Here is a 53,764-nt window from a genome sequence, read left to right as displayed (position 1 = left end):
CATGCGCGGCGGCAGGGCGGCGAGCAGCGCCGCCTCGATCGCCGCGGCGGGCAGGCCGAGGGCGCGCATCTCGTCCCAGTCGGCGCCGTCGCGGCGGAAGGCGGCGGAGGCCTCGCGGGCCCGCTCGGCGGCGAGGCGCACGGCCTGGCGCCGGTCGGCGGCGAGCAGCGGGTCGTCCTCCGGCAGGCGGGCCAGGATGACGCGGGCGAGGTCGGCGCCGGGGGGGACCTGGAAATAGGCGTTGGCGCCTTCCGGCACCCGCTCCAGCAGCCCGGCCTCGACCAGCAGCTTCAGGTGGCGGGAGAGGCGCGGCTGGGACTGGCCGAGCACCTCGCAGAGGTCGCTCACGCAGAAGGCGCCGCGCGCGCAGAGGGCGAGCAGGCGGAGCCGTGTCGGCTCGGCGGCGGCGCGGAGCTGGGCCAGGAGGTCCTCCATGCACTTGCCAATAACATAAACATATCCTTATGTCCAGCGCATGGCTTGGTCCCTGGATGCCCGTATCCCTGTCACCGTCATCACCGATCCTGACGACCTGCCCGCCGCCCTCGCCGGCCGGCCCGCCGCCCTGCTCGCCGAGGCGCCCGGCCCGCCCTCGCCCCTTGCCGCCGCCGCGGCGGCCTTCGCACCGGGGGAGAGCCACCCCGCCGGCTGCGCCTGCTGTGCGGGGCGGCCACCCGCGGCGGCGGCGCTCGATGCGCTGTTCCAAGCACGGGTGCGGGGGCGCTGCCCCTGGTTCGAGCGGGTGGTGGCCCTGGTGCCGAGCGCCGCCGGCCGAGCGGCGCTCGCCGCGGCGCTGCGGACGGATGCGGTGACGGCGGCGCGCTTCCGGCCGGGCTAGAGCATTCTCCGTTCGCCTCGGCTCGCGGAAAATGCTCCAGATCTTGTGCGTGTCAGCCTCTTCACCCGTTCAGGTGGGTCCATCTGAACGGGATCCGCCCTAACGCGGCTCGCGGGCCGGCATGGGCGCCAGCGCCTCCACCGGGGAGGCCGCCGCGCGGCGCGCCGCCGCCTCGCGGTCCGCATCGTCGGCCGCCGCCTCGGCCCCCATCCAGCGGTGCAGCGCGCCGGCAGCAACCGCGCCCAGGATCGGTGCCACCCAGAACAGCCAGAGCTGCGCCAGCGCCGTGCCTCCCGCCACCAGCGCCGGCCCGGTGCTGCGGGCGGGGTTCACCGAGGTGTTGGTCACGGGAATGCTGACCAGGTGGATCAGCGTCAGCCCGAGGCCGATGGCCACCGGGGCAAGCGCCGCCGGGGCGCGTGCCGCGGTGGCGCCCAGGATGATGAGCAGGAAGAAGAAGGTCATCACCCCTTCGGTGACGAAGCCGGCGGCCATGCTGAACCGCCCGGGCGAGGCCTCGCCGTAGCCGTTGGTGGCGAGCCCGGCGGCGAGCGTCCAGCCGGGCTGGCCGGAGGCGATGGCGTAGAGCAGCAGGGCCCCGAGCAGGGCACCGGCGAGCTGCGCGGCGATGTAGGGCCCCGCCTCGCCGCCGCGGAACCGCCCGGCGGCGACGAGGCCGAGCGTCACGGCCGGGTTCAGGTGGCAGCCCGAGATGTGGCCGATCGCATAGGCCATGGTCAGGACGGTCAGCCCGAAGGCAAGCGACACGCCGACCAGCCCGATGCCGACCTCCGGGAATTTCGCGGCCAGCACGGCGCTGCCGCAGCCGCCCAGAACGAGCCACAGCGTGCCGAGGCACTCGGCCAGCAGCTTGCGGGACATCCTTTCGTCCTCCTCCCCGGCACCCTGGAACTGGCCCCGGCTCGAGAGAACGACAGAGGTTACCAACTGGCTTGAAACACGGTTCCGCCCATCGTGATCGGGGAGCGCGTCCCGCCGGCGGGGGCACCCTACATGCCAAGGGCGCGGCGATAGAGGTCGAGCAGCGTCTCCTGCTCCTCGACCTCCGCCGGCTCGCGCCGACGCAGCGAGATGACCTGGCGCAGCACTTTCACGTCGAAGCCGGCGCTCTTGGCCTCGGCGTAGATGTCCTTGATGTCGTTGCCGAGCGCCTTGCGCTCCTCCTCCAGCCGCTCGATCCGCTCGACGATGGAGCGCAGCCGCTCGGCGGCGATGCCGCCGACCTCCGTATCCGCCTCCGCCTCCGGCATGGTTGCCGCCTCGCTCATGCCCTTTCCCCCACGCGAAAGGGCCGCGGTCTTAGCCGGGAGGGGACGGGCGCATCAATGCCCCGGATTGGAGGCGGCGAATTTCGCCTTCTGCTCCGGCGTCGCCTCCTTCTGGTACTTCGCCTGCCACTCCTTGTAGGGCATGCCGTAGATGATCTCCCGCGCCTCCGGCTCGGAGAGGGCCAGGCCGCGCGACTCGGCCGCCTCCCGGTACCAGCGGGAGAGGCAGTTGCGGCAGAAGCCGGCGAGGTTCATCAGGTCTATGTTCTGCACGTCGGTGCGCCCGCGCAGATGCTCGACCAGCCGGCGGAAGGCGGCGGCCTCGAGCTCGGTGCGGGTCTTCGGGTCGATCTCCGGTGCGGCCATCGGGTCCTCCTCCTTGCCGGGGGTGATCTGGGGGGCGCCGGCGCGCCGCGCCAGGGGAGCGTCGCGCACCGCCGCCCTGCGGGTGTACCCTCGCCGGGTCCGCGCGGCCCCGCCGCGCGGCCAAGGGAGGATGCCATGCGCGCCACCGCGCCGCGCCGGGCCTTCGACTTCGCCCGGCTGAAGGAGGCCCTCGAACGCAGCGATGCCGACACTCTCGCCGGCCTCTACGCCGAGGATGCCGAGATGACCGTCGTGGACCGGAACCGCCCGCCCAGCGCGCCGATGCGCCTCAGGGGCCGCGATTCCATCGCGGCCTTCTGGCGCGAGGTCTGCGCGCGGGAGATGACCCATGCGGTGACGCAGGAGGTGATCGGGCCGGACCGCCTTTCCTTCGTCGAGCGCTGCGCCTATCCGGATGGCTGCCATGTGGTCTCGGCCATGACCCTCGACCTCGCCGGCGGCCGCATCCTGCGTCACCTGACCGTGCAGGCCTGGGACGAGACGAGCTGCGCCACGGGCTGAACCGCGCGCGGACGCTTGATGATCCGTCCGGCACGGTGATGATGGGCCGGCGGCAAGGGGGTGCGCGGCATGGGGTGGGACGACGGACGGGCGCGGGCGGCGCTGCAGCGGCTATTCGGGGCGGCGCTCGAGGCGGCCGACCCCCTCGCCGTGCTGGCGCCGCACCTGCCCGAGCCGCCGCGCGGGCGGATCGTGGTGGTCGGCGCCGGCAAGGCCGCGGCCAAGATGGCCGCCGCGGTCGAGGCCGCCTGGCCCGGCCTGCCGCTCTCCGGGCTGGTCGTCGCCCCGCATGGCGCCGACCTCCCTTCCCCCCCGCTGCGGCGGCGGATCGCGCTCCGATTCGCCAGCCACCCGGTGCCGGATGCCGGCGGCGCCGAGGCGGCGGCGGAGATGCTGCGCCTGGTGCGCGGCCTGGGGCCGGACGACCTGGTGCTGGTCCTGGTCTCGGGCGGCGGCTCGGCGCTCACCACCCTGCCCGCGCCGGGCCTGACGCTCGAGGACCTGGTGGCGGTGAACCGGGAGCTGCTGCGTTCCGGCGCGCCGATCCAGGAGATGAACTGCATCCGCAAGCACCTCTCCGCCTTCTCCGGCGGGCGGCTGGCCGCGGCGGCGCATCCGGCGCGGGTGGTGACGCTGGCGATCTCGGACGTGCCGGGCGACGATCCGGCGGTGATCGCCTCCGGCCCCACCGTGCCGGACCCGACCACCTTCGCCGAGGCGCGCGCCCTGGTCGCCCACTACCGCATGGCCCTGCCCGATCCGGTGCTGCGCCACCTGGACCGGGCGGAGGAGGAGACGCCGAAGCCGGGCGACCCGCGCCTCGGCCGGCCCGACCTGCGCCTGATCGCCACCCCGCTGATGGCGCTGCGCGCCATGGCGGCGGAGGCGGAGCGGCAGGGCCTCGCCCCCCTCATCCTCGGCGACGCGCTGGAGGGCGAGGCGCGGGAGCTCGGCCGCGCGCTCGCCGGCATCGCCCGTAGCACCGCCGCGCACGGGCTGCCCCTGCCCCGCCCGGCGGTGCTGCTCTCGGGCGGCGAGACCACCGTGACGCTGCCCCCCGGCGCGGCGGGGCGAGGCGGGCGCAACACCGAGTGCCTGCTCGGCCTCGCCCTGACCCTGGAGGGGCATCCCGGCATCTGGGCGCTCTGCGCCGATACGGACGGCATAGACGGCCGCTCCGAGGCCGCCGGCGCCATCGCCACGCCCGACAGCCTGGCGCGCGCCCGCGCGCGGGGCCTCGACCCGCGGGCCATGCTCGCCGCCCATGACAGCCACGGGCTGTTCGAGGCCCTCGGCGACCTGATCGTGACCGGCCCGACCCTGACCAATGTGAACGACGTCCGCGCCGTTCTCGTCGCCTGAGGGCGGAGCGGACCGAGGAGTGCCCACCCCGCATGGCCATCCGCATCCCGCTCCGCCGCCGGCGGCGCACCAAGATCGTCGCGACGCTCGGTCCCGCCAGTTCGACGCCGGAGATGATCGAGCGCCTGCACCGCACCGGTGCCGACGTGTTCCGCCTGAACTTTAGCCACGGCACGCATGAGGACCACGCCGCGCGCATCGCCGCGATCCGCGCGGTGGAGCGGCGGGTCGGGCGGCCGATCGGCATCCTCGCCGACGTGCAGGGGCCGAAGCTGCGGGTCGGGCGGTTCATGGGCGGGCGGGTGCAGCTCCAGGCCGGCCAGACCTTCCGCCTCGACCTCAACCCGACGCCGGGCGACGTGCGCCGGGTGAACCTGCCGCATCCCGAGATCATCCAGGCGGCGCAGATCGGCACCACCCTGCTGCTCGACGACGGCAAGCTCCGCCTGCGCGTCACCCATCGCCGCGACGACCACCTCGAGACGGAGGTTCTGGTCGGCGGCGCGCTCTCCGACCGCAAGGGGGTGAACGTGCCGGACGTGGTGCTGCCGATCCCGGCGCTGACCGAGAAGGACCGGCAGGACCTCGCCTTCGTGCTCGGCCACGGCATCGAGTATGTCGGCCTCTCCTTCGTGCAACGGCCCGAGGACGTGGCCGAGGCGCGGGAGATCACGGCCGGCCGCGCCTGGATCATGGTGAAGCTCGAGAAGCCGCAGGCGCTCGACAATCTCGACGCCATCATGGCGCTGACCGACTGCGTGATGGTGGCGCGCGGCGACCTCGGCGTGGAGCTGCCGCCCGAGGAGGTGCCGCTGGCGCAGAAGCGCATCGTCGGCGCCGCGCGTGCCGCCGGCAAGCCGGTGGTGGTGGCGACGCAGATGCTGGAAAGCATGATCGGCAGCCCCTACCCGACCCGCGCCGAGGCCTCAGACGTCGCCACCGCGGTCTTCGACGGTGCCGACGCGGTGATGCTCTCGGCCGAGACGGCGGCCGGGCAGTATCCGGTCGAGGCGGTGAACATGATGGACCGCATCGTGGCGCGGGTGGAGCAGGATCCGGGCTGGCGCACGATCACCGACGCCGCCCGCCCGCCGCCGGAGCCGACCAGCGCCGGGGCCATCGCCGCCGCGGCGAGCCAAGTGGCGCACACCATCGGCGCCGAGGCGATCGCCACCTACAGCTCCACCGGCTCGACCACGCTGCGCGTGGCGCGGGAGCGCCCGCACAGCCCGATCATCGGTCTCGCCGCCAATGCGCAGGTGGCGCGCCGCCTCGCCGTGGTGTGGGGCGTGCACCCGCTGGTCACGCCGGAGCCGCACTCGATGTCGGACATGGTGGCGAAGGCGCTGCGTGCGGCGCAGCAGGAAGGCTTCGCCAGCCGCGACGACGAGGTGGTGGTGACCGCCGGCGTTCCCTTCGGCACACCGGGCACCACCAATTCCCTGCGTGTCGCCACGGTGAAGTGAGCCGGCCGCCCCCGGCCCCACGCCGGCGTGAGGCGAAGCACCAGGGTGGCCGCGGCTAGGGTAGGTCCCATGCCGGAGATTGTTTCACGACCCGCGGCGATCCCCCCTGTCGCCCCCGCATCCGACCAAGCGCGCGCGCGCCTCGGCTGGATAGACACCGCGCGGGGCCTCACCATGCTGATGGTCGTGCTGCTGCACGCCGACATCGTGGCGCAGGCGATGGAGCAGCAGGAACTCGCCGTCACGCTGTTCAACTACCTGCTGTTCCCGCTGCGCATGCCGATGTTCTTCCTGGTCTCGGGCCTGCTCGCGGCGGGGCTGATGCGGCGCCCGGCGGGGGAGGTGATGCGCCGGCGGGTGCTGCACTACGCCTGGCTCTACGCGCTGTGGTCGCTGCTCTACGCCGGGATCCACGCCTGGGCGCTGCGCGACCTCGGGCCGCCGGGAATGCAGGAATACTACAACACCATCGAGGGGCCGGTGGAGGCGCTGCTCGTCACCTGGAACAACACCTGGTTCCTCTACGCGCTGATGCTGTTCTTCGCCGTGGCGCTGCTGCTGCGGCCGCTGCCCCCGGCGGCGCAGATGGCGATCGCCCTGGCGCTGGCCGTGCCGGGCGTGCTGGAGTGGGGCGAGGCGATCGGCCTGCCGGTGCTCGACCGCTTCTACCACTTCCCCTACTTCCTGCTCGGCATCCTGGGCTCGGAGCGGCTGCGCGCCGCGGCGCCGCGGCTCGGGCAACTCCGCGTGCTGCTGCCGCTCCTGCTCTGCTGGCTGGCGCTGGGCGCGCTCGCGCACATGGTGCGCATCCTGCGGGATCCGGCAGTGGTGGCGTCGCTCTCCCTGCTCGCGGTACCGGCCGGCCTCGGCCTCGCCATCTGGCTGAGCCGCCACCTTCCGCCGCTTGCCGCGCCCCTGCAGGTGGTCGGGCGCAACACCCTGGCGATCTACGTGCTGCACACCATCACCCTGCGGGTGCTGATGGCGCTGGTGCCGCAGCCGGAATGGCTGCCGGGCCTGATCCTGCTGCCGGTGCTGACGCTGCTCGCCGTGGCGGTCGCGCTCGCGCTCGGCCGGGTGCTGGAGCGGGTGCCCTTCCTGTTCGGCCTGCCGGGCGCCACCCGACGGACGGCGGGGCTGGCCCGGGCCTGACTGTCGGGTCAGGTCGGGTCGCCCTCCGCCTTGCGGCGCAGGACGCGCAGGCGCTCCGCCCCGCCCGGCATCCTGGGGTTGATCGCCAGCGCCGCCTCCAGACTGCGCAGGGCCCCCGCGGCGTCGCCGCTCTGCTCCTGCAGCGCCGAGAGGCCGGCCAGGGCCGGCCAGTGCCGCGGCTCGAGCCGCAGCGCCTCCTGCAGGTCGCGCGCGGCGGCGGTGCCGTCGCCGATCCGGGCATGGGCCTGGGCGCGCATGTACCACGCCTCGGGGAAGCGGGGGTCGAGGGTCAGCGCGGCATCGAAATCCTCGAGCGCCTCGTCGGGCAGCCCGGCCTCCATGTTGCGCAGGCCGCGGCGGAGCAGGAGGGTCACGGCCGGGCTCGCCGCCTGGGCCCAGAGCGCGCGGATGCGCGCCTCGACCAGCGCCGCCCCGCCCTCGTCCGGTGCCGCGCGCAGCGCCTCGAAGGCGCGGTCGAGTTCGGCTCGGCGTGCCTCCGCCCCGCTCCGGGGCGGGGCCTGCGGCGCGGTCTCGGCCACCGCCGGGGCGGGCAGGAGCGGCAGGATCAGGACGGGCAGCCAGCGCATGGCGGGAGAAGTCGGGCAGGCCGCCTCCTGGCGCAAGGGCATGGCCGGCGGAGACGGAGCGTGAACCGCGGGCGCTGCGGCGCGTCAAGCAGCAGGCGCCGCAGCAGCTTTCCGCCCGGAAGCCGGCGCCCCGAAAGGTGGAGCCACCCATGCCAGCGGACCGCAAGCCCAACCCCTTTGTCGCCGCGGCCGTGACTGCGGCTGGTCTGCTGGCCGCTGCAACCCGTCGCCCCCAGCCCCGTGCGCGGGCCGCCTTGCGGGGGCAGCCGCCCGGCGAGGGCGGCCGTCCGCCCGCCGCCGCCCGCCGGGGCGGCGCGGACCCGCACGGGCGGGACGCGGAGCGGCCGAGCGAGATCCCCGCCCGCGGCTGGTGGGCGATCCTCAAGCGCACCGCCCAGCAGGTCTCCGAGGACCGCGTCATGACCGAGGCGGCGGGCGTCACCTTCTACACCCTGCTCGCCTTCGTCCCGGCGCTGGCCGCGCTGGTCTCGATCTACGGCCTGTTCGCCGACCCGGCCGAGGTGGAGCGGCACCTGCAGGGGCTCGAGGGCGTGATCCCGGGCGGCGGCATGGAGATCCTGAACGACCAGGTGACGCGCATCGCCGGCCAGACCGGCGGCACGCTCGGCCTCAGCCTGGTCATCAGCCTCGGCATCTCGCTCTGGAGCGCCAACCAGGCCATGAAGGCGCTCGTGGACGCGCTGAACGTCGTCTACGAGGAGAAGGAGACGCGCAGCTTCTTCCGGCGCACCCTGCTCACCCTCGCCCTCACCCTGGGGGGGATCGTCTTTATTCTGTTCGCCATGGCCGGCGTGGTGGCGGTGCCCGTGATCCTCGGCTTCATCGGCCTCGGCGACACCGCCGACCTGCTGCTGCGCTGGGCTCGCTGGCCGCTGCTGCTGGTCGGCGTCACCGTCTTCCTCGCCGTGGTCTATCGTTACGGGCCGGACCGGAAGGAGGCGCGCTGGCGCTGGGTGAGCTGGGGCAGCGCCTTCGCGGCCGTGGTCTGGGTCGTCGGCTCCGCCCTGTTCTCCTGGTACGTGGCGAATTTCGGCAGCTACAACGAGACCTACGGCTCGCTCGGCGCCGTGGTCGGCTTCATGACCTGGATCTGGATCTCCGCCATCGTGGTGCTGGTGGGCGCGGAGCTCAACGCCGAGATGGAGCACCAGACGGCCCGCGACACGACGAAGCAGCCGGAGAAGCCGATGGGCCGGCGTGGCGCGAAGATGGCCGACACCGTGGCGAGCTGAACGGCCGCCCCGCCCGGCGGCGCGGTCAGGCCGCGGCGGCGGGCGGGCGGGGGGCGATGCCCGCCACCGCCGGGGGCGCCGGGCCGCCCGCCATCCAGTCGAGCAGCTCGACCGTGTGCACCACCGGCAGCCCGCCGCCGGCGAGCTGGGTCAGGCAGCCGATATTGCCGGAGGCGACGAGATCGGCGCCGAGCGCCCCCAGATGGGCGAGCTTGCGGTCCCTGAGCCGCCCGGCGATCTCCGGCTGCAGCAGGTTGTAGGTGCCGGCGGAGCCACAGCAGAGATGCGCCTCCCGCGGCTCCTTCACCGCGAAGCCTGCCCGCTGCAGAAGCTGCTTCGGCAGGGTGGTGATGCGCTGGCCGTGCTGCAGGCTGCAGGCGGCGTGGTAGGCCACCGTCAGCCCGGGCGGCTCGCGCCGGGGCGCGTAGCCGAATTTCGCCAGCACCTCGGAGACGTCCATGGCGATGGCGGCGACGCGTTCGGCCCGTTCCTTCCAGGGCGGAGGCTCCTCGCGGAACATGAAGCCGTAATCCTTCACCGTGGTGCCGCAGCCCGAGGCGTTGATCACCACCGCGTCCAGCCCCTCCCCCTCCAGCTCCGCGCTCCAGGCGGCGATGTTGGCGCGGGCGAGGCGCATGGCGGGGTCGTGCTGGCCCATGTGGTGGTTGAGCGCGCCGCAGCAGCCCTGGCCCTTCGCGATCACCACCTCGACGCCCATCCGCGTCAGCAGGCGGATCGTCGCCTCGTTGATGGAGGGGGCGAGCACCTGCTGCGCGCAGCCGGTGAGCAGCGCCACCCGGCCGCGCCGTGCCCCCTCGGCGCGGTGCACCTGCGGGCGCTGCATCGGGCTCGGCGGCGGCAGGCGCGCCGGGGCGAGGCGCAGCATGGCGCGCAGCCGCCGCGCCGTCTGCCCCGTGCCCGGGATCAGCCCTCCCGCCAGCCGGCCGAGGCGCGCCCCCGCCAGCGCGGCGCGGAAGCGCGCCGGATGGGGCAGCAGCCATCCCAGCGCCCGGCGCAGCGCCCGCTCCGCCGGCGGGCGGCGATAGGTCTCCTCGATGTGGCGCCGGGCGTGGTCCACCAGGTGCATGTAGTGCACGCCGGAGGGGCAGGTGGTCATGCAGGAGAGGCAGGAGAGGCAGCGGTCCACGTGGCGCGCCACCTCTTCGGTGGCGGGGCGCCCGCTCTCCAGCATGTCCTTGATCAGGTAGATGCGCCCCCGCGGACTGTCGAGCTCGTCGCCGAGCAGCACGAAGGTCGGGCAGGTGGCGGTGCAGAAGCCGCAATGCACGCAGGTGCGCAGGATCCGGTTGGACTCGCGGATGTCCGGGTCGCGGAGCTGCTCGGCGGTGAAGCTGGTCTGCATGGCGCCTCGGGGGGTCAGGCCCAGGCATATAGGCGGCGGCGCGAGGGGCGGGAATATCGCCGGCCCGCCTCCCGATGCGCGATAGGCAGGCGGCGAAACCCGGCCTAGGCTCGTTGCAGGAAGCGACACGCCGCCCCGGGGCGGCCGGGGGAGGAAGAGGGATGAGACGGATCATGGCGGCGGCCTGCCTGGCCGCCCTGCTCGGCGCGCCGGCCCTGGCGCAGCAGCCGCAGGCCCCGGGCCCGACGCTCGCCGCGGTGAAGCAGCGGGACGCGCTGGTCTGCGGCGCCCATCCCGGCGCGCCGGGCTTCGGCGTGATGGACAGCCAGGGGATCTACCGCGGCCTCGACGCCGACACCTGCCGGGCGATCGCCGCCGCCGTGCTCGGCGATCCGAACAAGGTGCGCTGGGTCGTGCTCTCCTCCCAGGCGCGGCTGCCGGCGCTGCAATCGGGCCAGGTGGACGTGCTGGCCCGCACCACCACCTGGACGCAGACGCGCGACACGGCGAACGGGCTGAACTTCACCGCCGTCACCTTCTACGACGGCCAGGGCTTCCTGCTGCGCCGCAGCCTCAACGTGCAGCGGGCGCGGGAGCTGGAGGGGGCGACCATCTGCGTCACCACCGGCACCACCAATGAGCTCAACCTGGCCGACTGGGCGCGCACCAACCGCATCCGCATCCAGCCCGTGGTATTCGAGCAGAACGACGAGACGCGCCACGCCTACCTGGCCGGGCGCTGCGACGCCTTCAGCACGGATGCGAGTCAGCTCGCGGGGGTGCGCAGCGCGCTGCCGAACCCGCAGGATCACGTGATCCTGCCCGACATCATCAGCAAGGAGCCGCTGGCGCCGGCGGTGCGCCACGGCGACGACCAGTGGTTCGACATCGTCCGCTGGACCGTCTTCGCCCTGATCCTGGCCGAGGAACTCGGCATCACCCGCGCCAACGTGGACGAGGCGCTGCGCAGCGAGAACCCGGAGGTGCGGCGCCTGCTCGGCGTCTCCGGCGACCACGGGCCGCTGATGGGCCTCGACCGCCGCTGGGCCTACAACGCGATCAGGGCGGTCGGCAATTACGGCGAGATCTTCGAGCGCAACCTCGGCCAGGGATCGCCGATCGGCCTGCCGCGCGGGCTGAACGACCTGTGGAGCCGCGGCGGGCTGATGTACGGCATGCCGATTCGCTGAACCGCCGCCGCGGGGCGGGCGGCGCTCATCCCCCGCCCCCCTCCGGCTCGAAGCGCAGCGCCACCCCGTTCATGCAGTAGCGGAGGCCGGTCGGCGGCGGCCCGTCGGAGAAGACATGGCCGAGATGGCCGCCGCAGCCGGCGCAGTGCACCTCGGTGCGCACCATGAAGAAGCTGCGGTCGGTGCTGGTGCCGACCGCGCCCTCCAGCGGCTGCCAGAAGCTCGGCCAGCCGGTGCCGCTCTCGAATTTGGCGGCGGCGTCGAACAGCGGCCGGCCGCAGCCGGCGCAGCGGTAGAGGCCGGGCCGCTTCTCCGCGTTCAGCGGGCTGCTGCCCGCGCGCTCCGTGCCGTGCTGGCGGAGGACGCGGAACTGCTCCGGGGTCAGCTCCCGGCGCCACTCGGCCTCGGGCTTCCGCACCGGGTAGTCGGCGGGCGCCGCCTCGCCGCGCTTGCCGAACAGGCCCATTCCTTGCCTCCCTCTCCTTAGGCCGCCGGGCGGCGCAGGCGGTCGGCGAAGGCGTGGCGGAATTTCCGCACCTTCGGGGCGATCACCACCTGGCAGTAGGGGTTCCAGGGCGTGCGGGCGAAGTAGTCCTGGTGCTCGGGCTCGGCCGGCCAGAACGTCTCCAGCGGCACCAGTTCGGTCACCAGCGGCGCGTCCCAGATGCCGGCCTTCGCCACCCCGGCCATCACCGCCTCGGCGGTGCGCCGCTGCGCCTCGGATTCGTAGAGGATGATGGAGCGGTACTGCGGCCCGACGTCGTTGCCCTGCCGGTCCTTCGTCGTCGGGTCGTGGATGGTGAAGAAGATGCGCAGCAGGTCGGCGTAGCTCAGTTCCGCCGGGTCGAAGGTGACGCGCACCACCTCGGCATGGCCGGTCCGCTTGCCGCAGACCTGCTCGTAGGTCGGGTTCGGCACATGGCCGCCGGCATAGCCCGAGACCACCTCCGAGACGCCCCTGAGGTCGCGGAACACCGCGTCGAGGCACCAGAAGCAGCCGCCGCCCAGGGTCGCCGTCTCGCTCGCGCTCATCTCTCGCCCCCTCCTTGGCCCGGTGTCAGATGGGGAGGCGGGAGGCGGCGTGCAGGGGGGTCAGCGCAGCGGGAAGCCGAGCGCCGCCAGCGCCTCGCGCATCCGGTCGCGGCCCGACAGGGCGCGCAGCCGGCCAAGCCGGGCCAGCACCCGCCCCGTCCAGCCGGCCTGCGCCATCTCCTGGCGGGCGGAGAACGCCGCCAGCGCCCGGTCGTAGCCGGCGCGCAGCGCGGCCTCGCCCTCGGTGCCGTAGCGCCCGTGGTGCAGCACCGCCGCCTGGGGCAGGCGCGGCTTGACCTCGCCCTCCGCCCCCTCCCGCGCATAGCCGACGCAGAGGCCGAACACCGCCATCGCGCCCCGGGGCAGGCCGAGCAGGGCGGCCACCTCCTCGGGGCGGTTGCGCAGCGCGCCGATATAGACGGTGGAGAGGCCGAGCGATTCCGCGGCGATCACGGCGTTCTGCGCCGCCAGCGCCGCGTCTATCACCGCGACCAGGAAGGTCTCGAGATAGGGCAGCCCCTCCAGCGCCGCCCCCTCCGCCTCGGCCAGGCGGGCATGGCGCGAGAGGTCGGCGATCCAGACGAGGAAGATCGGGCACTCCTCGATATGCGCCTGGCCGTTGGCGATCCTGGCGAGGGCGGCCCTGGTCGCGGGATCGGTGACCGACACCACGGACCACGCCTGCAGGTTGGAGGAGGTGGCGGCGGACTGCGCCGCGGCCACCAGCGCCTCCAGCGTGCCGGGAGGCGGCGGATCGGGCCGGTAGCCGCGCACCGAGCGGTGGGCGAGCAGCAGCGCGATGGTGTCGTTCCAGGCGGCGGCCGCGGGCGCCGCCGCGGCGGCGCCATAGCGCGCCGCCAGCGCCGCCAGCGGCGGCATCGCCGGCGGCGCGGGCATGTCGCGGGCGGGATCGCGCATGGCGCCCGTGGGCGGGTTCAACCCCCGGTCGGGGCGGCCGCGGGCTGCTGCTGCGCCGGCGCTTCCGCCGGCTGCGGCGCCTCTGCCGGCTGCCCGGCCGGGGCCTCGGCGGGCGCCTCCGCCTCGGGCAGCGGGGGCGGGTTGGGCGTGATGCTGCGCAGATAGGCGATCAGGTCCGCCCGCTGCTGCGCGTTGCCCATGCCGGCGAAGGCCATGCGCGTGCCGGGAATGGCTCGCGCCGGCGCGGCGAGGAAGGCGTTGAGCGCCTCGTAGGTCCAGGGCTGGTCGGACAGCGCCCGCATCGCCGCGGAGTAGTTGAACCCCTCGATATGCGCGTGGGGAGCGCCGACGATGGCGTAGAGATTGGGCCCGACGCCCTGGCGTCCGCCTTCGTTGAAGGTGTGGCAGGAGGCGCAGAGCCGGCGGGCGAGCTGCTCCCCGGCCTGCGGGTCCGCGTTCGCCAGCAACGGCCCGATCGGCTCGAGGGCGGGGGCGGCGGGGGCAGTGGGCACGGCGGTCGGGGCCTCGACGTCGCCGATGCGGATCGCGCTCTCGTGCAGGCGCTTGGGATGCACCAGCACCTCGCCGACCAGCCCCGCCACCATGAAGGCGATGCCGGCGGTGAGGATGGCGGCGAACACCTTGTTGACTTCCATCGAGTTCATGACCGTCGCCGTCCCCGCTGCCGCCTCGCGCATCCGTCGCCGCGGGCCCCGACGCCGGCGCCCGCACGGCCCTGCCATATAGCCAAAGCGCCCCGGCCGGCAACCCGGCCGTTCCGCGCCGCGCGCGGCGCCTCAGGCCGGCAGCGCACCGGCCCGGCCCGCGCCGCGCCGCCGCCCCAGGCCGCGCAGCCAGCGGCCCAAATCGTCCATCACCAGGTAGACCGCCGGCACCACGACGAGGCTGAGCAGGGTCGAGGTGACGAGGCCGCCGATCACCACCATCGCCATGGGGGCGCGGAACTCCGCCTCGGTGCCGATGCCCATGGCGATGTGGGCCATGCCCGCGGTCATCGCGATGGTGGTCATGACGATCGGCCGCGCCCGCTTGCGCGCCGCGTCCATCAGCGCCGCGCCGCGCTCGAGCCCGCCGCGCCGCGCCTCGATCGCGTACTCGACCAGCAGGATCGAGTTCTTGGCGACGATGCCCATCAGCATCAGCACCCCGATCACCGCCGAGACGCCGAGCGATTTCTGGGCCAGCACCAGCGCCAGCAGCGCGCCGCCGAGGGAGAGCGGCAGCGCGGTCATGATGGTGAACGGCTGCAGGAAGCCGCCGAACAGCAGCACCAGCACCAGGTAGACGAGGCCGATGCCGGTGGCGAGGGCGACGGCGAAGCCGCCGAACAGCTCGGCCATGATCTCGGTGTCGCCGGTCTGGCGCTCCTGGATGCCGGGCGGCAGGCTCCGCATCACCGGCAGGGCGGCGATCAGCCGGGTGGCGTCGCCGAGCGCCAGGCCGTTCAGCTCCGCCTCCACCGTCGCCTTGCGCACGCGCCCGAGCCGCTCGATCTGCGCCGGGCCGGCGCCATGGGCGATCTCCGCCACCGCCTCCAGCGGCACGGCGAGGCCGCCGCGCCCCTCGACGCGCAGCGTGCGCAGCAGGTCGAGGTCGCCGCGCGCACCCTCCTCCAGCATCACCCGGATCGGGATCTGCCGGTCCATCAGGTTGAAGCGCGCCAGGTTCTGCTCGACGTCGCCGGTGGTGGCGATGCGCGCCGTCGCCGCGATGGCGGCGGGCGAGACGCCGAGCTCGGCCGCCCGCTCGTCCCGCGGCAGGATCTGCAGCTCCGGCCGCGACAGGCTCGCGGTGGAACGCGCGCCGGCGAGCTGGGGGATGGTGCGCATCTGCCGCTCCAGCTCCCGCACCGTGGCGGCGAGCAGCGCCGGATCCTCGCCGACCAGCGTCACCGACACCTTGGCGCCGCTCTGCCCGTCGGCGCCGAAGCGCACCCGCGCGCCAGGGATCCGCTCGAGCAGCGGGCGCAGCTCCGCCTCGATCTGGTACTGGCGGAGCCGGCGCTCGCCATGCGGCACCAGGGTCACGGTGAGGTTGGCCATGCGCGGATCGCCCGCCCGCGTCATGTTGCCGAGGGCGGGCCCGCCCTGCGAGTTCTGCGTGCCGAGCGAGGCGAAGACCGAGGCGACCTCCGGCCGCGTCTTCAGGATGCGCGTCGCCTCCTGCACCACCGCCTCGGTCTGCGCCAGGGTGGCGCCGGGCGGCAGCTCGATCGAGAGGGCGGAGCGGCCGCGGTCCACGTTCGGCATGAAGTCCTGCGGGATCAGCGGCACCATCGCCACCGAGGCGGCGAAGAAGGCCGCGGCGCCGCCGAGGGTCACCCAGCGGTGGCGCAGGCACCAGCCGAGCAGGCCGAGGTAGCGCCGCCCGACCGGCCCCTCCCCGACCTCCTCGGCATGGGCGGCTTTCGGCTTCAGGAACCAGGCGCCGAGCAGCGGGGTCAGCAGCCGTGCGACGATGAGCGAGAAGGCGACCGCGGTGGCGACGGTAAGGCCGAACTCGCGGAAGAACTGCCCGGGGATGCCGGGCATGAAGGCGACGGGGACGAACACGGCGAGGATGGTCGCCGTGGTCGCCACCACGGCGAGGCCGATCTCGGCCGAGGCGTCGAGCGCCGCCTTCAGCGTGTCGCCGTCGGCGCGCTGGCGCAGGTGGCGGACGATGTTCTCGATCTCCACGATCGCGTCGTCCACCAGCACGCCGATCACCAGGGTCAGCCCGAGCAGGGTGACGTTGTTCAGCGAGAAGCCGAACCAGTGCATCACCAGGAAGGTCGGGATCAGCGACAGCGGCATGGCGAGCGAGGCGATGGCGGTGGCGCGCCAGTCGCGCAGGAACAGCCACACCACCAGCACGGCGAGCCCGGCGCCGACCAGCAGCGCCTCGATCGCGCCGTGATAGCCCGCCAGCACGTGGTCCACGGTGCTGGCGACGCGGCGGATCTCCACCCCCGGATGCGCCGCCCGCAGCGCCGCGACCGCCCGCTCGACGCCCTCCGCCACCCGCACCTCGGAGGAGCCGACGGTGCGCAGGATCTCGAAGGCGACGACCGGACGGCCGTCGAGCCGTGCCGCGGTGCGCACCTCGGCGGTGGCGTCCGTCACCTCGGCGATGTCGGCGAGCCGCGCCGTACGCCCGCCGGGCAGGCTGATCGGCCGCTCGCGCAGCGCCTCGACCGTCGGGGCGGCGCCGAGGGTGCGGATGCTCTGCTCCCCGGCGCCGAGCGTGCCCCGCCCGCCGGGCAGGTTCACGTTCAGCGCGCGGAGCTGCTCGTTCACCTGGTTGGCGGTGACGCCGAGGGCGAGCAGCCGGTCCGGCCGGAGCGCGACGCGGATCTCCCGGTCCACCCCGCCGACGCGGTTGACCTGCGCGACGCCGGGGACGGAAAGCATCGCCTTCGAGACGGTGTCGTCCACGAACCAGGAGAGCGCCTCGTCGGAGAGGTGCGGCGCGGCGACGCTGTAGGTGAGGATGGCGCCGCCCGTTGCCTCGACGCGCGTCACGACCGGCTCGCGGATGCCGGCGGGCAGGTCGCTGCGGATCTGCGCGACCTTGTTGCGCACGTCGTTGGTCGCCCGGTCCACGTTCTTGCCGAGCATGAACTCGATCGCGGTGACGGACATGCCGTCCACCACGGTGGAGGTGATGCGCTTGACGTCGCCGAGGCCGGCCACCGCGTTCTCGACGCGGCGCGTCACCTCGGTCTCCAGCTCGGAGGGCGCCGCGCCGGGCTGGGCGACGGTGACCACCACCGCCGGCAGGTCGAGATCCGGGGTGTTGTTGATGCGGAGCTGCGGGAAGGCGAACAGCCCGGCCACCGTCAGCAGCAGGAACAGCACGGTGGTGGCGACCGGGTTGCGGATCGCCCAGGCGGAGATGTTGCGGTGGTCGGAGGCGGCGGGCGTCGCGCGCATGGCTCACTCCCTCCGCGCCGTGACCGGGCCGGCGAGCCGCACCCGGTCGCCGTCCTCGAGGAAGCCCGCGCCGGCGACGACCACGCGCTCGCCGGCGGCGAGCCCCTCCCTCACCTCCACCATGCCGTCGCGGCGCCGGCCGGTGGCGATGGCGCGCAGCGCGACCTGCTCGCCGCCCTCGGCGAGGACGAACACCGCCGGCCTTCCGTCGCGGAACACCACCGCCTCCTGCGGCACGGCGAGGACGGGGGCAGCCTCCGCCAGGATCTCGGCGCGGGCGAACATGCCCGGTCGCAGCCCCGATTCGGGGGGCAGCGCCACATGCACGGTGCCGAGCCGCGTCTCGGCGGAGACGGTGGGGGCGATGGCACGCACCCGCCCCTCGATCACCCGCTCGCCATGCGTCACGCGCACCGCCATGCCGGGCGCCACCGCGGCGAGCTCCAGCTCCGGCACGCGTGCGTTCAGCTCGAGCCTGCCCTCGCGGGCGAGGCGCAGCATCTCCTGCCCCGCCGGCACCACCGAGCCGAGCAGCGCCACGCGGCGGGTGACGATGCCGTCCGCCGGGGCCAGGATGCGGGTCTGGGCGAGCCGGGCCACGGCCTCGTCGCGCCGCGCCTCGGCGGCGGCCAGCCTGGCCTCGGCCTGGCGGGTGGCGGCCTCGCGCTGCTCCAGGGTCTGGCGGGGGACGCTGTTGGTGCGCACCAGCTCGGCGGCGCGCTGCAGGTCCTGCTGGGCGATGCGCAGCGCCGCCTCGGCCTCGGTCACCGCCGCCACCGCCTGGTCGCGCTGCGCGGCGAGGACGGCGTCCTCGAGCCGCACCAGCACCTGCCCCTGGCGGACCCGGTCGCCTTCCTCCACCGCCACCTCGACCACGCGCAGCCCACCGATCTCGGCGCCGAGGACCAGCTCCTGCCAGGCGACGACCGAGCCGTCGCCCACCACCTGGCGGCCGAGCAGGCGCGGGGTGACGGGCTGCACCGCCACCGTCAGCGCCGGCGGCGGCGCCCCGGCGGCGGCAAGGGGCGGGGCGGGGCGCCGGACGGCCGGCAGCTCGATGCCCGAGAGCAGCTCCGCCCGCGGCAGAAGGGCGATGAGGCCGGCCAGCGCCAGAAGGATGGCCATGCCGGCCACCCAGCGGCGCCGGCGCGCCGGGCGCCGCGGTGCCTCCGGCGGCGCCGCGGCAAGGTCGCGCGGCGCGGGAAAGTTGTGGTCCGGCATCGCTCCGTTCCGGAAGGGGGCTTGCGTATCGAACGCGCGGTCAATATCTGGGCCGGTAATCTGGCGCTGTTGAATGTCCAGTCAATAGGATTGTCATCCGGGAATGGGCGAAGGCAGGAGAGCACCCCCCGAAAGGCCGAAGCGCGGCGCCGCCCCCAGGCGGCGGACCCCGCCGCGCCGCCGCCTGCCGCCGGAGGAGCGCACGCGGCTGATCCTGGAGGCAGCGCTCGGCGAGTTCGCCGCGCATGGCTACGCCGGCGCCAGCATGGCCGGTACCGCCGCCCGGGCAGGCATCGCCAAGGGGCTGATCTACCACTACTTCCCCGGCAAGGCCGAGCTGTTCCGCGCCGTGATCCGCTCCTGCGTCCAGCCCATCTTCGCCGAGGCCGAGCGGCTGGCGGCGGGCTTCCAGGGACCGCGCGCCGCGCTGCTGCAGGCGCTGCTCGAGATGGCCTACGGCCTGGCCGCCGCCGACCGCCGGGAGCGGATCCTGTTCAAGCTGGTGCTGCTGGAGGCGGAGCGCTTTCCGGAACTGGCCGAGCTCTACCGCACCGAGGTGCTCGCCCGGGCCCTCGCCCTCACCGGCCGGCTGCTGCGGGCCGGCGTCGAATCGGGCGAGTTCCGCCCCGAGGCGGGGGAGGAAGGCATGGCCGCGGTGCTGCTCGCGCCGGCGATCATGGCTTCCGTCTGGCGGATGATGGTGGGGCCGGAGGCCGCGCCGGCGCCCGCGGCGATGGAACGCGCCCATATCCGCCTGGCGCTGGAGGGGCTGCTGCGGCGCGACGCGGCCCGGCCCGGCGCCGCCGCGCCCGGGCGGGCCATGACGGCGGAGGGGCGCCCGGGCGCCTGATCCCCCTCCCCCGCTTCCGGCGCCGCCGCCCCTGTGGGAGGCTCCCCGGACCGGAAGCGGGGGGATGGAATGTCCGAATCAGGCGACGTGTTCGAGATCATGCGCACCACGCGGGCGATGCGGCGGCTGAAGCCCGACCCGGTGCCGGATGCGCTGATCCGCAGGATCCTGGAAGCCGGCATCTGCGCGCCCAATGGCGGCAACCTGCAGCGCTGGCGCTTCCTCGTGGTCAAGGACACGGCGATCAAGAAGGCGGTGCAGGCCTGGTACCGGCGCGCCTATGACGAGGTGATCGGGCCCCGCTACGCAAGCAGCGCCCCGCCCCCCGGCGTCTCCGCCGAGCGCTACCGGCGCCAGCACGAGGCGGTGGAATACCTCACCGACCACTTCCACGAGGCGCCGGTCTGGATCGTCGCCTGCCTCGAGGAGGATGGGCCACCGACGCGCTGGTCCGGCGCCTCCATCTATCCGGCGGTGCAGAACATGCTGCTCGCCGCCCGCGCCCTTGGTCTCGGCGCGACGCTGACCACGCGGCACCTGCTGTTCGAGAAGGAGGCGGAGGCCGCGCTCGGCCTGCCCCCGGGGGTGCGGTCCTACGCCATCCTGCCCATCGGCTGGCCGATGGGCCGCTTCGGGCCGGTCGGGCGCGGCCCGCTGGAGGAGGTGGTCTACCAGGATCGCTGGGGCCAGCCCTACGCGCCGGCGGAGGGCTGACCGCGCGGAGCGCGCCGCGGCGGAAGCCGTTTCCGCGCGACCGCGGAAACGGTCCCGGGCCCCGCGACCCGCTCCGGGGCAGAGCCCGTTCAGGCGGATCCGCCTGAACGGGTGAAGAGGCCCTAGCCGATGTAGTCGTAGACCCGGACGTAATCCACGAAGATCTGCACCTGGTCCACGCCGGAGCCGTTGGGGCTGCCGCCGTACCACTCGTCCTTCGCGGCACCGACATGGCCCTGCAGCCCGATGCTCATCGGCCCGGTCGGGATGTTCTCGGTGAAGGTCTTCACGTGCTGGCCGTCCACCAAGAGCGTCAGGCGGCTCGGCGTCCATTCCAGCGTGTAGACATGCCACTGCGAATAGTCGAGATCGAAGAGGTGCGACTCGTAGTGGTCGTCGTGATCGCCACCGGGTCCCTGCCAGTGGTTGGTGAACATCCCCCTCCCCTTCGGGGTTTCCAGGATGTCCACCTCCGGCGGCCAGTGGTCGTTGCTCGCCGGCCAGAGCAGGAAGCACGGCCCGGCGCCCCAGACCACCTCGCTCGCCTTGGCACGGATCTCCACCTTGCCGTAGGTGAAGCTGAAGCCGGGCGCCCACCAGGACGGGATGGTGGCCAGCCCGCCGACGTTCCAAATTCCATCCGCCTGCTTGTCCAGGCTGATCACCAGGTTGCCGTCGGCCACCGATACCTGCGACTTGTCCCAGCGGAAGGCGCCGTTCCAGTACATGCTGCCGCCGTAGAGGATCGGCCATTTCGAGCCGTCCACCGTATTGCCGCTGAACTCGTCGCCCCAGAGCAGGGCGGTGCTGAACTCTCCCTTCGCCGGCGGCGTCACGGGGCCGTCATTCTGCGGCGGCGGCGGGGTGGTGGTGGCGGGCTTGGTGATGCTGAAGCTCGCCGGCCCCTCGCGCTCCAGCGCCAGGCTGGCGCCGGCGACCGCCTGGCCGTTGAAGCTGGCGCCCTCGACGTAGAGGTTGCGGTCGAGCGCCTTGCTGCCGCCCCAGGCGTCGTTGAGGAACACCACCTCGACCTTGTGCGTGCCCGCACCCCAGTCGCCGCGCAGGGTCAGGGTGTCGTGCAGGCCGGAGGCCTTGGTGGCCGAGGCGGTGAAGGTGCCGCCGATCTGCTGGCCGTTGACCTTCACGAGGTACTGCGCGTCGCCGAGGTAGTGGTCCTGGCTGATCTTCAGCACCAGCGCATCGGGGCCGGTGCCGGCGCTGAGCACAGCACCGCTCTTCGCCGGCGGCGGGGTGGTGGCGGCGGGCTTGGTGATGCTGAAGCTCGCCGGCCCCTCGCGCTCCAGCGCCAGGCTGGCGCCGGCGACCGTCTGGCCGTTGAAGCTGGCGCCCTCGACGTAGAGGTTGCGGTCGAGCGCCTTGCTGCCGCCCCAGGCGTCGTTGAGGAACACCACCTCGACCTTGTGCGTGCCCGCACCCCAGTCGCCGCGCAGGGTCAGGGTGTCGTGCAGGCCGGAGGCCCTGGTGGCCGAGGCGGTGAAGGTGCCGCCGATCTGCTGGCCGTTGACCTTCACGAGGTACTGCGCGTCGCCGAGGTAGTGGTCCTGGCTGATCTGCAGCACCAGCGCATCGGGGCCGGTGCCGGCGCTGAGCACAGCACCGCCCTTCGCCGGCGGCGGGGTGGTGGCCGATGCGGCGATGGCGACGCCGCTTGCCGGCGTCCAGATCGGAAGCCCGGCGGAGTCGTACACCGCGCGGCCCTGGCCGGGCCCGCCGTCGCTGGCCAGGCGCCCGTAGCCGTACCCGTAATGCAGCATCCCGCCCGCCGGCAGATCGCCGTCGAAGGTCACCCGCAGCGTGTCGCCGTCGAGGATGGTGGCGGAGGTGGCGTAGAGCGTCTTGCCGCCTGGGACATGCACGCTCCAGCCCACGCCCTTCGCCGCGTCGGGGTGGAGCTTGGCGAAGGCGGCGGCGCCGTCATGCTCCACGTCGATCTCAAGCGTGCGCGCGCCGACCGGCCGTGCCGCCACCACCTTGGGCCCGAGATTGGCGATGTCGCCGCCCGCGAGCGCCATGGGCGAATCGGGCAGTGCGTACTGCGCGAAGGCCTCGGCTATGGAACGGGCGGCCCGGGCGGCGATCACCATCGCATCGGAGGCCGAGATATGGGAGCCGCCGTATTCCCGCGTCGCCGGGTTGCCGTCGTAGTCGTCGTTGTCGATGTCGAGGTCGAGCGCGCGCGCGGCGATGTGGCCGTTGAAGCCGGCATCGGCAGCCAGCGTCTCCATGCCGAGGCGGATCGCCTGGTGCGCGGCGCCGTTACCCCAGTAGGGATGCGCGGAGACGAACATGTAGGGTACCGTCTCGGCACTTTGCCCAAGTGCCTGGCGCACCAGCGCGGCGTCCGCGCGCACTGCAGCGGCCCAGTCCGCGGCCGAGAGGCCGTGGATCGTGCTGTCCGATTCGCTGTGCAGCCAGAAGACCGCGGTCGGGTTGGCGCGCTGCGCCGCGGTCATGTCATGCGCGATGTAGCCGAGCAGGCTTTTGGTCAGGTCGCCCGCGACCCACTGGCCGGAGGCGTCCTTCCGCATCCACTCCTTGAGGAAGGAGGTGCCGCTGTGGACGGTGGAGGTGCTGTCTCCCCAGTCGACATGCACCACCACCCGGTTGGTCACGCCATCGAAGCCGAGAAGCTTCTCGATCTCCTTCCGCATCGCGGTCGGGGCCGCCCAGCCCGCGTGCTGCGCGAACAGCAGGGCGTTGGACTGGCCGCGGATCAATACGTTCAATTCCACCGGAAACCTCTCGGAGTGATCGGGATGGAAGGCGATGGGCGGCCCTGCTCCTTCACAAAACCGCGATCACGTATGTGGAATATTCCTTGACCGTATTTCAACCCTTAATTGATTTTTGTAACTGACATAGATTCGTTCTCCCCGGCGGCATGGCCCGGACACCCCGGCCGGCCGCCGATCCCGCACGCCTCGCCGGCGTTACCGCCCGACAGTCCGGCAGAAGCGGCTTGGCCCGCGAGGCAGCGGCGTGTAGCTGCGCTTCCGGCCCGGCATCCGGCGCCGGGCCGTCACCCCGACCCGCAGGAGGAGGCGCGCGCGTGAAGATCGACGGGATCCACTACCGCAGCGTCTGGGTGGACGAGGATGGCTGGTCGGTGCGCATCTTCGACCAGACCAGGCTGCCCTGGTCGCTCGAGATCCTGCGCCTGACCGACGAGGAGCAGGTGGCGCACGCCATCCGCACCATGCAGACCCGCGGCGCGCCGCTGATCGGCGCGGTGGCGGCCTATGGCGTGGCGCTGGCGCTGCGGCGCGATCCCTCCACCGCTACCCTCGAGCGCGTGGTGGCGATGCTGGGCGCCACCCGGCCCACCGCCATCAACCTGCGCTGGGCGCTCGAGCGGATGCGCGGGGCGCTGCACAACCTCGCGCCGTCCGACCGGGTCGCCGCCGCCTATGCCGAGGCCGCGGCGATCTGCGACGACGACGTCGAGACCTGCCGCGCCATCGGCGCGCACGGCCTGCCGCTGCTGCAGGAGATCGCCGCCCGCAAGCGCCCCGGCGAGGCGGTGAACGTGCTCACCCACTGCAATGCCGGCTGGATCGCGACGGTGGATTACGGGACCGCGCTCTCGCCCGTCTACCAGGCGCACGACCTCGGCCTGCCGGTGCATGTCTGGGTGGACGAGACGCGACCGCGCAACCAGGGCGCGGCCCTGACGGCCTGGGAGCTCGGCCGGCACGGCGTGCCGCACACGGTTGTGGCGGACAATGCCGGCGGGCACCTGATGCAGCACGGGAAGGTGGACATCGTCATCGTCGGCACCGACCGCGTGACGCGGCAGGGCGACGTCGCCAACAAGATCGGCACCTACCTCAAGGCGCTGGCGGCGCGGGACAATGGCGTGCCCTTCTGGGTCGCCCTGCCCCATTCCACCCTCGATCTCCGGGTGCGCGACGGCGTGGCGGAGATCCCGATCGAGGAGCGGGCGGAGGCGGAGGTGACGGAACTGACCGGCCGCACCGCCGACGGGCGGCTGGAGACGGTGCGGGTGGTGGCGGAGGGCAGCCCGGCGGCCAACCCCGCCTTCGATGTCACCCCCGCCCGCCTAGTGACGGGGCTGATCACCGAGCGGGGGCGTTGCGAGGCCTCGGAGGCCGGGCTGCTCTCCCTCTATGGCGAAGAGGCGGGCAGGGAATAGGAGTTGGGCGTCAGCCCTGGTAGGAGTGGGATGCCTCGCCCCGCGCGCCGCCCCGCCGCTCCAGCAGCACGAGGCCGAGGATCAGCAGGCCGCCGGCTAGGCACGCGGCGTAGAAGGCCGCCATCGGGGCCAGCCGGCCCGGCGCGAGCGCATCGCTCAGCAGCAGCGCCACCAGGGCGCAGATCACGGCGAGGGCAGACCCGATCAGGGCGCAGGCGATTCGCTGCATCATGGCAGGGCGACTCTCGGTTCCGGTTCGCCCCCCTTCTCCCCCGCCCGGCGGGCGGCTTCGGGGACAGTTTGGGGCGTTTTCGGGGCATTCGCGGCCTTCACGCCCCGCGCCGGCCGAGCAGCGCCTCCGCGATCGCCAGCCACTCCGCCCCGAGCGGCTCCACCGGCCGGCGGCGGCCCGCCCGCCCATAGTGGTCGGCATTCGCCAGGTCGCCTTCCTGGCGGTGCAGATGCGCGTGCACCCAGGCGCTGTCCGCATCCCCGCCGGCCTGGGCCAGCGCGTGCGCCCGCTCCCAATCCCCCCGCGCCGCCCACCACAGCGCCGCCAGCGGGGCGGGCAGGCCCTCCGGCGGCGCGGCATCGCGGCCGGCGCTGCGCCGCAGCTCCTCAGCCGTCATCGCCCCCTCCCCCGGCGCCCATCCGGCGGTAGGTGAAGCCGGCCTCACCGGCCGCCGCCACCGCCTCGGCCAGCAGGTGGTGATGGGGCGAGAGGGCGCAGGCCGGGTCGGTCGCCGCCGCGTCGCCGGTGAGCGCGAAGGCCTGGCAGCGGCAGCCGCCCCAGTCGATCTCCGCCCGCGCGCAGCCGCGGCAGGGCTCGGGCATCCAGGCGGTGCCGCGGAAGCGGCGGAACGCCTCCGACTCCTCCCAGGCCCAGCGCAGCGACACCGCACGCACATCGGGGAAGTCGAAGCCCGGCAGGCTCTCAGCGGCGTGGCAGGGCAGCACGCGCCCGGCGGGCGAGACGGCGAGGAAGCGCCGTCCCCAGCCGCCCATGCACGCCTTCGGCCGCTTCGCAAAATAATCCGGCACCACGTAGTCGATCACCAGCCGCCCGGCCAGCGCGGCGCGCGCCCGCTCCACCTCCGCCGTCGCGGCGTCGAGCTGCGCGCGGGTCGGCAGCAGCGCCTCGCGGTTGGCGAGCGCCCAGCCGTAGTACTGCACATGCGCCACCTCCAGCCGCGCGGCGCCGAGCTCGACCGCCAGCGCGATCAGCGCCGGCAGCCGGTCGAGGTTCTGGCGGTGCACCACGGCGTTCAGCGTCAGCGGCAGCCCCGCCGCGCGCACCAGGCGCGCCGCCTCGCGCTTGCGCGCATGCGCGCCCGCGGCGCCGGCGATGCGGTCGGCCGGTGCCCCCTCCGCGTCCTGCACCGAGAGCTGGACGTGATCCAGCCCCGCCCCGACCAGCGCGGCCACCTTCGCCGCATCCAGCGTCACCCCGGCGGTGATCAGGTTGGTGTAGAGCCCGGCCTCGGCGGCGGCGCGCACGATCTCGACGATGTCGCGCCGCGCCGTGGGCTCGCCGCCCGAGAGGTGCACCTGCAGGCAGCCGAGCGCCGCCGCCTCGCGGAACACCCGCGCCCAGGTGGCGGTGTCGAGTTCCCGGGCCGGGCGGGTCAGCGCCACGGGGTTGGAGCAGTAGGGGCAGCGCAGCGGGCAGCGATGCGTCAGCTCCGCCAGCAGCGCCAGCGGCGGCTCCACCGCCGGAACAGCATCCTGGCGCATCGCGGCGGCCTCCGCGGTCATGCCGTCACCACCCCCTTCTCCGCCAGCTCCTGCAGCAGCGCCGTCACGTCGGCGGCGATCTCCTCGCGCGGGGCGTCATAGCGCGCGGCGAGGTCGTCCACGATCGCCGCGACGCTGCGCGCGCCGTCGAGCAGCCGCAGCACCTCGAGCGCGGTCTCGTCGGGGACGAACATGCGCTCGGGGCCGAGCACCACCCAGCGGCCGCGCGCCGCGTCCTCGCGCAGCCGCATGCCGCGGGCGAGGCGCGGCACGCTGTCCGGCCCGATCACGGCCGGAACGCCCCGGGCGGCGGCAGGCCGGGGGAGACGTAGGCGAAGTGCAGCGCGTCGAGCTGCGCCCAGAGCAGGTCGCACTTGAAGCGCAGAGCGTCCAGCACCTGCTCCTGCTGCGCGCGCGTGCGCGCCTCGCGCTTCACGTAGTCGAGGGCGAAGGCGACGTCCTGCGGCGCCTGGCTCAGGCGCGGCGTGAAGTAGGCGAGCGTCTCCTCGGTGACGAAGTCGTAGTTGCGCAGCATCCCGGCGACGCGCTGCGAGATGATGGCGGGCGAGAACATCTCGGTCAGCGAGGAGGCGACCGCCTCCAGCACGCTGCGCTCGCGCACGAAGCGCACATAGGCGTCCACCGCGAAGCGCGTCCCCGGCAGCAGGCCGCGCAGCGAGACCACGTAGTCGCGGTCGAGCCCGAGGCCGTCGCACAGCTTGAGCCAGCGCTCCACCCCGCCGGGCGTCACCCCGTCGCCGTCGTGGTCCACCAGGCGGCGGCGCCATTCGCGGCGCAGCGCCGGCGTCGGCAGGCGGGCGAGCAGCGAGGCGTCCTTGGCCGGGATCGAGGCCTGGTAGTAGTAGCGGTTCAGCGCCCAGGCCTGCACCTGCCCCCTGGTCAGCCTGCCGCCATGCAGCAGGTGGTGGAAGGGGTGGTGGACGTGGTAGCGCTCCTCGCCGATGGCGCGCAGCCGCCGCTCCAGCTCCTCGGGCGGGAGGAGGTCCGCCTCTGCCGTCACAGCGCGATCTCCATGCCGTCCTCCGCCACCTCCCAGCCGGCCTCCCGGACCGCCGCGCGCTCGGGGCTGTCCTCCAGCAGGATGGGGTTGGTGTTGTTGATGTGGATCAGGATGCGCCGCCGCACCGGGACATCGGCCAGCGCCGCCAGCGTGCCGCCGGGGCCGCTGAGGCTCATGTGCCCCATGCGCGCGCCGGTCTTGGGGCCGGCGCCGGCCAGGATCATCTCGTCGTCGCTCCAGAGCGTGCCGTCGAACAGCAGGCAGCCCGCGCCGGCGATCCGCGCGCGCAGCCCGGGCGTCATGGCGGCGCAGCCGGGGATGAAGACGAGCGGCGCCTCCGCCCCCGGCGCGCCGATGCGGAGCCCGATCGTCTCTCCCCCCTCGGCGCGGCCGGGATCGCCCCCCTCCTCCTGGAACAGCGGCACCTTGCCGGGCACGGCGAAGGCCTCGACGGCGAGGCCGAGCGGCGCGCCCGCGGCGTCGGCCAGCGCGAGCGGCGCGTCGAGCGGCAGCGCCCGCCGCGGCACCAGGGCGGGGTCGAGCGCGCGGAAGATCGGGTTCGCGTCCAGCACCGCAAGGCTCGCCCCGCTGCCGTAGAGGGCGAAGGGGTGGCGCTCGCGCAGGCTGAGCAGCCCGGCGATGGTATCCACCTCCGCCCCGGTCAGCACCACGGCGGCGATCGGGGAGTGGCGCACGGCGCCCGCGGGCGGGGCGGGATGCAGCGCCGGCGTCGCCTCGATCTGCGCCCTGAGGTCGGGCGAGGCGTTCAGCAGCACCCAGCGCGCCCCGTCGGCGCTGACGGCGAGCCCTGCCTGGGTGCGCCGCCTCGCGCGGGGATCGCCGGCACGCGCGCGCCGGCAGCCGGGCCCGGCGGAGTTCCACTGCGGGAACCCGCCCCCCGCGGCCGAGCCGAGGATGATGGCGCGAAGCGTCATGGCGCGTCCGCACATGGAAAGCCCCGCGGCCGGCCTGCGGCGCGGGGCTTCACGATTCCGCGGGGGGCCGCCTCGCGGCCGCCCGTCGCGCCCTCAGCCGAGTTCGGCGCAGGCGTAGGCGTTGATCTCGAGGCCGAGGGACACCTCGACCACGCGCGGCTTCTTCCAGGCCATGCTCTCCTCCACGGTTGCTGGCGCGGGAGTGAGACTGGCAACGGCCGCGGCTTTCTTCAAGACCGTCCTTGCCGCCCCGGCCCGCGCCCCCATACCCTGCGCCGAACATTGCGGCACCGCCGCATCGGGAGGAGCAGCGATGACCATCAGCACACGCAGGATCGCCCTTGGCCTGGCGGCGGCCTTCGCCCTCGGCGGCGCCGCCCTGGCGCAGCAGCCGCAGCAGGCACCGGCCTGGGCCCAGGGCAGGCCGGACTCCATGGCCGCCTCACCCCTCGCCCCCCACCCCCCGCGCCTCACCGTCACCCCGCCGGAGCAGGTGCCGACGGCCGCCCTGCGCGTGCCGGAGGGCTTCCAGGTGGAGCTCTGGGCGCATGGCATGCCGGGCGCGCGCATGATGGCGCTCGGCGACGACGGCACGGTGTTCGTCGGCACCCGCGTGATCGGCCGCGTCTACGCGGTGAAGGACGAAGGCGGGCAGCGCACGCACCGGATCGTGGCGCAGGGGCTGCGCCAGCCGAACGGCCTCGCCTTCCGCGACGGCAGCCTCTACGTGCTCGCGATCAACGAGGTGTACCGCTACGACGGGATCGAGCGGAACCCGGAGGTGCAGCCGGTCAACCTGACGGAGGCCTTCAACCTGCCGCGCGACGAGCATCACGGCTGGAAATTCGCCGCCTTCGGGCCGGACGGGCGGCTCTACACGAATGTCGGCGTGCCCTGCAACATCTGCGAGTTCGACCGCGACGCCTATGCGCTGATCGTCTCCTTCAACCCAGACGGCTCGGACCGGCGCATCGAGGCCAAGGGCATCCGCAACAGCGTCGGCTTCGACTGGCACCCGCAGACGCGCGAGCTCTGGGCCACCAACAACGGCCGCGACTGGGCCGGCAACGACATGCCGGAGGATACGCTGCACCGCATCCGCCGCAGCGGCGAGGATCACGGCTTCCCCTGGTGCGCGGCCAATTGGCGCGATCCCTTCCTCAGCAGCGGCCCGGCCAATTGCAACGAGTTCGTCGCCCCCGCCGCGCTGCTCGGCCCGCACACCGCCGCGCTCGGCATGCGCTTCTACACGGGCGAGATGTTCCCCGAGCAGTACCGCAACCAGATCTTCATCGCCCGCCGCGGCTCCTGGAACCGCGAGACGCTCGCGGGCTACGACGTGGTGGTGGCGAAGCTCGACGGCGAGGGCCGCGTGACCGCCGTCGAGCCCTTCCTGACCGGGCTGCTGGACGAGGCGAACAACCGCTTCCTCGGCCGCCCCGTGGACGTGCTGCAGCTCCGCGACGGCTCGCTGCTGGTCAGCGACGAGCAGAACGGCGCGATCTACCGCATCTCCCGCGCGCGGTGAGGGCGCGGTTCCTGCTGGCGGCGGCCTTCGCAGCCGCCGCCTTCGCGTCTCCGGCATGGGCGGGCGACCTGCGACGAGGCGAGGCGGCGGCGGAAGCCTGCGCCGCCTGCCACGGGCAGGATGGGCGCTCGCAGATGCCGGGCGTGCCCTCGCTCGCGGGCATGCCGGCGGAGTTCACCGTCCTGCAGATGATCCTGTTCCGCGAGGGTCTGCGGAACGCGGCGCCGATGACCGAACTCGCCCGCGGCCTTTCGGATGCCGAGATCGAGGCACTGGCCGCCTGGTACGCCGCCCTGCCGCCCGGCCCGCCCGACGACCTTCCGCCGCGCGACCCGGCGCTGGCCGAGCGCGGCAGGGCGCTCTCGGCGCGGCACAATTGCGGCGTCTGCCACCTGCCCGACTACCGCGGCCGGGCGCAGATGCCGCGCCTCGCCGCGCAGCGCGAGGACTACCTGATCCATGCGCTGACCGAGTACCGCGACAACCGGCGCGTCGGCACCGACACGCAGATGAACGGCATCATGTACGGCATGCCGGACGAGGACATCGCCGCCCTCGCGCACTACCTCGCGCACGCGCCCTGAACCGCCCCGTTGCGCCAGCGTGCGGCCGCGGCGATGCTGCCGGCCGGAGGACCGCCATGACCGCACATCCCGCCCGCCCGCTCGCCCTCATGCTCGCGGCCGCGGCCCTGCCCCGGCCCGCATCGGCGCATCACGCGATGGACGGCGCGGCGCCCGGAAGCTGGGCCGAGGGGCTGCTGTCGGGCCTGGCGCACCCGGTGATCGGCCTCGACCACCTGGCCTTCGTGGTGGCGGCGGGCGTGTTGGCGGCGACGGTGGGGCGCGCCGGGCGGGCGCTGCCGCTGCTCTTCCTCGGTGCCGGGCTGGCGGGGACGCTGCTGCATCTCGGCGGCATCGGCCTTGGGCCGGTGGAGGCCGCGGTCGCCCTCTCGGCACTGGCCGCCGGGGCGCTGCTGCTCCGCCGCGGGCCCGCGCCCCCGGCGCCGGCGCTGGCCGGGCTGTTCGGCCTCGCCGGACTGTTCCACGGCCACGCCTATGCCGAGGCAGTGGTGGGGGCGCAGGCCGGGCCGATCCTCGCCTACCTGGCCGGCCTGCTGGCGGTGCAGGCGGCGATCGCCTATGGCGCGATGGCGCTGGCCCGGCGCGCCGGCGAAGGCGCGCGGCTGCGCCGCTGGGCCGGCGCCTCCGCCTGCGTCGTCGGCGCCGTGGCCGGGGCGCTGGCGCTGCTGGCCTGACGCCGGCGGGCGGGACGGCAACAAGCGCCTCATCCGGCAGGGCAGGTCGGCGGGCGCGCCGCTCAGCCCGGGGTGATGTTGGCGAGGCGGATCACCTCCGCCCATTTGGCGATCTCGGCGCGGATGAAGGCGGTTGCCTGCTCGGGGTCGAGGGCCAGCACGCGGGCGCCCATCTCGGTGAAGCGGCGATGCGTCTCGCTGCCCGGTGCAAGCACCCCGCGCACCGCCTCCGACAGCCGCCGCACCCGCTCCGGCGGCGTGGCGGCGGGCGCCAGCAGCGAGTACCAGTTCTCCACCTCCACCCCGGGCGCGCCGGCCTCCGCCGTGGTCGGCACCTCGGGCAGCACGGCGGAGCGCTCCTTCGCGGTAACGCAGAGCGCGCGGAACTTGCCCTCCCGGATGTGCGGCAGCAGCACCGGCACGTCGAGGAAGCACATGTCGATCTCCCCGCCGAGCATGGCGGTGATCACCGGCGCGGCGCCGCGATAGGCGACATGCGTCAGGTCCACGCCGGTGCGCAGCTTCAGCAGTTCCGCCGCGAGGTGCGGCGTGCCGCCGGGGCCGGTGGAGGCGAAGGTGAGGCGTCCGGGCCGGCGGTGCGCCTCCGCGAGCAGCGCCGCCAGCGTCTCCGGTCCGTTCGGGCGCACGACGAGGACGGAGGGCGTCGCCGCCATGATCGTCACCGGCGCCAGGTCGCGCAGCGTGTCGTAGGGCATGTTCGGCAGCAGCGAGATGTTCACCGCCACCGCCCCGGTCGAGCCGACGGCGATGGTGTGCCCGTCGGGCGGGGACTTCGCCACCGCGTCGATGCCGATGTTGCCGCCGGCGCCGGAGCGGTTCTCCACGATCACCTGCTGGCCGAGCGGCCCGGTGAGCGCCTGCGCCATGATGCGGGCATAGGTGTCCACCGGCCCACCCGGCGGGAAGGGGACGACGAAGCGGATCGGGCGGTCGGGCCAGCCCTGCGCCCGGGCCCGCGGCGCGGCCCCCAATGCCAGCCCGAGCGCGGCCAGGCCACGGCGTGTCGTGCGCATCCCTTCCTCCCCCGCATCCTTGCCGCCGAGCTTAGCGCCCGATCCGTGAAGGCGGAATCGCCGGAACGGTGACCCGGCCGCCCAGGGAAGGGCGGAAGCGTGATCCGCCAAAGCGGATCACGCTGCGGCGCGGGGCGGGGCGAAGGCGGACGGCGCCGGTCCTCAGCCGCAGCGGTGATGCCCGGCGCCGGGGATCGGCGCCGGCATCAGGATGCCGAGCAGGGCGAAGCCCGCCGCGCCGCGGGGCTCGACCACCAGCGCCGCGCCCTCCGGGAAGGCGCGGCCGCCCACCGCCTCGCCGGCGACCATGATGGCCGGCGTGCGGTGGCCGACCAGCACGCGGTTGGCGCCGGGCGGCACCGCCTCGCCGAGCAGCCTCCGATGCGCCTCCAGCACCTCGGCGAGGCGCGACCCGGCATAGTCGTCGGCGAGCAGGGCGTCGGTTACCCGCACCCGCTCCGCGCCGAAGGCGATCTCGGCGGTGTCGCGGGCGCGATAGACCGGGCCGGCGAGCACGGGGAAGGCGATGGGGATGCCAAGCTCCGCCAGCCGCGCGCCGATCCGCGCCGATTGCGCGCGGCCGGCGGCGGAGAGGTTGCGCTGCCCCGCCCGGTCGCCGAGGCGATAGCTGCGGTCGCAGGGCTCGCCGGTGGTGTCGGCGTGGCGGAAATAGAGCACGAGCCCGCCCTCGCGCAGCCGCGCCACCAGCGCCTGGCCGGCCGGTTCGGTGTCGGCGACCGGCACCAGCCGTTCCGCGGCGAGCGCCGGGCCGGCGAGAAAGGGGACGAGAAGGAGAAGACGGCGGGCGGGGTCCATGCCCCCGATCTGGGCGCCGCCGCCCGCCAGGGAAGGGGCGGGGCCGCGCCCCGCCCCGCCGCGGGTCAGAGCCCGGCCTGGGTGACGAACTTCGTGTTCAGATAGGCTTCGATCGCCTCCGACCCGCCCTCGGAACCGTAGCCGCTGTCCTTCACGCCGCCGAAGGGCACTTCCGGCAGGGCGAGGCCGAGGTGGTTGATCGTCATCATCCCGCTTTCGACCTTCGAGGCGATCGCGGTCGCGGTCTTGGCCGAACGGGTGAAGGCGTAGGCGGCGAGGCCGTAGGGCAGGCGGTTCGCCTCCTCCACCACCTCGTCGAAGTCGCGGAAGGGGGCGATCATGGCGACGGGGCCGAAGGGCTCCTCGTTCATCATGCGCGCCTCCCTGCTGACGCCGGTGAGCACGGTGGGGGCGTAGAAGTACCCCTTGTTGCCGATGCGCTCGCCGCCCGTCAGCACCTCCGCGCCCTTCTGCCGGGCGTCGGCGACCAGCGATTCCACCCAGGGGATGCGGCGGTCATGCGCGAGCGGGCCCATCTGCGTGCCCTCCTCGAGCCCGTTGCCGACCTTCACCGTCTTCGCGGCGGCGACGAACTTCTCCACGAAGGGCTCGTAGAGCTTCTCCTGGATCAGGAAGCGCGTCGGCGAGACGCAGACCTGGCCGGCGTTGCGGAACTTCGCCCCGGCCAGCGTGCGCGCCGCGTGGTCGAGGTCGGCATCGTCGAAGACGATCGCCGGCGCGTGGCCGCCGAGCTCCATCGTCACCCGCTTCATGTGCTGCCCGGCCAGCGCCGCGAGCTGCTTGCCCACCGGCGTCGAGCCGGTGAAGGTCACCTTGCGGATGACCGGATGCGGGATGAGGTATTCGCTGATCTCCGCCGGCACGCCATAGACCAGGTTGGCGACGCCTGCGGGCAGCCCGGCATCGGCGAAGGCGCGGATCAGCTCGGCCGGGGAGGCCGGCGTCTCCTCCGGCGCCTTGACGATGATGGAGCATCCGGTGGCCACCGCCGCCGAGAGCTTGCGCACCACCTGGTTGATCGGGAAGTTCCAGGGCGTGAAGGCGGCGACGGGGCCGACCGGCTCCTTGATGACGAGCTGGTAGACGCCCTCGGCGCGCGCCGGAATGACGCGGCCATAGGCGCGGCGCGCCTCCTCGGCGAACCAGTCGATGAGGTCGGCGCCGGCCAGCACCTCCATCCTCGCCTCGGCCAGCGGCTTGCCCTGCTCCATGGTCAGGATCCGCGCCACCTCGTCGGCGCGGGAGCGGAAGATGTCGGCGGCCTTGCGCATCAGCTTGGCGCGCTCGTAGGCGGAAACCTTCCGCCAGGCGGCGAAGCCCTTCTCCGCGGCGGCCAGCGCCTCGTCGAGATCGACCCTGGAGGCGTGCGCCACCTGCCCGATCACCTCCTCGGTCGCCGGGTTGATCACGGCGAGCGTGCGGTTGCCGCTGGCCGGGCGCCACTTGCCGTCGATGTAGAGCTGGACATTCGGGTAGGACATGGCGGTCTCCTCCTGGGCCGGTGCGTGGCCGGCCGGTGGTCGGCCCGGCACTTTGGCCGTGCGGCCGGCGGCGGGCAATGGGGGGTCAGGGGGGAGCGGCGCCCCGCGCCCGCCCCGCGACCAGCGCCGCCAGCGCGTCGTGCTGCACCGCCACCTCCGCCGCGTAGCGCAGCGCCAGCAGGCGGGAGGCGCGGGCAAGCTCGGCGCGGAAGGCCGCGCTCGCCGCGTGCTCGCGCATCAGCGCCACCAGCGCCGGCACGTCCGCCGCCCGGTGGCCGGGATGCTCGGCGGGCAGGCCGGCGAAGGCGTCGCGCGTGCCGAGCACCGGGCGGCCGTGCATCAGCGCCTCCACCGTCTTGATCTTCAGCCCCGTCCCGCCGGTCATCGGGTTCACCACGCAGCCGACGGCGCGGTAGAACGCCGCCGCCTCCGGCAGCGGATCGAGCAGCAGCGGGCGGGAGCGCAGGCGCAGATCGCGCCGGCGCAGGATGCTGCCGGCGAGCAGCCAGTCGAGCTCCGGCGCCTCGGCCAGCGCCGCGTCCAGCGCCCGCACCGAGCCGGTGTTCCAGGGGTTGGCGCTGCCGAGATAGCCGAAGCTGGCCCGGGGGGCGGGCGGCGCCCCGGCCTCGGCGAGGAAGGGCGGCGGCGGCGCGTGGCCGAGCGTCAGCACCGCCCGCGCCCCGCGCGCCCTGAGCACCGCCGCCTCCTCCGCCTGGATCGCCAGCACCAGCTCGGCGCGGGCGAGACCCCTCGCCTCCTCCTCCGGCGTGGTGAAGAACCAGGAGGGATCGAGTCCCTCCGCCCGCGCGGCGTGGTGGCGGTCGCCGAAGACGTCGTGGGTGTCGAGGATGCGCAGCGCCTCCCCCGCCCCTTCCAGGGCGCGGGACATCCAGACGTAGTTCACCACCACCGCGTCATAGCGGCGGCGGCGCTGCAGGACGGCGACCCGCTCCACCAGGCCTTCCGGGCACCAGTCGTCGAGCCCCCAGGCCCCGGGGAAGCGCGGCTCGGGCAGGGGCGGGGCGTGGTGGAGGTGCAGCACCGGCCAGAAGGCGGCCATCGCCTCGCGCTGCGCATCCTGGAGCCCCTCCAGCGTGTGGTAGAGGAACTCGCACAGGATGCCGCGCGCCGCCATCTCCTGCCCGAAGGCGACGAGGCGCGCCGCATTGCCCTGGTCGGGCGGGTGCGAGGCGATGGGCGAGACGACCAGCAGCCGCGGCGGGCGGGTCACGGGCCGATCTCCACCCGCCGCACCCGCGGCGTCGTGGCGCCGGCGAGGCCGAGCACCGCCGGCCGCACCCCGCCGGGAGGCAGGCGCGCCTCCAGCACTCCCTCGCCCGCCGCCTCGGCCGGGTGGGGCGCCCCGTCCAGGAACAGCGCCGGCAATGGACCGCCCGGCGCCAGGATAACGCGCAGGCCGAGCGGGCGGGGCGGCAGGCAGCCGAGCAGCAGGCGCAGCCTTCCCTCCGCCGCGGCGTCGGCGATCAGCGCCTCCCCCTCCAGCGCCGCCCTCGCCTCCACCGCCCCGGCGAGCAGGGTGAGGGTGGCGAGGCGCGGCGAAACCCGGCGCGTGCCGCACTCGGCGCCAAGGGCGCGGGCCGCCGCCTCCAGCGCCGCCAGCAGCGCGGGCAGGCGCTCCTCCTCCGTCAGCAGCAGGTCGAGCCGCTCGAAGGGTGCCGGCGCGCCCGCCAGCAGGATGATCCGCGCCCACCCCCCTTCCGGCGCGGCGCGGGCCAGCACCAGCGTCCCGCCCGCGAGCCAGGGGGCCGGATCGGCGGCGGCGCCGAGCACCACCAGCCGCGCCGCCGCGCCGCCCCAGGCCTCCGGCGCCCCGGCGGCGAGGGCGGCATCCGTCGCCGGGTCGAAGCCGAAGAGCGGCCGCCCGCCCTGGCGGAAGCGGCGGAGCAGGGCGCGCTCCGGCCCCGGCAGCGCGGCGGGCGCGGCCGCGCCGCAGCGCGCCCCGGCCAGCCAGGGATAGAGGCCGCCCTCCGCCAGCGCCGCATCCAGCACGGCAAGGCCCGGCAGGGCGTGGCGCAGCAGCGCCGCCAGCAGCGGCGCGGCGTTCAGCCCCGCCATGGCAGGTCGAGTTCCAGCAGCAGCCCCGGCTGCGCCGGCGGCGCCTGCACGCGCAGCCGCCGCAGCGCCGCCCAGGGCGGCAGCAGCGCCGGCACGAGTCCTGGCCGGTCGAGCGTCAGCGCCGCCAGCGCCGCAAGGTCGGGCACCGCCAGCAGCAGCCGGCACGGCCCGGCGTGCGGGGCCAGCGCCGCCTCCACCTCGGCCGGGCGCAGCGCCGGGCCGGCCTCCAGCACCAGGAGGGGCGCCGCCCCGGCCGGGGGCGGCGCCACCACCGGGCGCTCGCGCGAGGCCTCGATGACCTCGCGGTAGGCCGCGGCCACGGCGGGCAGCGCCATCTCCCGCGCCGCGAATTCCCGCCCGGCGGCGCCGATGCGCCGTGCCAGCGCCCTCTCCCGCGCCAGCGCCGCCAGCGCCGCGGCCAGCGCCGGGACCGCGCCGGCGAGCGGGATGTGCAGCACCGCCTCCCGCGGCAGCTCGGCATAGGCGCCGGTGTCGGAGACCAGGCAGCAGGTGCCGGCGGCGAGGCCGCGCGCCAGCGCGCCGGAACTCTCCCCGAAGGAGGGGAAGCGCAGGCACAGCAGCGCGTCGGCGGCGGCGATGTGCTCGTCCAGCGCCGCCTGCGGCAGCCAGCCGGTGACGCGGGCGCAAGGGCGCAGCGCCTCGCGCCCGGCGATGCGGGCGGAGAGGGGGAATTCCTCCGGCCGCTCCGCCCCGGCATGCACCCAGCGCAGCGCCGCGCCCGCGGCGAGCGCGCGCTCCAGCGCCTCGATCACCCAGTCGAGGCGCTTGGCGGCGGTGGCGAAGCCGGCGGTGACCACCAGCACATCCTCCTCCGCGATGCCGAGCCGCGCCCGCGCCGCCGCCCGCTCCGGCATCGCCGCGGCGGGCAGCGGGTGCGGCACCACCGCGACATGGCCGGTGCGGGCCTCGCCATGCAAGGCGCGCAGACGCCCCAGGGCGAAGCGGGAATGCACCACCACCGCGCGGGAGCGCGCCAGCACCTCCCCCGCCAGGTCGAACAGCAGGTGGTTGGCGCGGGTGCAGAGGCCGTGGTCGCGCAGGTGGCGCGCGAAGGGCGCCAGCGCCGGCGTGGCCCCCGCCATGCCGGCGAGGATCCGCTCCACCCCCTCCCCCGCCGCCTCGTGCAGATGCAGCAGGCCGGGATCGTGCAGCGTCGTCACGCCGGGGTGGCGGCGCAGCGCCTGCAGCACGAAGCCATGCTGCGGGTTGTTGCCGAGCTGGTGCAGCACCCGCCCGCCGGGAGCGATGCGTCGGTGGGCCAGCGCCGGGTCGAGCACCGCGACGCCGGGGGGCGCCTCGGCCAGCCAGTCCTCGCAGGCGGCGGCGCAGTCGTAATGCGCGGTGAGGGCGCCGAGCAGCAGGGCGGCATAGTCGGCGATGCCGTTTCGCGCCGGCGGCAGCGGGGTGAACGCCGTCAGCGCGTCGCGCGCGGTCATGTCATCCTGCCCCGCCATCACTACCGGCGGTAGCGCGCGGCGGAGGCAATTGTCCAGTGGCGCTTGCCCCGGCGCGAGTCCGCGAGCTAGCGTGCGGGCGCAATGGACGGCTCGGCGGTCGCGGCGCTTCCCTTCCTGCCCCTGGCGGCCAGCCGCGCCGGGGTGCGGCTGCGCTGCCTGCGGCGCGTCGAGGTCGTGGGCGAGATCCTGGCGCATTGCCGCGGCATCGAGGTGGGGCGGCGCCCCCTCCCCGGCGCTCTCGCCGCCGGGATGGAGATCGAGGTGCCGATCGCGCGCCTGCCGCGCGTCACCCTGCCGGCCGAGCTGCGCTTCTCCCTGGCCGTCGGGGGGCCGGACATCGCCCCGCCCTGGCCGCTTCCCAACGCGGCGGCGGCGCTGGAACTGCTCGGCCCCGGCGAGGTGGCGGTGGAGGAGCTGCGGCTGGAGCAGGGCGTGCTGCGCGGCTACGCCACCGACCGCGCCAACGGCCTGCTCGAACCCGTGATGTATGCGCGGATCAACGAATGTGGTGCCCGCGGCGTGGCGGTGGAGCGCCCTGTCCCGCTGCCGGAGGGCGGCTGCGCCTTCCGCTTCGCCCTGCCGCTGGAGCCGGGCGACCTGACCGAGAGCGGCCTTTCCGTCACCCTGCACCTGGTCGGGCTGGAGGCGCCGCTGGCGCGCTACGCCTTCGCCCGCGCCGACGCCGAGGGGACGGCGCCGCGCCTCGCCACGCTGGAGGCGCGGCTCGAACGGCTGGAGCGGGGCGCCGCCGCGGCGGCGCGGCAGGCGGAGGAGGAGATGCGCCGCCAGGCCGCGCTGCAGCAGGAGCGCATCGATTCCTTCATCGCCGCCGCCGCCTCCCTGCTGCTCGACCGGATCGCCGGCGTGCCGCGAGGGGAGGCACCGGCCGACCCCGCCCTCTCCGCCCTGCACCGCCTAGTGGCGGAGGCCGCAGCGCCCGCCGCGCCGCCGGCCGAGCCGCCGCGCCTCGGCGCGCGGGTGGAGATCGCACCGGATTCCGGCCATCTGGCGATCGGCTGGCACGCGCCCGAGCGGGATGCGGAAGGCCCCTTCCGCTGGATGGGCGAAGCCGCCCTGGTGGTGAACCCGGAGCCCTTCCGCCCCGTGGCCGCCGCCATCCTCCGCATCCGCCACCTCTACGGTGCGGCGCAGCCGGCGCTGCGCGCCGGCTTCGACGGCACCCCCGCCCTGCCGCGCGTGGTGCGGGGCGATCTGGTGCGGCTGGAGCCTGAGGGCGGCCCCCGTCCCTGCCAGTCCCTGTCGCTGGAGGCGCTGCGCCACGGCATCCCGGAACGCGATGGCGCGAGCGCCGATCCGCGTCCGCTCTCCCTCGCCGTCTCCGCCATCGTCTTCGAGTACGCCGCCTGAATTTGACCCGGCGGCGCCGGCGCGCAAACTCCCGGCAAGCGGACCGGGGGAGGAGGCGCATGCCGGACGACACGAGGGCGGCGGGGCAGGCGGCTTCGCGCGCGACCATCGCCGAGACGCGCCGCGAGCCGGAGGTGCCGCGGCGCTTGCGGCGCTTCCTCTGCCTCGACGATTTCGAGCCGGCGGCGCGGCGGCACCTGCCGCGCATGCTCTACGGCTTCGTCTCCGGCGGCTGCGAAACCGACCTCTCGCTGCGCGACAACCGCGCCGCCTTCGCCGAATGGGGCTTCCTGCCGCGCGGGCTGGTGGACGTGACCGGCCGCGGCACGCGCGCGGCGCTGCTCGGGCGGGAGTACGCGGCCCCCTTCGGCATCGCGCCGATGGGCGCCTCGGCGCTCTCCGCCTATCGCGGCGACATCGTGCTGGCGCGCGCCGCGCGGGCGGCCGGGATCCCGATGATCCTCTCCGCCTCCTCCCTGATCCCGCTCGAGGAGGTGCGGCGGGAGGGCGGGGAGGCCACCTGGTACCAGGCCTATCTGCCGGGCGAGCCGGCGCGCATCGAACCGCTGGTGGACCGCGTGCTGGCCGCGGGCTTCGACACCTTCGTGCTGACGGTGGACGTGCCGGTCTCGGCCAACCGCGAGAACAATGTCCGCAACGGCTACGCCCTGCCGCTGCGGCCGAACCTGCGCCTGGCCTGGGAGGGGATCAGCCATCCGCGCTGGCTGCTCGGCACGGCGCTGCGCACGCTCCGCGCGCACGGCATGCCGCATTTCGAGAACATGGATGCCGGCCGCGGCCCGCCGGTGCTCTCCGCCGACCTGATCCGCAAGGTGGGGCGGCGCGACGGCCTCGCCTGGGAGCATCTGGAGCTGATCCGGCGGCGCTGGCCGGGGAAGCTGCTGATCAAGGGCGTGATGGCGCGGGAGGATGCCCGCATCGCGCGCGAGAGCGGCGTCGACGGCGTGATGGTCTCGAACCACGGCGGGCGGCAGCTCGACGGCGCCGTCTCGCCGCTGCGCGTGCTGCCGGAGATCGCCGAGGAAGCGCGCGGCATGGCGGTGATCCTGGATGGCGGCGTGCGCCGCGGCACCGACGTGCTGAAGGCGCTCGCGCTCGGGGCGCAGTTCGTCTTCGTCGGCCGTCCCTTCCTCTACGCCGCGGCGGTGGCCGGGGAGGAGGGGGTGGCGCACGCCATCTCCCTGCTGCGGCAGGAGGTGGACCGCGACATGGCGATGCTCGGCATCACCGCGCTTGCGCAGATGACGCGCGACAGGCTGCGGCGGATCAAGGGCGCGGAGGCGTGATCCGCCGGCGCCGTCAGCCCGCCTCCGGCGCGGCGACGACGATGCCCTCGCGCAGCAGGCGCTCGCGCTCGGCCGCGGAGTAGCCGGCCTCTTCCAGCACTTCGGCGCTGTGCTCGCCCAGGCGCGGCGGCTGGCGCGTCAGGCCGGGGCGGGCGCGGGCGACGCCGAACTCCACCGGCAGCGCCGGCAGGCCGAACAGCGCCCCGCCGCCGGCGGCGTCGATCGCGGTCCGCAGCAGCCCGCCGCCGGCGAGCAGGTGCGGGTCCTCGAACAGGTCGCCCGGCCTGCCCACCGGCGCCCAGGAAATCGCCGCGCGCTCGCAGCGCGCCGCCACCTCCTCGCGCGGCAGCGCGCCGATCACCTCCTGCAGCGCCGGGATCAGCCAGGGCCGCGCGGCGGCGCGCAGCGCGTTGGTGGCCAGGCGCGGATCGGCGGCCATCTCCCGCAGGCCGAACTCCGCGGTGAAGCGCGCCCATTGCTGGTCGCTGGTGATGCCGATGAAGAGCTGGTTGTCCTCCCCCTCCCCGCCCGCGGTCTCGAACACGTCGTAGATGCCCCAGGCGCCGCGGCGCGCCGGCATGGGCGGCGGCGGCTCCCCGGTCGCGGCGAGGCCGGCCATGTGGCTGCCCATCAGGAACACCGCGCTCTCGAACAGGGCGCTGCTGATGCGCTGCCCCTTGCCTGTCGCGTCGCGCTCGCGCAGCGCGGCGAGCGCCGCGGCGACGCCGAAGACGGCGCCGAGGATGTCGACGATGGAGGCGCCGGCGCGCAGTGGCCGCCCCGGCGGGCCGGTCATGTAGGCGAGGCCGGACTGGAACTGCACCACCTCGTCGAGCGCGGGTCGGTGCTCGTAGGGGCCGGCGAGGAAGCCCTTCAGCGCCAGGTAGACCAGCCGCGGATTGGCGGCGGAGAGCCGCTCCCAGCCGCAGCCGAGGCGCTCCATGGTGCCGGGGCCGTAATTCTCCAGCACGATGTCGGCCCGCGCCGCCAGGCGGTGCGCCACCGCCTGGCCCTCGGGGCGCTTCAGGTCCAGCGCCAGGCTGCGCTTGTTGCGGTTGAAGGTGGCGAAGAAGCCGCTGGCGAAGCCGGGCAGGCGGCGCGTGTGGTCGCCCGCGGGCGCCGGCTCCACCTTCACCACCTCGGCGCCGAGATCGGCCAGCACCAACCCCGCGCAGGGGCCCATGATGGTGTGGCTGAATTCGAGGACCCTGAGGCCCTTGAGCGGGGTCGCGCTCACGCCGCCCTCTTGCGGAAGGCGTCCAGGCTGCCGGCGCGCAGCAGCTCCGACGGAAGCTGGTGGCCGACGATGCGCTCGGCCATGCGCCCGACCTCGATCAGCGCGTCGAGATCGACGCCGGTGCCGACGCCCATCTCCTCGCAGAGCAGCACGAGTTCCTCCGTGCAGATGTTGCCCGCCGCCCCCTTCTGCCCGGCGAAGGGGCAGCCGCCAAGGCCGCCCACGGTGGAATCGAAGCGCCGCACGCCGAGCCGGAGCCCGGCATGGGCGTTCGCCACCGCCAGGCCGCGCGTGTCGTGGAGGTGCAGGCCGATGCGCAGATCGGGCCAGCGCTCGCGCACCGCGCCGACGCCGCGCTCGATGCGCGCCGGTGTCGCCCAGCCCATGGTGTCGGCGAGCGAGACGTCGGTGATCGTCACGCCCTGCTCGGCGGCGATGGCGAGCCCGTCGGCGACGGTGCGCACCACCTGCGCCGGGGTGATGTCGCCCTGGTAGTTGCAGCCGAAGGCGGCCATCACGCCGATGCGCGTCACGGGAAGCCCGGCCTTCAGGTGCAGCGCGGTCTGCCTGCGCATCGCCTCCAGGTTCTCGGCATGGCCGCGGTTCAGGTTCTTGACCGAGAAGGCGTCGGAGGCGGAGAGCGCGATCGAGCCGGTGAGGTGCAGCCGGTCGCGGAAGGCCATGGCCCGGTTCAGCCCGCTCTCGTTGAACCAGAGCGCGGTGTAGCGCACGCCCTCGCGCGGCCGGAACCCGCCCACCACCGCCTCCGCATCCGCCCAGCCCGGCACCAGGCGCGGGCTGACGAAGGAGGCGACCTGGATGTGGCGGAGGCCGGTGCCCGCCAGCGCCTCGATCAGGGCGATCTTGTCGGCGGAGGGGATCGGGCCGGGTTCGATCTGGAAGCCCTCGCGCGGCCCCTCCTCGTGGATGTCCACCGTCTGCGGCAGGTCGGACATGGCGTGTTCCTCCGTCGCGTCGGACCGATGGTGCCCCCGGGCGGGCCTTCGCGCCAGCACCCCCCCTGCCCTTGCGGCGCGCCCGCCCCCCCGGCACATAGCCCCGGACATTCCGGAGGAGGCCCGCATGAGCGCAGCAGCGCAGACGACCGCCGCCGAGGCCGAGGGGGGCCTGCCGCTCCTCGAGATCGCCGGCGCCCGGGCCACCATCCGCCTCAACCGCCCCCGCCACCGCAACCGGATCGAGCCCGCGGATCTCGCGGAGCTGATCCGGCTGTTCGAGGCGGTGGACGCCGACCCGGCGCTGCGCGTGCTGGTGCTGACCGGCACCGGCCGCGCCTTCTCCGCCGGCTACCACCTCGGCGACCTCGCCGAGCGCAGTGCGCAGCGGGACGCCCCGCCGGCCACCAACGACTTCGACGCCATGGTGGACCGGCTGGAGCGGGTGCGGGTGCCGACCATCGCCCGGCTGCAGGGGGGTGTGTATGGCGGCGCGACCGACCTTGCCCTCACCTGCGACTTCCGCATCGGGCACGAGGGGGTCGAGCTCGTCATGCCGGCCGGGCGGCTTGGCGTGCACTACTACGAGGGGGGGCTGCGCCGCTACGTCTCCCGCCTCGGCCTCGACGCCGCGAAGCGCCTGTTCCTCACCGCCGAGCGGATCGGGGCGCGGGAGCTCCTGCGCATCGGCTACCTCACCGAGCTGGTTCCCGAGGCCGAGCTCGACGCGCGGGTGGAGGCGCTGGCCGGGCGCCTGTGCGAGATGGCGCCGCTCGCGGTGCAGGGCATGAAGCGGGCGCTGAACGAGATCGCCCGTGGCGAGCTGGACCGCGAGGCGCTGGCCGCGCGCATCGCCGCCTGCAAGGACAGCGAGGACCTCAGGGAGGGGCTCGCCGCCTTCCGCGAGAAGCGCCGGCCGGTGTTCCAGGGGCGCTGAGGCGGCGATGGAGCGGGTGGATTGCGTCGTCGTCGGCGCGGGCGTGGTCGGCCTCGCCGTCGCGCGGGCGCTGGCGCTCGCCGGGCGCGAGGTGCTGGTGCTGGAGGCGGCGGAGGGGATCGGCACCGAGACCTCCTCGCGCAATTCCGAGGTGATCCACGCCGGCATCTACTACCCCGCCGGCAGCCTGATGGCGCGGAGCTGCGTCGCCGGGAAGTGGATGCTCTACGACTACTGCCGCGAGCGCGGCATCCCGCACCGCAATTGCGGCAAGCTGATCGTGGCGACCAGCGAGGAGGAGGCGGGGCGCCTCGCCTCCATCCGGGCGCGCGCGGCGGCCAACGGGGTGGACGACCTCCGCCTGCTGACGCGCGAGGAGGCGGTGGCGATGGAGCCGGCGCTCCGCTGCACGGCGGCGCTGCTCTCCCCCTCCACCGGCATCGTCGACAGCCACGCCTTCATGCTCTCGCTGCAGGGCGATGCCGAGAATGCCGGGGCGGTGTTCGCCTTCCACGCCCCGGTGCTGTCCGGCCGCGCCGGCGAGGCGGGGATCGAAATCACGGTCGGCGGGGCGGAGGGGATGCGTCTCCTCTGCCGCACCCTGGTGAACTCCGCCGGGCTGCACGCGCCGAAGCTCGCCCGCGCGATCGCGGGAATGCCGGCGGAGAAGGTGCCCACGCCCTACTACGCCAAGGGCAACTACTTCACCCTGACCGGTCGCTGCCCCTTCTCGCGGCTGATCTACCCGGTGCCGGTGCCCGGCGGCCTCGGCACGCATCTCACGCTCGACCTCGCCGGCCAGGCGCGGTTCGGGCCCGACGTGGAGTGGGTGGACCGCATCGCCTACGAGGTGGATCCGCGGCGCGGCGAGAGCTTCTACGCCTCGATCCGGCGCTGGTGGCCGGAGCTGAAGGACGGCGCCCTGGCGCCCGGCTATGCCGGCATCCGCCCGAAGATCGTCCCCCCCGGCGCGCCGGCGCAGGATTTCGTGGTGCAGGGGCCGCGCGAGCACGGGGTGGCGGGGCTGGTCAACCTGTTCGGCATCGAGAGCCCGGGCCTGACCGCCTCCCTCGCCCTGGCGGCGCATGTGGCCGAGGTGGTCGCGGCGGGCTGAGCCCCCCGCCCGCGTGATGTCATGCGCCCGTGATGGCGCCGGCCGCGGCGCTCGGGCATCCCCGCGCCGTGGTCCAGGACGAGGCCCGACGCGCATGACCCAGACCCCTGAGCTGCTCACCTACCTGACCGATGCGGCCGAGCCGGGACCGGCGCTGCGCCCCCTTCGCGTCGGCGACGCGGTGGAGCTGCGCCTGCGGCCGGGCGGGACGGAGATCGAGGCTTGGCTGCCGCGCGGCCCGCGCCTCGGCCGGCTGCCCCCGGCGGAGCGGCAGGTGCTGGCGCCGCTGATCGGCGCCGGCCTCTGCTCGCTGCGGGCGTGCATTGCCGCCCTGGTGCCGCGTCCGCCCCATGCCGACGGGGCACGCATCCACATACGGGTCGTGGCGGGCTGACCGGCCGGCCCTCATCCGATCAGGCGCCGGGCGAGGGCGCCGAGCCCGAGCCAAGCCGGCAGCGACAGCAGCAGCGCCAGCACCACCCCGCGTGCCGCGCCACGGCCGTGGCGCGCACGCGGCCGCCCCTCCCGCCGGCGGGCGGTGGGGAGAGCATCAGCCCTGGCATCCGGCATGTCGGGCATCGGCCGGGCCCTCCGGAAGCGGGTTGAGTATGCCCGGCCACGCCGCAATATACACGCGAAACCGTCGTTGCCGCTGAAACCTCCGGTCAGGCGGACCTCGGAAGCCACACCGGAATCCTTCGGCAGGCGCCACAATCCGGCCGCAACCCCGTCGCAATCCCGTTCCGCCGCGGCGTCATCCTGGGCCTGAGCCGGGGCGGGTCGGATCCTCCCTCCCGCGACCGGCAGCACCAGCCAGCGCTCGCCCGCAGCGGCGGCGCGGTCTCAGGGGAACCGAGGTCGTACATGCTTGGCGTTGAAGCCTGCGAGACGTTGCGGCCCGCCTCCGCGGGCGCCGGCATCCTGCCGGCCCAGATCCCGGCGGAGGCGGCGCCGCTGCCGCCGGTGGCCCTGGCCGCGCCCGGCACGGCGCTGCGCGCCGCCCTCCGGCCGGGGCTGAAGCGCGCCATGGACGTGCTGGGCGCGCTGGCGCTGCTGCTCGCCTGCCTGCCGGCCTTCCTCGTCATCGCCCTGCTCGTCCGGCGGGATGGCGGGCCGGTGTTCTATGCCCATCCGCGCATCGGCCGCGGCGGCCGCCCCTTCGGCTGCCTGAAATTCCGCTCCATGGTGGTGGATGCCGACCGGCGCCTCGCGGCGCTGCTGGAGCAGGACCCGGCGGCGCGGGCGGAATGGGAGGCGCGCCGCAAGCTGCGGCACGACCCGCGCGTCACCTGGATCGGCCGCTTCCTGCGCGCCACCAGCCTCGACGAGCTGCCCCAGCTCCTCAACGTGCTGCGGGGGGAGATGAGCCTCGTCGGCCCCCGCCCCGTGCAGGCGGCGGAGCTCGAGACGCATTACGGCGCCGCGGCGGCGCACTACCTCTCGGTGCGCCCCGGCATCACCGGCCTGTGGCAGGTGAGCGGGCGCAGCGACACGAGCTACGCCTCCCGCGTGGCGCTCGACGTGCGGTACGCGGCCAACCCCTCGCTCTGGACCGATATCCGCATCCTGCTCCGCACCCCCGCCGCCGTGCTGCTGCGCCGCGGCGCCTACTGAGCCGCCCGGGTCCCCCTCCCGTCCAGGCGGGCGGAGGCTGCCCGGACATGCTATGCGCCGCGCAGGAGCGCGCGATGACCGACGCCGAGTCCCGAACCCGCGGCCGCACCCTGGTCTCCGGCGTCGCCTGGAACGCCGCCGGGCGCGGCCTGCCGCTGCTGCTGGCGCTGGCGCTGACGCCGGTGCTGGTGGCGCTGATGGGGATCGAGCGCTGGGGCCTGTTCACCCTCGCCCTCGCCATGGTCGGGGTGTTCGGCGTGTTCGATTTCGGCGTCGGGCAGGCGCTGACGCGCGCCATCTCCGAACGCATCGGCGCCGGGCGGGGGGAGGAGGCGCCAGGGCTGGTCGGCGCCGCCCTCGCCACCCTGCTCGGCATCAGCCTGGTGATGGCCGCCGCCCTCTGGGCCTTCGTGCCGGCGCTGGTGGAGCGCATCCTCAACGTGCCCCCGGCGCTGCAGGCCGAGGCGGTGGCGGCGATGCGGGTGCTGACCGCCGCGGCGCCGCTGGTGGTGGTGAACGCGGCGCTCTGGGGCGTGCTCGCCGCCTATCAGCGCTTCCGCGCCGCCAACCTCGTCACCATGCCGGTCAGCCTGTTCTACTATCTCGGCCCGGTGCTGACGCTGCTGGTCTGGGACAGCCTGGTCGGCGCGATGCTGGCCCTGGTCGCCTGCCGGCTGGCCAACACGCTGAGCTACGCCTGGCTGCTGCGCGGCGCGCTGCCGGGGCCGGTGTTCCGCGGCCTCCGCCTGCGGCGCGCGCTGCCGCTGCTGCGCCTCGGCGGCTGGATGACCTTCGCCGGGATGCTGACCCAGGCGCTGCTCTACGCCGACCGCTTCCTGATCGGCGCCCTCGTTTCGCTCGCCGCCGTCGCCTTCTACGCCACGCCGCTGGATCTCGTCATGCGCGCCTGGATCCTGCCGGTGGCGGTGGCGCAGGCGCTGCTGCCGGCCATGTCCTCGGCCTACGCCACCCTGCCGCGCCAGACCGCGGACCTGCTGCGGCGCGGCGCGCTGCTGGTGATGGCGCTGGTGCTGCCCGCCTGCCTGGTGCTGGCGGGCGGGGCGCGGGAGATCCTGCTGCTCTGGCTCGGGGCGGAGTTCGCCGCCGGCGGGGCGCGGGTGCTGCAGATCCTCGCGGTCGGCATCTTCTTCTCCTGCGTCGCCTTCGCCCCCGCGGCGCTGCTCGACGCCATCGGCCGCCCGGACGTGACGGCACGCTTCGTGCTGGCCCAGGCGCTGCTGTTCCTGCCGCTCTCGGCCCTGCTGCTGCTCTGGCAGGGGATCGAGGGCGCGGCGGCGGCCTGGGCGCTGCGCGCCGCCGTGGACTGCCTCGGCAAGCTGGTCCTCGCCGCCCGCCTCTACCCGGCGGCGGCGGAGGCGGCGCGGCGGCTGGCGGCGCCGCTGCTGGCGGGGGGCCTCGGGGTGCTCGCGCTGCTGCCCCTGGCCGGCTGGCCGGCCCTCGCCGGGGTGGGCGGGGCGGCGCTGCTCGCCTTCGCCCTGCTCGCCCTCCGCGCCCTGGCGGCGGAGGAGCGGCGGGGCCTGCGGGCGCTGCTGCGCAACCCGCAGGCGGCGCTGCGCCCGAGCGGCCTGACCGGCGCATGACCCCGCTCGTGCTCAACGGCCGCTTCCTCACCCAGGGGATGACGGGGGTGCAGCGCTTCGCCACCGAGATCGCGCTCGCCGCCGATGCCCTGCGCGCCGAGGGCGCCTGGCCGCCGACGCGCGTGCTGGCCCCGGCCGGGGCGCTGGCCTCGCCCCCCTTCCGCCACCTCGCCGTCGAGCGGCACGGGCGGCTGCGGGGCCAGGCCTGGGAGCAGGCGGAACTGCCGCGCGCCGCGCGCGGCAGCATGCTGCTCAGCCTCGGCAACACCGCGCCGCTGCTGGCCGGGCGCGCCCAGGCGGTGGTGATCCACGACGCCGGGGTGTTCGACACGCCGGAGAGCTACACCCTGCCCTTCCGCGCCTGGTACCGCGCGCTGCACCACGCGCTGGCGCGGCTGGGGGCACGGCTGCTCACCGTCTCGGAATTCTCCCGCCAGCGGCTGGCGCGACACCTCCGCATCGCCCCCGCCCGCCTCGGCGTGGTGCCGGAGGGGGGCGAGCACATCCTGCGCCTGCCCGCGGATGCCGCCGTGCTGGCGCGGCACGGCCTCCTCCCCGGCCGCTTCGCGCTGGTGGTCGGCACCCAGGCGGCGCACAAGAACCTGGCGGCGCTGCGCGAGGCGGCGGGGCTGCTGGCAGCGCGGGGCATGGTGCTCGCGGTGGCCGGCGGGGCGGGCGCGGGGCCGTTCCGTGCCGCCACGGGCGCGGGCGGAGAGGCGGTGCGCGCCCTCGGCCGGGTCGGCGACGCGGAGCTGCGGGCGCTCTACGAGGCCGCCTTCTGCCTGGTCTTCCCCTCGCGCTACGAGGGCTTCGGCCTGCCGCCGCTGGAGGCCATGGCCTGCGGCTGCCCCGTCATCGCCGCCGCCTCCGGCGCGGTGCCGGAGGTGTGCGGCGAGGCGGCGCTGTGGTTCGACACCGACGGGCCGCGCCGCCCGGCCGAGGCGCTGGCGCGGCTGCTCGACGAGGAGGGGCTGCGCGAGCGCCTGCGCGCCGCCGGCCTCGCCCGCGCCGCGCATTTCTCCTGGCGCCGCGCGGCGGAGACCCTGCTCGCCCTGATCCAGCCCGAGAGGCAGGCCGCATGAAGGTGGCGATCGTCCACGAATGGCTCGACACCTACGCCGGCTCGGAACGCGTGGTGGAGGCGCTGCTGGAGGCCTGGCCGGAGGCCGACCTCTTCGCCGTCTGCGACTTCCTGCCGCAGGACCAGCGCGGCTTCCTCAAGGGCAAGGTGCCGCGCACCACCTTCATCCAGCGCCTGCCCTTCGCCCGCCGGCGCTTCCGCTGGTATCTCGGCCTGATGCCGCTGGCGATCGAGCAGCTCGACCTCTCCGGCTACGACCTCGTCCTCTCCTCGAACCACGCCGTGGCCAAGGGGGTGCTGACGGGGCCGGGGCAGCTCCATGTCAGCTACGTGCACAGCCCGATGCGCTACGCCTGGGACCTGCAGCACCAGTACCTCCGCCAGGCGGGGCTGGAGCGCGGCCTGAAGGGCGCCTGGACGCGCTGGCTGCTGCACCGTCTGCGCCTCTGGGACCGCGCCAGCGCCGCCGGGGTGGACGTGATCGTGGCGAACTCGCACTACATCGCCGCGCGCATCCGCAAGGCGTGGCGACGCGACAGCCTGGTGATCCACCCGCCGGTGGATGTGGAGCGCTTCGCGCTGCGCCGCGACAAGGAGGCGTTCTACCTCGTCGCCTCCCGCCTCGTGCCCTACAAGCGGGTCGAGCTGGTGGTGGAGGCGTTCCGCCGCATGCCCTCCCGCCGGCTGGTGGTGGTGGGCGACGGGCCAAGCGAGGCGCTGGTGCGCGCCGCCGCCGCCGGGGCGCCGAACATCACGCTGCGCGGCCGGGTGGACGGGGCGGAGCTGGTGCGGCTGACCGGCGCGGCGCGCGCCTGCGTCTTCGCCGCCGAGGAGGATTTCGGCATCGCCACGGTGGAGGCGCAGGCCTGCGGCACGCCGGTGATCGCCTTCGGCAGGGGCGGCGCCCGCGACATCCTCCGCCCGCCGCCCGCCGAGGCGCCGACCGGCCTGCTCTTCCCCGAGCAGAGCGCCGAGGCCATCGTCGCGGCGGTGGAGGCGTTCGAGGCCGATGCGGCGGCCTTCGACCCGGAGGCCTGCCGGCGCAACGCGCTGCGCTTCTCGCGCGAACGGTTCCGCACCGCGATGCGGAGTTTGGTGGACAGCCTCCTCGCCGAGCGGGCCGGGGGGCGGTGGCAGGAAGGCGATGCGGTTCTCCCTGATCGTGGCGACGCGCGGCAGGACGCGGGAGCTCACTGAGCTGTTCGACAGCCTGCTCGCCCAGAAAAACCCTCATGGGGGGCGGCGGGATCTCGAGGTGATCGTGGTGGACCAGAACGGCGACGACCGGCTGGGCCCCGTCATCGCCGCCCATGCCGGCCGGCTGGCGCTGTCCTGGCGCCGCTCCGCCGTCGCCAATGCCTGCCACGCGCGCAACCTCGGCCTCGCCGGGGCGCGCGGGGACATCGTCGCCTTCCCGGACGACGACTGCCTCTACCCGCAGGGCGTGCTGGAGCGGGTGGATGCGGCCTTCGCCGCCGATCCCGGTCTCGCCGTGCTCACCGGCCCCGCCGCCTCGCCCTCCGGCGGGCTGGGATCGGGGCGGTGGCGGCGGGAGGGCGGGCCGATCACCCCGGCCAATGTCTGGACCAGCGTGATCGAGTTCAACCTGTTCCTGCGCCGTGAGGTCGCGCTCTCCCTCGGCGGCTTCGACGAGCGGCTCGGCCCCGGCACCGATCTCGGCTCGGCCGAGGGCAACGACCTGGTGCTGCGTGCCCTCCGCGCCGGGCACCGTGCCGAATACGACCCGGCGCTGCGCATCCTCCACCCCGACAAGCGGCTGACCGAGGTGGCGCGGGAGCGGGCCTATCGCTACGGGCGCGGCTTCGGCTTCGTGCTGCGCCGGCATGGCGTGCCGCCCTCGGTCTGGCTGCCCTATTTCGTGCGGCCCCTGGGCGGCGTCGCGCTCAGCGCGGCCAGGCTGCGCCTCGGTGACGCGGCCTATTACTGGGCGAGCCTGCGCGGCCGGCTCAGCGGCTTCCGCGCCGGCGGGGCGGCCTGATGCGCGTCGCCATCGGCATCGCCACGCGCGGCCGCGCCGCGACGCTGGCCGAAGTGCTGGCCGAGGTGCGGCGGCAGCGCCGCCGGCCGGACCGCACCATCGTCTGCCACACCGTGCCGGAGGACATCGCCGGCTGCGCCATGGAGGGCGTGGAGTTCCTCGCCAGCCCACCCGGCCTGCCGCGGCAGCGCAACCGCATCCTCGACGCCGCCGCCGATTGCGACCTGGTGCTGTTCCTCGACGACGACTTCCTGCCGGCACCGGACTACCTGGCGGTGACGGAGGCGGTGTTCCGCGCCCGGCCCGATGCCGTGGTCACCACCGGGCATGTCATCGCCGACGGCGCCAAGGGGCCGGGGATCGGCATCGAGGAAGGGCGCGCCCTCCTCGCCCGCGACCACTACGATGGCGACCCGTTCGCCGCCGCGCCGCACTTCAACGGCTATGGCTGCAACATGGCGGTGCGCATGGCGGTGGTGCGCGCGTACGGCATCCGCGTGGACGAGGCGCTGCCGCTCTATGCCTGGTACGAGGACATCGACTTCACCCGCCGCCTCGGCCGGCACGGCGCGATCCTGCGCCTCGCCGGCGCGCGCGGCGTGCATCTCGGCACCAAGTCGGCGCGCACGCCGGGGACGAGGCTCGGCTACTCGCAGGTGGTGAACCCGGTCTACCTCGCCCGCAAGGGCAGCTTCCCGTGGAGCCACGCCGTGCCGAGCGCGGCGCGGCACTGCGCCGTCAACCTGGTGCGCAGCCTGTGGCCGGACCCGCATGTGGACCGGTTCGGGCGCCTGCGCGGCAACGTGCTCGGCCTCTGGGACCTGCTGCGCGGCCGCGCGGCGCCGGGGCGGATCCTGCAGCTCTGAGGCGCCGTGGAAGACCTTCTCTTTCTCCTCTCCAAGCTGCTGTGGTTCCTGCTGCGGCCGAACACGCTGGCGCTGGTGCTGGCGCTGGTCGGGCTGGCGCTGGTCTGGCGCCACCGCCGCGCCGGGCGCTGGCTGCTGCTCGCCGGCCTCGGCTACTACGCCTTCGTGCTGGTCACGCCGGCGAGCCAGTGGATCACCCTGCCGCTGGAGACCCGCTTCTCCCGCCCCGTCCCGCCGCCCGGGCGGGTGGACGGCGTGATCGTGCTCGGCGGCGCGGTGGACCAGGTGCTGACCGAGGCGCACGGCATCCCCGCGCTCAACGGCGCGGCGGAGCGGATGACCGAGATGGTGGTGCTCGCCCGCCGCTATCCGGAGGCGCGGCTGCTCTTCACCGGCGGCCAGGGCACCTTCCTGCAGGGCGGCCTGACCGAGGCCGACGTGGCGCGCCAGCTCTGGACCGCGATGGGCCTGCCGCAGGAGCGCGTGCTGTACGAGGACCGCTCGCGCAACACCTGGGAGAACGCGGTGCTGTCGCACCGCCTGGCGCGGCCGCAGCCGGGCGAGACCTGGCTGCTCGTCACCTCGGCCAGCCACATGCCGCGCTCGGTCGGCGTGTTCCGCCAGGCCGGCTGGGAGGTGACCGCCTGGCCGGTGAACTACACCACCGGCGGCACGCCGCGCGCCTGGTACGACGCGCCCTTCCCGACCCGGCTGAACCAGTTCGAGGGCGCGCTGCGCGAATGGGTCGGGCTCCTCGCCTACCGCCTGCTCGGCCGCACCGGGGCGCTGTTCCCGGCGCCATAGAGCGGGCGGATCGCGGAGGGCGGAAACGGCCGGAGGCGCGAATCCGCTCCGCGAACAATGGACCGGGGGCCGTTTCCGCGATCACTCCCGACGGAAGCGTCTCCAGGGCGGGTCCCACCCAGGCGGCCTTGCGAAGGGGACGCGCCGCGGCCGCGCCGGCAGGGATTGCGACCGGTCAAGGCGCGGGCGAAGCTGGAACGGCAGGCTGGCCGGGCCGCCGGTGCCGATGGGAGGGATCCATGCCGCTGAAGGACATCCTGGTGCATCTCGACGCCTCCGGCCGCTCGGCCGCGCGCCTCGACATCGCGATCGCGCTCGCGCAGCGGCACGGCGCGCACCTGACCGGGCTGTACGTGCTCGACGTCCCGGTCCCGACCAGCGTGGTGCCGGATGCGGGGGGCGCGGGCGTGGCGATGCTCTACGAGCAGCTCCGCACCTCGGGCCTCCAGGGCGCGGCCGAGATCGAGCGCCGCTTCGACGACCGGCTGCGCCGCGAGGGGATCATCGGCACCTGGCGCCTGGTCGAGGGCCTGACCGCCGACCAGGTCGCGCGCCACGGGCGCTACGCCGACCTCGTCATCCTCGGCCAGGACGATCCGGATGCCGGCTCCCGGGTGCTGGAGGCGGCGATCTTCGCCACCGGACGCCCGGTTCTGGCGATCCCCTTCGCCGGGGAGTTCCCGGCGATCGGGCGGCGGGTGCTGGTCGGCTGGAACGAGAGCCGGGAGGCGACGCGCGCGGTGCACGATGCGATGCCGCTGCTGATCGCGGCGGAGGCGGTCACCGTGCTGGCGGTGAACCCGCCCGAGGGGCTGGACGGGGACAGCGAGGGGCCCGCCGCGGACCTGGCGCGGCACCTCGCCCGCCACGGGGTGAAGGCCACCGCCGAGCATGTTGTGGCGCCCGAGGTCCCGGACGGCGAGGCGCTGCTGAACGCCGCGGCCGAGGCCGGGGCGGATCTGCTGGTCGTCGGCGCCTACGGCCATTCGCGGCTGCGCGAGCTGGTGATGGGCGGCGTCAGCCGCACCCTGCTGCGCAGCATGACCCTGCCCGTGCTGCTGTCGCACTGACGGGGCGCGGCGCCGTCACTGTGCGCGCACGCCGGCGGCGCGGATCACCTCGCCCCAGGCGGTCCAGTCCCGCTCCATGGTGCGGGCGAAATCCGCAGCCGTCTCGAAGGCGGGGGTGAGGCCGTTCTCGCGCAGCCGCTGGCGCACCGCGGGCTGGTCGAGCGCGGTGCGGACCGCCTCCTCCCAGCGGCGCACC

Annotated in this window: 56 protein-coding genes (2 of these 56 only partly in view); 26 read left to right on the top strand and 30 right to left on the bottom strand. The window is 74.8% G+C overall.

Features of this window, described 5'->3' with window-relative positions; translation table 11 throughout:
• Window positions 1–435, bottom strand: partial view of an ArsR/SmtB family transcription factor gene (locus tag ET526_RS03680; RefSeq protein WP_135466300.1) — the 5' portion only. The gene continues 510 nt to the left of window position 1, outside the view; only the first 435 of its 945 coding nucleotides appear in the window; its start codon is at window positions 433–435; its stop codon lies off the left edge, out of view.
• A 40-nt stretch (window positions 436–475) separates the two neighbouring features.
• Here ET526_RS03680 and ET526_RS03675 point away from each other — a divergent pair, with 40 nt between their 5' ends.
• The gene (locus tag ET526_RS03675; protein ID WP_135466299.1) at window positions 476–838 is read left to right on the top strand and encodes a hypothetical protein; all 363 of its coding nucleotides are present in this window, start codon (window positions 476–478) and stop codon (window positions 836–838) included.
• A 99-nt stretch (window positions 839–937) separates the two neighbouring features.
• Here the strand turns inward: ET526_RS03675 and aqpZ are convergent, their stop codons facing one another.
• From aqpZ to ET526_RS03660, 3 genes are all read right to left on the bottom strand, one after another.
• Window positions 938–1,720: an aquaporin Z gene (gene aqpZ, locus ET526_RS03670; RefSeq protein ID WP_135466298.1), complete on the bottom strand. Its 783-nt coding sequence runs from the start codon at window positions 1,718–1,720 to the stop codon at window positions 938–940.
• Between the two features lie 128 nt (window positions 1,721–1,848).
• Window positions 1,849–2,127: a DUF2312 domain-containing protein gene (locus ET526_RS03665; protein WP_135466297.1), complete on the bottom strand. Its 279-nt coding sequence runs from the start codon at window positions 2,125–2,127 to the stop codon at window positions 1,849–1,851.
• Window positions 2,128–2,181: 54 nt separating this feature from the next.
• Window positions 2,182–2,493, bottom strand: coding sequence for a DUF1244 domain-containing protein (locus ET526_RS03660; protein WP_135466364.1), 312 nt, complete (start codon window positions 2,491–2,493; stop codon window positions 2,182–2,184).
• Between the two features lie 135 nt (window positions 2,494–2,628).
• Between ET526_RS03660 and ET526_RS03655 the strand changes: the two genes are divergently transcribed.
• The 4 genes from ET526_RS03655 (at window position 2,629) to ET526_RS03640 (ending at window position 6,995) form a co-directional block, all read left to right on the top strand.
• A complete protein-coding gene (locus ET526_RS03655) occupies window positions 2,629–3,015 on the top strand; it encodes a nuclear transport factor 2 family protein (RefSeq protein WP_135466296.1) in 387 nt (128 codons plus the stop codon).
• A 69-nt stretch (window positions 3,016–3,084) separates the two neighbouring features.
• Window positions 3,085–4,377 carry a glycerate kinase type-2 family protein gene (locus ET526_RS03650; protein WP_135466295.1) on the top strand — a complete coding sequence of 431 codons (1,293 nt, stop codon included), beginning with the start codon at window positions 3,085–3,087 and terminating at the stop codon, window positions 4,375–4,377.
• Between the two features lie 32 nt (window positions 4,378–4,409).
• Window positions 4,410–5,843 carry a pyruvate kinase gene (pyk, locus tag ET526_RS03645; protein ID WP_135466294.1) on the top strand — a complete coding sequence of 478 codons (1,434 nt, stop codon included), beginning with the start codon at window positions 4,410–4,412 and terminating at the stop codon, window positions 5,841–5,843.
• Window positions 5,844–5,912: 69 nt separating this feature from the next.
• Window positions 5,913–6,995, top strand: a complete 1,083-nt coding sequence (locus ET526_RS03640; RefSeq protein WP_135466293.1) for an acyltransferase family protein — start codon at window positions 5,913–5,915, stop codon at window positions 6,993–6,995.
• A gap of 8 nt (window positions 6,996–7,003) precedes the next feature.
• Here ET526_RS03640 and ET526_RS03635 read toward each other — a convergent pair whose 3' ends face one another.
• A complete protein-coding gene (locus tag ET526_RS03635) occupies window positions 7,004–7,582 on the bottom strand; it encodes a tetratricopeptide repeat protein (protein WP_135466292.1) in 579 nt (192 codons plus the stop codon).
• Window positions 7,583–7,836: 254 nt separating this feature from the next.
• Between ET526_RS03635 and ET526_RS03630 the strand changes: the two genes are divergently transcribed.
• A complete protein-coding gene (locus ET526_RS03630; protein WP_240048233.1) occupies window positions 7,837–8,835 on the top strand; it encodes a YihY/virulence factor BrkB family protein in 999 nt (332 codons plus the stop codon).
• 25 nt (window positions 8,836–8,860) lie between these two features.
• Here the strand turns inward: ET526_RS03630 and glcF are convergent, their stop codons facing one another.
• Window positions 8,861–10,198 (bottom strand): glycolate oxidase subunit GlcF, encoded by a 1,338-nt coding sequence (gene glcF / locus ET526_RS03625; RefSeq protein WP_135466290.1) that lies wholly within the window; start codon window positions 10,196–10,198, stop codon window positions 8,861–8,863.
• A gap of 161 nt (window positions 10,199–10,359) precedes the next feature.
• Between glcF and ET526_RS03620 the strand changes: the two genes are divergently transcribed.
• Window positions 10,360–11,388 (top strand): amino acid ABC transporter substrate-binding protein, encoded by a 1,029-nt coding sequence (locus ET526_RS03620; RefSeq protein WP_135466289.1) that lies wholly within the window; start codon window positions 10,360–10,362, stop codon window positions 11,386–11,388.
• A 25-nt stretch (window positions 11,389–11,413) separates the two neighbouring features.
• On the opposite strand, the gene msrB is transcribed toward ET526_RS03620, so the two are convergent.
• The 6 genes from msrB to ET526_RS03590 all read right to left on the bottom strand — a co-directional run bounded on the left by msrB (window position 11,414) and on the right by ET526_RS03590 (window position 18,494).
• Window positions 11,414–11,854, bottom strand: a complete 441-nt coding sequence (msrB, locus tag ET526_RS03615) for a peptide-methionine (R)-S-oxide reductase MsrB (protein WP_135466288.1) — start codon at window positions 11,852–11,854, stop codon at window positions 11,414–11,416.
• A 17-nt stretch (window positions 11,855–11,871) separates the two neighbouring features.
• Complete coding sequence (msrA, locus tag ET526_RS03610; protein ID WP_135466287.1) at window positions 11,872–12,420, bottom strand: peptide-methionine (S)-S-oxide reductase MsrA; 549 nt, start codon at window positions 12,418–12,420, stop codon at window positions 11,872–11,874.
• A gap of 60 nt (window positions 12,421–12,480) precedes the next feature.
• On the bottom strand, window positions 12,481–13,317 hold the full coding sequence (locus tag ET526_RS03605; RefSeq protein WP_135466286.1) for an NADPH-dependent oxidoreductase: 837 nt from the start codon (window positions 13,315–13,317) through the stop codon (window positions 12,481–12,483).
• A gap of 38 nt (window positions 13,318–13,355) precedes the next feature.
• Window positions 13,356–14,003, bottom strand: coding sequence for a c-type cytochrome (locus ET526_RS03600; protein WP_135466285.1), 648 nt, complete (start codon window positions 14,001–14,003; stop codon window positions 13,356–13,358).
• Between the two features lie 132 nt (window positions 14,004–14,135).
• Window positions 14,136–17,273, bottom strand: coding sequence for an efflux RND transporter permease subunit (locus ET526_RS03595; protein WP_135466284.1), 3,138 nt, complete (start codon window positions 17,271–17,273; stop codon window positions 14,136–14,138).
• Between the two features lie 3 nt (window positions 17,274–17,276).
• Entirely contained in the window at window positions 17,277–18,494 is a 1,218-nt protein-coding gene (locus ET526_RS03590) for an efflux RND transporter periplasmic adaptor subunit (protein ID WP_135466283.1), read from the bottom strand.
• Between the two features lie 103 nt (window positions 18,495–18,597).
• Here ET526_RS03590 and ET526_RS03585 point away from each other — a divergent pair, with 103 nt between their 5' ends.
• On the top strand, window positions 18,598–19,344 hold the full coding sequence (locus tag ET526_RS03585) for a TetR/AcrR family transcriptional regulator (RefSeq protein ID WP_135466282.1): 747 nt from the start codon (window positions 18,598–18,600) through the stop codon (window positions 19,342–19,344).
• A 69-nt stretch (window positions 19,345–19,413) separates the two neighbouring features.
• Window positions 19,414–20,058 (top strand): nitroreductase family protein, encoded by a 645-nt coding sequence (locus ET526_RS03580; protein WP_135466281.1) that lies wholly within the window; start codon window positions 19,414–19,416, stop codon window positions 20,056–20,058.
• 122 nt (window positions 20,059–20,180) lie between these two features.
• Here ET526_RS03580 and ET526_RS03575 read toward each other — a convergent pair whose 3' ends face one another.
• Window positions 20,181–22,811: a carbohydrate-binding domain-containing protein gene (locus tag ET526_RS03575; RefSeq protein ID WP_135466280.1), complete on the bottom strand. Its 2,631-nt coding sequence runs from the start codon at window positions 22,809–22,811 to the stop codon at window positions 20,181–20,183.
• A gap of 317 nt (window positions 22,812–23,128) precedes the next feature.
• Here ET526_RS03575 and mtnA point away from each other — a divergent pair, with 317 nt between their 5' ends.
• Entirely contained in the window at window positions 23,129–24,232 is a 1,104-nt protein-coding gene (gene mtnA, locus ET526_RS03570; RefSeq protein ID WP_135466279.1) for an S-methyl-5-thioribose-1-phosphate isomerase, read from the top strand.
• A 10-nt stretch (window positions 24,233–24,242) separates the two neighbouring features.
• Here mtnA and ET526_RS03565 read toward each other — a convergent pair whose 3' ends face one another.
• The 7 genes from ET526_RS03565 to pqqA form a co-directional block, all read right to left on the bottom strand.
• A complete protein-coding gene (locus ET526_RS03565; protein WP_135466278.1) occupies window positions 24,243–24,464 on the bottom strand; it encodes a hypothetical protein in 222 nt (73 codons plus the stop codon).
• Window positions 24,465–24,561: 97 nt separating this feature from the next.
• Window positions 24,562–24,861, bottom strand: coding sequence for a hypothetical protein (locus tag ET526_RS03560; protein WP_135466277.1), 300 nt, complete (start codon window positions 24,859–24,861; stop codon window positions 24,562–24,564).
• Window positions 24,851–25,987, bottom strand: a complete 1,137-nt coding sequence (gene pqqE, locus ET526_RS03555; protein ID WP_135466276.1) for a pyrroloquinoline quinone biosynthesis protein PqqE — start codon at window positions 25,985–25,987, stop codon at window positions 24,851–24,853. The genes ET526_RS03560 and pqqE overlap by 11 nt, the downstream gene beginning before the upstream one ends.
• Window positions 25,984–26,256 (bottom strand): pyrroloquinoline quinone biosynthesis peptide chaperone PqqD, encoded by a 273-nt coding sequence (gene pqqD, locus ET526_RS03550; protein ID WP_240048232.1) that lies wholly within the window; start codon window positions 26,254–26,256, stop codon window positions 25,984–25,986. The genes pqqE and pqqD overlap by 4 nt, the downstream gene beginning before the upstream one ends.
• Complete coding sequence (pqqC, locus tag ET526_RS03545) at window positions 26,253–26,987, bottom strand: pyrroloquinoline-quinone synthase PqqC (RefSeq protein ID WP_135466275.1); 735 nt, start codon at window positions 26,985–26,987, stop codon at window positions 26,253–26,255. The genes pqqD and pqqC overlap by 4 nt, the downstream gene beginning before the upstream one ends.
• Window positions 26,984–27,922 (bottom strand): pyrroloquinoline quinone biosynthesis protein PqqB, encoded by a 939-nt coding sequence (pqqB, locus tag ET526_RS03540; protein ID WP_135466274.1) that lies wholly within the window; start codon window positions 27,920–27,922, stop codon window positions 26,984–26,986. The genes pqqC and pqqB overlap by 4 nt, the downstream gene beginning before the upstream one ends.
• 93 nt (window positions 27,923–28,015) lie before the next feature.
• Window positions 28,016–28,108 (bottom strand): pyrroloquinoline quinone precursor peptide PqqA, encoded by a 93-nt coding sequence (gene pqqA / locus ET526_RS03535; RefSeq protein ID WP_204623462.1) that lies wholly within the window; start codon window positions 28,106–28,108, stop codon window positions 28,016–28,018.
• 127 nt (window positions 28,109–28,235) lie between these two features.
• On the opposite strand from pqqA, the gene ET526_RS03530 reads away from it, so the two are divergent.
• From ET526_RS03530 to ET526_RS03520, 3 genes are read left to right on the top strand one after another with little or no spacing between them, the layout of a single operon-like run.
• Window positions 28,236–29,450: a PQQ-dependent sugar dehydrogenase gene (locus ET526_RS03530; protein ID WP_192898648.1), complete on the top strand. Its 1,215-nt coding sequence runs from the start codon at window positions 28,236–28,238 to the stop codon at window positions 29,448–29,450.
• Entirely contained in the window at window positions 29,447–30,034 is a 588-nt protein-coding gene (locus ET526_RS03525; RefSeq protein ID WP_338025314.1) for a c-type cytochrome, read from the top strand. The genes ET526_RS03530 and ET526_RS03525 overlap by 4 nt, the downstream gene beginning before the upstream one ends.
• A 56-nt stretch (window positions 30,035–30,090) precedes the next feature.
• Window positions 30,091–30,708: a HupE/UreJ family protein gene (locus tag ET526_RS03520; protein WP_204623461.1), complete on the top strand. Its 618-nt coding sequence runs from the start codon at window positions 30,091–30,093 to the stop codon at window positions 30,706–30,708.
• Between the two features lie 62 nt (window positions 30,709–30,770).
• Here the strand turns inward: ET526_RS03520 and ET526_RS03515 are convergent, their stop codons facing one another.
• The 6 genes from ET526_RS03515 to ET526_RS03490 all read right to left on the bottom strand — a co-directional run bounded on the left by ET526_RS03515 (window position 30,771) and on the right by ET526_RS03490 (window position 37,593).
• Complete coding sequence (locus ET526_RS03515) at window positions 30,771–31,742, bottom strand: Bug family tripartite tricarboxylate transporter substrate binding protein (RefSeq protein ID WP_240048231.1); 972 nt, start codon at window positions 31,740–31,742, stop codon at window positions 30,771–30,773.
• Window positions 31,743–31,904: 162 nt separating this feature from the next.
• Window positions 31,905–32,558, bottom strand: coding sequence for a histidine phosphatase family protein (locus ET526_RS03510; protein ID WP_135466272.1), 654 nt, complete (start codon window positions 32,556–32,558; stop codon window positions 31,905–31,907).
• Window positions 32,559–32,623: 65 nt separating this feature from the next.
• Window positions 32,624–34,060 (bottom strand): NAD-dependent succinate-semialdehyde dehydrogenase, encoded by a 1,437-nt coding sequence (locus ET526_RS03505; protein WP_135466271.1) that lies wholly within the window; start codon window positions 34,058–34,060, stop codon window positions 32,624–32,626.
• Between the two features lie 85 nt (window positions 34,061–34,145).
• Window positions 34,146–35,291, bottom strand: coding sequence for a glycosyltransferase family protein (locus ET526_RS03500; protein ID WP_135466270.1), 1,146 nt, complete (start codon window positions 35,289–35,291; stop codon window positions 34,146–34,148).
• Entirely contained in the window at window positions 35,288–36,136 is an 849-nt protein-coding gene (locus ET526_RS03495; RefSeq protein ID WP_135466269.1) for a hypothetical protein, read from the bottom strand. The genes ET526_RS03500 and ET526_RS03495 overlap by 4 nt, the downstream gene beginning before the upstream one ends.
• A complete protein-coding gene (locus tag ET526_RS03490; RefSeq protein WP_158295481.1) occupies window positions 36,124–37,593 on the bottom strand; it encodes a glycosyltransferase in 1,470 nt (489 codons plus the stop codon). The genes ET526_RS03495 and ET526_RS03490 overlap by 13 nt, the downstream gene beginning before the upstream one ends.
• A gap of 102 nt (window positions 37,594–37,695) precedes the next feature.
• On the opposite strand from ET526_RS03490, the gene ET526_RS03485 reads away from it, so the two are divergent.
• Window positions 37,696–38,982 carry a hypothetical protein gene (locus ET526_RS03485; protein WP_158295480.1) on the top strand — a complete coding sequence of 429 codons (1,287 nt, stop codon included), beginning with the start codon at window positions 37,696–37,698 and terminating at the stop codon, window positions 38,980–38,982.
• Between the two features lie 59 nt (window positions 38,983–39,041).
• Window positions 39,042–40,289 carry an alpha-hydroxy acid oxidase gene (locus ET526_RS03480; RefSeq protein WP_135466266.1) on the top strand — a complete coding sequence of 416 codons (1,248 nt, stop codon included), beginning with the start codon at window positions 39,042–39,044 and terminating at the stop codon, window positions 40,287–40,289.
• Window positions 40,290–40,302: 13 nt separating this feature from the next.
• Here ET526_RS03480 and ET526_RS03475 read toward each other — a convergent pair whose 3' ends face one another.
• A complete protein-coding gene (locus tag ET526_RS03475) occupies window positions 40,303–41,526 on the bottom strand; it encodes a CaiB/BaiF CoA transferase family protein (RefSeq protein ID WP_135466265.1) in 1,224 nt (407 codons plus the stop codon).
• Window positions 41,523–42,482, bottom strand: a complete 960-nt coding sequence (locus tag ET526_RS03470; RefSeq protein ID WP_135466264.1) for a hydroxymethylglutaryl-CoA lyase — start codon at window positions 42,480–42,482, stop codon at window positions 41,523–41,525. The genes ET526_RS03475 and ET526_RS03470 overlap by 4 nt, the downstream gene beginning before the upstream one ends.
• 127 nt (window positions 42,483–42,609) lie before the next feature.
• Here ET526_RS03470 and ET526_RS03465 point away from each other — a divergent pair, with 127 nt between their 5' ends.
• From ET526_RS03465 to ET526_RS03455, 3 genes are all read left to right on the top strand, one after another.
• Window positions 42,610–43,419 carry an enoyl-CoA hydratase/isomerase family protein gene (locus ET526_RS03465; protein WP_135466263.1) on the top strand — a complete coding sequence of 270 codons (810 nt, stop codon included), beginning with the start codon at window positions 42,610–42,612 and terminating at the stop codon, window positions 43,417–43,419.
• Window positions 43,420–43,426: 7 nt separating this feature from the next.
• Window positions 43,427–44,533 carry an NAD(P)/FAD-dependent oxidoreductase gene (locus ET526_RS03460; RefSeq protein WP_135466262.1) on the top strand — a complete coding sequence of 369 codons (1,107 nt, stop codon included), beginning with the start codon at window positions 43,427–43,429 and terminating at the stop codon, window positions 44,531–44,533.
• Between the two features lie 94 nt (window positions 44,534–44,627).
• Window positions 44,628–44,927, top strand: a complete 300-nt coding sequence (locus tag ET526_RS03455) for a hypothetical protein (RefSeq protein WP_135466261.1) — start codon at window positions 44,628–44,630, stop codon at window positions 44,925–44,927.
• A gap of 11 nt (window positions 44,928–44,938) precedes the next feature.
• On the opposite strand, the gene ET526_RS21205 is transcribed toward ET526_RS03455, so the two are convergent.
• Entirely contained in the window at window positions 44,939–45,112 is a 174-nt protein-coding gene (locus tag ET526_RS21205) for a hypothetical protein (RefSeq protein ID WP_158295479.1), read from the bottom strand.
• Between the two features lie 285 nt (window positions 45,113–45,397).
• Here ET526_RS21205 and ET526_RS03450 point away from each other — a divergent pair, with 285 nt between their 5' ends.
• The 8 genes from ET526_RS03450 (at window position 45,398) to ET526_RS03415 (ending at window position 53,568) form a co-directional block, all read left to right on the top strand.
• The gene (locus tag ET526_RS03450) at window positions 45,398–46,147 is read left to right on the top strand and encodes a sugar transferase (RefSeq protein ID WP_135466260.1); all 750 of its coding nucleotides are present in this window, start codon (window positions 45,398–45,400) and stop codon (window positions 46,145–46,147) included.
• A gap of 74 nt (window positions 46,148–46,221) precedes the next feature.
• Window positions 46,222–47,748 (top strand): flippase, encoded by a 1,527-nt coding sequence (locus ET526_RS03445; RefSeq protein ID WP_158295478.1) that lies wholly within the window; start codon window positions 46,222–46,224, stop codon window positions 47,746–47,748.
• A complete protein-coding gene (locus ET526_RS03440; protein WP_135466258.1) occupies window positions 47,745–48,830 on the top strand; it encodes a glycosyltransferase family 4 protein in 1,086 nt (361 codons plus the stop codon). The genes ET526_RS03445 and ET526_RS03440 overlap by 4 nt, the downstream gene beginning before the upstream one ends.
• Window positions 48,827–50,026 carry a glycosyltransferase gene (locus tag ET526_RS03435; protein ID WP_135466257.1) on the top strand — a complete coding sequence of 400 codons (1,200 nt, stop codon included), beginning with the start codon at window positions 48,827–48,829 and terminating at the stop codon, window positions 50,024–50,026. Before ET526_RS03440 ends, ET526_RS03435 begins: the two co-directional genes overlap by 4 nt.
• Complete coding sequence (locus ET526_RS03430; protein WP_158295477.1) at window positions 49,974–50,828, top strand: glycosyltransferase family 2 protein; 855 nt, start codon at window positions 49,974–49,976, stop codon at window positions 50,826–50,828. The genes ET526_RS03435 and ET526_RS03430 overlap by 53 nt, the downstream gene beginning before the upstream one ends.
• Window positions 50,828–51,694 (top strand): glycosyltransferase family 2 protein, encoded by an 867-nt coding sequence (locus ET526_RS03425; RefSeq protein WP_135466255.1) that lies wholly within the window; start codon window positions 50,828–50,830, stop codon window positions 51,692–51,694. The genes ET526_RS03430 and ET526_RS03425 overlap by 1 nt, the downstream gene beginning before the upstream one ends.
• A gap of 6 nt (window positions 51,695–51,700) precedes the next feature.
• Entirely contained in the window at window positions 51,701–52,498 is a 798-nt protein-coding gene (locus tag ET526_RS03420; RefSeq protein ID WP_135466254.1) for a YdcF family protein, read from the top strand.
• A 239-nt stretch (window positions 52,499–52,737) separates the two neighbouring features.
• A complete protein-coding gene (locus tag ET526_RS03415) occupies window positions 52,738–53,568 on the top strand; it encodes a universal stress protein (RefSeq protein ID WP_135466253.1) in 831 nt (276 codons plus the stop codon).
• A gap of 15 nt (window positions 53,569–53,583) precedes the next feature.
• Here the strand turns inward: ET526_RS03415 and ET526_RS03410 are convergent, their stop codons facing one another.
• Window positions 53,584–53,764: the end of a Bug family tripartite tricarboxylate transporter substrate binding protein gene (locus tag ET526_RS03410; RefSeq protein ID WP_158295476.1), read on the bottom strand. Its footprint extends 767 nt past the window's final position; the window shows 181 of its 948 coding nt (coding positions 768–948); the start codon falls outside the window, past its right edge; its stop codon occupies window positions 53,584–53,586.

Origin of the sequence: Crenalkalicoccus roseus (assembly GCF_004761865.1) — a bacterium.
Taxonomy (GTDB): domain Bacteria; phylum Pseudomonadota; class Alphaproteobacteria; order Acetobacterales; family Acetobacteraceae; genus Crenalkalicoccus; species Crenalkalicoccus roseus.
Note: the sequence above shows the minus strand (reverse complement) of the source record. Positions and strands in the feature narration are given on the sequence as shown.

Coding starts and splice junctions, on each gene's coding strand:
- ET526_RS03675 (WP_135466299.1), top strand. CDS start 476: ATGGCTTGGTCCCTGGATGCCCGTATCCCTGTCACCGTCATCACCGAT.
- aqpZ (WP_135466298.1), bottom strand. CDS start 1,720: ATGTCCCGCAAGCTGCTGGCCGAGTGCCTCGGCACGCTGTGGCTCGTT.
- ET526_RS03665 (WP_135466297.1), bottom strand. CDS start 2,127: ATGAGCGAGGCGGCAACCATGCCGGAGGCGGAGGCGGATACGGAGGTC.
- ET526_RS03660 (WP_135466364.1), bottom strand. CDS start 2,493: ATGGCCGCACCGGAGATCGACCCGAAGACCCGCACCGAGCTCGAGGCC.
- ET526_RS03655 (WP_135466296.1), top strand. CDS start 2,629: ATGCGCGCCACCGCGCCGCGCCGGGCCTTCGACTTCGCCCGGCTGAAG.
- ET526_RS03650 (WP_135466295.1), top strand. CDS start 3,085: ATGGGGTGGGACGACGGACGGGCGCGGGCGGCGCTGCAGCGGCTATTC.
- pyk (WP_135466294.1), top strand. CDS start 4,410: ATGGCCATCCGCATCCCGCTCCGCCGCCGGCGGCGCACCAAGATCGTC.
- ET526_RS03640 (WP_135466293.1), top strand. CDS start 5,913: ATGCCGGAGATTGTTTCACGACCCGCGGCGATCCCCCCTGTCGCCCCC.
- ET526_RS03635 (WP_135466292.1), bottom strand. CDS start 7,582: ATGCGCTGGCTGCCCGTCCTGATCCTGCCGCTCCTGCCCGCCCCGGCG.
- glcF (WP_135466290.1), bottom strand. CDS start 10,198: ATGCAGACCAGCTTCACCGCCGAGCAGCTCCGCGACCCGGACATCCGC.
- ET526_RS03620 (WP_135466289.1), top strand. CDS start 10,360: ATGAGACGGATCATGGCGGCGGCCTGCCTGGCCGCCCTGCTCGGCGCG.
- msrB (WP_135466288.1), bottom strand. CDS start 11,854: ATGGGCCTGTTCGGCAAGCGCGGCGAGGCGGCGCCCGCCGACTACCCG.
- msrA (WP_135466287.1), bottom strand. CDS start 12,420: ATGAGCGCGAGCGAGACGGCGACCCTGGGCGGCGGCTGCTTCTGGTGC.
- ET526_RS03605 (WP_135466286.1), bottom strand. CDS start 13,317: ATGCCCGCGCCGCCGGCGATGCCGCCGCTGGCGGCGCTGGCGGCGCGC.
- ET526_RS03600 (WP_135466285.1), bottom strand. CDS start 14,003: ATGAACTCGATGGAAGTCAACAAGGTGTTCGCCGCCATCCTCACCGCC.
- ET526_RS03595 (WP_135466284.1), bottom strand. CDS start 17,273: ATGCGCGCGACGCCCGCCGCCTCCGACCACCGCAACATCTCCGCCTGG.
- ET526_RS03590 (WP_135466283.1), bottom strand. CDS start 18,494: ATGCCGGACCACAACTTTCCCGCGCCGCGCGACCTTGCCGCGGCGCCG.
- ET526_RS03585 (WP_135466282.1), top strand. CDS start 18,598: ATGGGCGAAGGCAGGAGAGCACCCCCCGAAAGGCCGAAGCGCGGCGCC.
- ET526_RS03580 (WP_135466281.1), top strand. CDS start 19,414: ATGTCCGAATCAGGCGACGTGTTCGAGATCATGCGCACCACGCGGGCG.
- ET526_RS03565 (WP_135466278.1), bottom strand. CDS start 24,464: ATGATGCAGCGAATCGCCTGCGCCCTGATCGGGTCTGCCCTCGCCGTG.
- ET526_RS03560 (WP_135466277.1), bottom strand. CDS start 24,861: ATGACGGCTGAGGAGCTGCGGCGCAGCGCCGGCCGCGATGCCGCGCCG.
- pqqE (WP_135466276.1), bottom strand. CDS start 25,987: ATGACCGCGGAGGCCGCCGCGATGCGCCAGGATGCTGTTCCGGCGGTG.
- pqqB (WP_135466274.1), bottom strand. CDS start 27,922: ATGACGCTTCGCGCCATCATCCTCGGCTCGGCCGCGGGGGGCGGGTTC.
- ET526_RS03530 (WP_192898648.1), top strand. CDS start 28,236: ATGACCATCAGCACACGCAGGATCGCCCTTGGCCTGGCGGCGGCCTTC.
- ET526_RS03520 (WP_204623461.1), top strand. CDS start 30,091: ATGACCGCACATCCCGCCCGCCCGCTCGCCCTCATGCTCGCGGCCGCG.
- ET526_RS03515 (WP_240048231.1), bottom strand. CDS start 31,742: ATGCGCACGACACGCCGTGGCCTGGCCGCGCTCGGGCTGGCATTGGGG.
- ET526_RS03510 (WP_135466272.1), bottom strand. CDS start 32,558: ATGGACCCCGCCCGCCGTCTTCTCCTTCTCGTCCCCTTTCTCGCCGGC.
- ET526_RS03505 (WP_135466271.1), bottom strand. CDS start 34,060: ATGTCCTACCCGAATGTCCAGCTCTACATCGACGGCAAGTGGCGCCCG.
- ET526_RS03495 (WP_135466269.1), bottom strand. CDS start 36,136: ATGGCGGGGCTGAACGCCGCGCCGCTGCTGGCGGCGCTGCTGCGCCAC.
- ET526_RS03490 (WP_158295481.1), bottom strand. CDS start 37,593: ATGACCGCGCGCGACGCGCTGACGGCGTTCACCCCGCTGCCGCCGGCG.
- ET526_RS03485 (WP_158295480.1), top strand. CDS start 37,696: ATGGACGGCTCGGCGGTCGCGGCGCTTCCCTTCCTGCCCCTGGCGGCC.
- ET526_RS03480 (WP_135466266.1), top strand. CDS start 39,042: ATGCCGGACGACACGAGGGCGGCGGGGCAGGCGGCTTCGCGCGCGACC.
- ET526_RS03470 (WP_135466264.1), bottom strand. CDS start 42,482: ATGTCCGACCTGCCGCAGACGGTGGACATCCACGAGGAGGGGCCGCGC.
- ET526_RS03465 (WP_135466263.1), top strand. CDS start 42,610: ATGAGCGCAGCAGCGCAGACGACCGCCGCCGAGGCCGAGGGGGGCCTG.
- ET526_RS03460 (WP_135466262.1), top strand. CDS start 43,427: ATGGAGCGGGTGGATTGCGTCGTCGTCGGCGCGGGCGTGGTCGGCCTC.
- ET526_RS03455 (WP_135466261.1), top strand. CDS start 44,628: ATGACCCAGACCCCTGAGCTGCTCACCTACCTGACCGATGCGGCCGAG.
- ET526_RS21205 (WP_158295479.1), bottom strand. CDS start 45,112: ATGCCCGACATGCCGGATGCCAGGGCTGATGCTCTCCCCACCGCCCGC.
- ET526_RS03450 (WP_135466260.1), top strand. CDS start 45,398: ATGCTTGGCGTTGAAGCCTGCGAGACGTTGCGGCCCGCCTCCGCGGGC.
- ET526_RS03445 (WP_158295478.1), top strand. CDS start 46,222: ATGACCGACGCCGAGTCCCGAACCCGCGGCCGCACCCTGGTCTCCGGC.
- ET526_RS03440 (WP_135466258.1), top strand. CDS start 47,745: ATGACCCCGCTCGTGCTCAACGGCCGCTTCCTCACCCAGGGGATGACG.
- ET526_RS03435 (WP_135466257.1), top strand. CDS start 48,827: ATGAAGGTGGCGATCGTCCACGAATGGCTCGACACCTACGCCGGCTCG.
- ET526_RS03430 (WP_158295477.1), top strand. CDS start 49,974: ATGCGGTTCTCCCTGATCGTGGCGACGCGCGGCAGGACGCGGGAGCTC.
- ET526_RS03425 (WP_135466255.1), top strand. CDS start 50,828: ATGCGCGTCGCCATCGGCATCGCCACGCGCGGCCGCGCCGCGACGCTG.
- ET526_RS03415 (WP_135466253.1), top strand. CDS start 52,738: ATGCCGCTGAAGGACATCCTGGTGCATCTCGACGCCTCCGGCCGCTCG.